57 protein-coding genes (1 of these 57 running past the window's edge) are annotated in these 57671 nt (G+C 36.2%); 42 read left to right on the top strand and 15 right to left on the bottom strand.

From position 1 onward, the window contains the following. The 3 genes from ACKVQX_RS00285 to ACKVQX_RS00275 all read left to right on the top strand — a co-directional run. A protein-coding gene (locus ACKVQX_RS00285) for a CAP domain-containing protein (RefSeq protein WP_087680068.1) crosses the window boundary here: on the top strand, positions 1 to 762 show its 3' portion. Its footprint begins 222 nt before the window's first position; only the last 762 of its 984 coding nucleotides appear in the window; its start codon lies off the left edge, out of view; it ends in the stop codon at positions 760 to 762. A gap of 12 nt (positions 763 to 774) precedes the next feature. Further along, the gene (locus ACKVQX_RS00280; protein ID WP_409135906.1) at positions 775 to 1590 is read left to right on the top strand and encodes a sulfurtransferase; all 816 of its coding nucleotides are present in this window, start codon (positions 775 to 777) and stop codon (positions 1588 to 1590) included. A 72-nt stretch (positions 1591 to 1662) separates the two neighbouring features. Further along, a complete protein-coding gene (locus ACKVQX_RS00275) occupies positions 1663 to 2337 on the top strand; it encodes a TerC family protein (protein ID WP_409135905.1) in 675 nt (224 codons plus the stop codon). An 89-nt stretch (positions 2338 to 2426) separates the two neighbouring features. Here the strand turns inward: ACKVQX_RS00275 and ACKVQX_RS00270 are convergent, their stop codons facing one another. Next, positions 2427 to 3725 carry a hypothetical protein gene (locus ACKVQX_RS00270; RefSeq protein WP_285216079.1) on the bottom strand — a complete coding sequence of 433 codons (1299 nt, stop codon included), beginning with the start codon at positions 3723 to 3725 and terminating at the stop codon, positions 2427 to 2429. A 307-nt stretch (positions 3726 to 4032) separates the two neighbouring features. Here ACKVQX_RS00270 and ACKVQX_RS00265 point away from each other — a divergent pair, with 307 nt between their 5' ends. The 3 genes from ACKVQX_RS00265 (at position 4033) to ACKVQX_RS00255 (ending at position 7404) form a co-directional block, all read left to right on the top strand. Further along, on the top strand, positions 4033 to 5262 hold the full coding sequence (locus ACKVQX_RS00265; protein WP_285216080.1) for an MFS transporter: 1230 nt from the start codon (positions 4033 to 4035) through the stop codon (positions 5260 to 5262). A 15-nt stretch (positions 5263 to 5277) separates the two neighbouring features. After that, complete coding sequence (locus ACKVQX_RS00260; protein WP_409135904.1) at positions 5278 to 6693, top strand: M20 family metallopeptidase; 1416 nt, start codon at positions 5278 to 5280, stop codon at positions 6691 to 6693. Positions 6694 to 6915: 222 nt separating this feature from the next. Beyond that, positions 6916 to 7404 (top strand): hypothetical protein, encoded by a 489-nt coding sequence (locus tag ACKVQX_RS00255; RefSeq protein WP_409135903.1) that lies wholly within the window; start codon positions 6916 to 6918, stop codon positions 7402 to 7404. Between the two features lie 116 nt (positions 7405 to 7520). Here ACKVQX_RS00255 and ACKVQX_RS00250 read toward each other — a convergent pair whose 3' ends face one another. The 4 genes from ACKVQX_RS00250 to gdhA all read right to left on the bottom strand — a co-directional run bounded on the left by ACKVQX_RS00250 (position 7521) and on the right by gdhA (position 12665). Continuing rightward, positions 7521 to 8078 (bottom strand): hypothetical protein, encoded by a 558-nt coding sequence (locus ACKVQX_RS00250; RefSeq protein ID WP_409135902.1) that lies wholly within the window; start codon positions 8076 to 8078, stop codon positions 7521 to 7523. Between the two features lie 60 nt (positions 8079 to 8138). Then, positions 8139 to 9947, bottom strand: coding sequence for an oligoendopeptidase F (pepF, locus tag ACKVQX_RS00245; protein ID WP_409135901.1), 1809 nt, complete (start codon positions 9945 to 9947; stop codon positions 8139 to 8141). A gap of 124 nt (positions 9948 to 10071) precedes the next feature. Then, complete coding sequence (locus tag ACKVQX_RS00240; RefSeq protein WP_068454233.1) at positions 10072 to 10761, bottom strand: phosphoribosylaminoimidazolesuccinocarboxamide synthase; 690 nt, start codon at positions 10759 to 10761, stop codon at positions 10072 to 10074. 536 nt (positions 10762 to 11297) lie between these two features. Next, the gene (gene gdhA, locus ACKVQX_RS00235) at positions 11298 to 12665 is read right to left on the bottom strand and encodes an NADP-specific glutamate dehydrogenase (RefSeq protein ID WP_068454229.1); all 1368 of its coding nucleotides are present in this window, start codon (positions 12663 to 12665) and stop codon (positions 11298 to 11300) included. Positions 12666 to 12859: 194 nt separating this feature from the next. On the opposite strand from gdhA, the gene ACKVQX_RS00230 reads away from it, so the two are divergent. After that, positions 12860 to 13318, top strand: coding sequence for a YaiI/YqxD family protein (locus ACKVQX_RS00230; RefSeq protein ID WP_068454226.1), 459 nt, complete (start codon positions 12860 to 12862; stop codon positions 13316 to 13318). A gap of 772 nt (positions 13319 to 14090) precedes the next feature. Here ACKVQX_RS00230 and ACKVQX_RS00225 read toward each other — a convergent pair. Further along, on the bottom strand, positions 14091 to 14918 hold the full coding sequence (locus ACKVQX_RS00225; RefSeq protein WP_197409917.1) for a squalene/phytoene synthase family protein: 828 nt from the start codon (positions 14916 to 14918) through the stop codon (positions 14091 to 14093). Between the two features lie 217 nt (positions 14919 to 15135). Between ACKVQX_RS00225 and coaW the strand changes: the two genes are divergently transcribed. The 3 genes from coaW to ACKVQX_RS00210 all read left to right on the top strand — a co-directional run bounded on the left by coaW (position 15136) and on the right by ACKVQX_RS00210 (position 17681). Continuing rightward, the gene (gene coaW, locus ACKVQX_RS00220; RefSeq protein WP_068454221.1) at positions 15136 to 15978 is read left to right on the top strand and encodes a type II pantothenate kinase; all 843 of its coding nucleotides are present in this window, start codon (positions 15136 to 15138) and stop codon (positions 15976 to 15978) included. Positions 15979 to 16085: 107 nt separating this feature from the next. After that, positions 16086 to 16484 carry a MarR family winged helix-turn-helix transcriptional regulator gene (locus ACKVQX_RS00215; RefSeq protein ID WP_068454217.1) on the top strand — a complete coding sequence of 133 codons (399 nt, stop codon included), beginning with the start codon at positions 16086 to 16088 and terminating at the stop codon, positions 16482 to 16484. A 6-nt stretch (positions 16485 to 16490) separates the two neighbouring features. Continuing rightward, positions 16491 to 17681: an MFS transporter gene (locus ACKVQX_RS00210; RefSeq protein WP_285216089.1), complete on the top strand. Its 1191-nt coding sequence runs from the start codon at positions 16491 to 16493 to the stop codon at positions 17679 to 17681. 27 nt (positions 17682 to 17708) lie between these two features. Here the strand turns inward: ACKVQX_RS00210 and ACKVQX_RS00205 are convergent, their stop codons facing one another. Continuing rightward, positions 17709 to 18107: a reverse transcriptase-like protein gene (locus ACKVQX_RS00205; protein ID WP_087682621.1), complete on the bottom strand. Its 399-nt coding sequence runs from the start codon at positions 18105 to 18107 to the stop codon at positions 17709 to 17711. Positions 18108 to 18221: 114 nt separating this feature from the next. On the opposite strand from ACKVQX_RS00205, the gene ACKVQX_RS00200 reads away from it, so the two are divergent. The 3 genes from ACKVQX_RS00200 to ACKVQX_RS00190 all read left to right on the top strand — a co-directional run bounded on the left by ACKVQX_RS00200 (position 18222) and on the right by ACKVQX_RS00190 (position 21554). Beyond that, on the top strand, positions 18222 to 18416 hold the full coding sequence (locus tag ACKVQX_RS00200) for a zinc-finger domain-containing protein (protein ID WP_068457441.1): 195 nt from the start codon (positions 18222 to 18224) through the stop codon (positions 18414 to 18416). A gap of 240 nt (positions 18417 to 18656) precedes the next feature. Continuing rightward, positions 18657 to 20018, top strand: coding sequence for an aspartate kinase (locus ACKVQX_RS00195; protein ID WP_068454211.1), 1362 nt, complete (start codon positions 18657 to 18659; stop codon positions 20016 to 20018). A 192-nt stretch (positions 20019 to 20210) separates the two neighbouring features. Beyond that, entirely contained in the window at positions 20211 to 21554 is a 1344-nt protein-coding gene (locus ACKVQX_RS00190; protein ID WP_068454208.1) for a hemolysin family protein, read from the top strand. Positions 21555 to 21668: 114 nt separating this feature from the next. Here ACKVQX_RS00190 and ACKVQX_RS00185 read toward each other — a convergent pair whose 3' ends face one another. Beyond that, positions 21669 to 21875: a cold-shock protein gene (locus ACKVQX_RS00185; protein ID WP_068454205.1), complete on the bottom strand. Its 207-nt coding sequence runs from the start codon at positions 21873 to 21875 to the stop codon at positions 21669 to 21671. Positions 21876 to 22108: 233 nt separating this feature from the next. Here ACKVQX_RS00185 and ACKVQX_RS00180 point away from each other — a divergent pair, with 233 nt between their 5' ends. The 5 genes from ACKVQX_RS00180 to ACKVQX_RS00160 all read left to right on the top strand — a co-directional run bounded on the left by ACKVQX_RS00180 (position 22109) and on the right by ACKVQX_RS00160 (position 27268). Then, the gene (locus ACKVQX_RS00180) at positions 22109 to 23788 is read left to right on the top strand and encodes a formate--tetrahydrofolate ligase (protein ID WP_068454202.1); all 1680 of its coding nucleotides are present in this window, start codon (positions 22109 to 22111) and stop codon (positions 23786 to 23788) included. 166 nt (positions 23789 to 23954) lie between these two features. Beyond that, entirely contained in the window at positions 23955 to 24833 is an 879-nt protein-coding gene (locus ACKVQX_RS00175) for a helix-turn-helix domain-containing protein (protein ID WP_068454199.1), read from the top strand. A 491-nt stretch (positions 24834 to 25324) separates the two neighbouring features. Further along, entirely contained in the window at positions 25325 to 25807 is a 483-nt protein-coding gene (locus ACKVQX_RS00170) for a GNAT family N-acetyltransferase (RefSeq protein ID WP_068454196.1), read from the top strand. Between the two features lie 11 nt (positions 25808 to 25818). Further along, positions 25819 to 26325, top strand: a complete 507-nt coding sequence (locus ACKVQX_RS00165) for a hypothetical protein (RefSeq protein WP_087682612.1) — start codon at positions 25819 to 25821, stop codon at positions 26323 to 26325. A gap of 64 nt (positions 26326 to 26389) precedes the next feature. Continuing rightward, entirely contained in the window at positions 26390 to 27268 is an 879-nt protein-coding gene (locus ACKVQX_RS00160; protein WP_087682611.1) for a patatin family protein, read from the top strand. A gap of 3 nt (positions 27269 to 27271) precedes the next feature. On the opposite strand, the gene ACKVQX_RS00155 is transcribed toward ACKVQX_RS00160, so the two are convergent. Next, the gene (locus ACKVQX_RS00155; RefSeq protein WP_325942831.1) at positions 27272 to 28657 is read right to left on the bottom strand and encodes a PLP-dependent aminotransferase family protein; all 1386 of its coding nucleotides are present in this window, start codon (positions 28655 to 28657) and stop codon (positions 27272 to 27274) included. Positions 28658 to 28788: 131 nt separating this feature from the next. Between ACKVQX_RS00155 and ACKVQX_RS00150 the strand changes: the two genes are divergently transcribed. Continuing rightward, entirely contained in the window at positions 28789 to 30177 is a 1389-nt protein-coding gene (locus tag ACKVQX_RS00150; RefSeq protein WP_325942830.1) for a hypothetical protein, read from the top strand. Between the two features lie 54 nt (positions 30178 to 30231). Here the strand turns inward: ACKVQX_RS00150 and ACKVQX_RS00145 are convergent, their stop codons facing one another. Next, complete coding sequence (locus ACKVQX_RS00145; protein ID WP_409135900.1) at positions 30232 to 31533, bottom strand: aminotransferase class I/II-fold pyridoxal phosphate-dependent enzyme; 1302 nt, start codon at positions 31531 to 31533, stop codon at positions 30232 to 30234. A gap of 188 nt (positions 31534 to 31721) precedes the next feature. Between ACKVQX_RS00145 and ACKVQX_RS00140 the strand changes: the two genes are divergently transcribed. The 4 genes from ACKVQX_RS00140 to ACKVQX_RS00125 all read left to right on the top strand — a co-directional run bounded on the left by ACKVQX_RS00140 (position 31722) and on the right by ACKVQX_RS00125 (position 35710). Beyond that, positions 31722 to 32351 (top strand): HD domain-containing protein, encoded by a 630-nt coding sequence (locus tag ACKVQX_RS00140; protein ID WP_068454168.1) that lies wholly within the window; start codon positions 31722 to 31724, stop codon positions 32349 to 32351. Beyond that, complete coding sequence (locus ACKVQX_RS00135; protein WP_068454165.1) at positions 32348 to 34237, top strand: ABC-F family ATP-binding cassette domain-containing protein; 1890 nt, start codon at positions 32348 to 32350, stop codon at positions 34235 to 34237. The genes ACKVQX_RS00140 and ACKVQX_RS00135 overlap by 4 nt, the downstream gene beginning before the upstream one ends. 15 nt (positions 34238 to 34252) lie before the next feature. Continuing rightward, on the top strand, positions 34253 to 35383 hold the full coding sequence (locus tag ACKVQX_RS00130) for a conserved virulence factor C family protein (RefSeq protein WP_068454162.1): 1131 nt from the start codon (positions 34253 to 34255) through the stop codon (positions 35381 to 35383). A 111-nt stretch (positions 35384 to 35494) separates the two neighbouring features. Beyond that, the gene (locus ACKVQX_RS00125) at positions 35495 to 35710 is read left to right on the top strand and encodes a hypothetical protein (protein ID WP_131004899.1); all 216 of its coding nucleotides are present in this window, start codon (positions 35495 to 35497) and stop codon (positions 35708 to 35710) included. Between the two features lie 225 nt (positions 35711 to 35935). Here ACKVQX_RS00125 and ACKVQX_RS00120 read toward each other — a convergent pair whose 3' ends face one another. Both ACKVQX_RS00120 and ACKVQX_RS00115 read right to left on the bottom strand, forming a co-directional pair. Beyond that, positions 35936 to 36217 (bottom strand): hypothetical protein, encoded by a 282-nt coding sequence (locus tag ACKVQX_RS00120; RefSeq protein WP_068454156.1) that lies wholly within the window; start codon positions 36215 to 36217, stop codon positions 35936 to 35938. A gap of 283 nt (positions 36218 to 36500) precedes the next feature. Then, positions 36501 to 37142, bottom strand: coding sequence for an HAD family hydrolase (locus ACKVQX_RS00115; RefSeq protein ID WP_082701441.1), 642 nt, complete (start codon positions 37140 to 37142; stop codon positions 36501 to 36503). A 355-nt stretch (positions 37143 to 37497) separates the two neighbouring features. Here ACKVQX_RS00115 and ACKVQX_RS00110 point away from each other — a divergent pair, with 355 nt between their 5' ends. The 9 genes from ACKVQX_RS00110 (at position 37498) to ACKVQX_RS00070 (ending at position 47098) form a co-directional block, all read left to right on the top strand. Further along, a complete protein-coding gene (locus ACKVQX_RS00110; RefSeq protein WP_068454153.1) occupies positions 37498 to 38058 on the top strand; it encodes a GNAT family N-acetyltransferase in 561 nt (186 codons plus the stop codon). A 90-nt stretch (positions 38059 to 38148) separates the two neighbouring features. Further along, positions 38149 to 39321, top strand: a complete 1173-nt coding sequence (locus tag ACKVQX_RS00105) for a hypothetical protein (protein WP_068454150.1) — start codon at positions 38149 to 38151, stop codon at positions 39319 to 39321. 63 nt (positions 39322 to 39384) lie between these two features. After that, positions 39385 to 39969, top strand: coding sequence for a hypothetical protein (locus ACKVQX_RS00100; protein ID WP_068454147.1), 585 nt, complete (start codon positions 39385 to 39387; stop codon positions 39967 to 39969). Positions 39970 to 40034: 65 nt separating this feature from the next. Continuing rightward, complete coding sequence (locus ACKVQX_RS00095) at positions 40035 to 41225, top strand: DUF4272 domain-containing protein (RefSeq protein WP_409135899.1); 1191 nt, start codon at positions 40035 to 40037, stop codon at positions 41223 to 41225. 292 nt (positions 41226 to 41517) lie between these two features. Beyond that, positions 41518 to 42522 carry an ABC transporter ATP-binding protein gene (locus tag ACKVQX_RS00090; protein ID WP_068454142.1) on the top strand — a complete coding sequence of 335 codons (1005 nt, stop codon included), beginning with the start codon at positions 41518 to 41520 and terminating at the stop codon, positions 42520 to 42522. Continuing rightward, positions 42515 to 43507: an ABC transporter ATP-binding protein gene (locus tag ACKVQX_RS00085; protein ID WP_068454139.1), complete on the top strand. Its 993-nt coding sequence runs from the start codon at positions 42515 to 42517 to the stop codon at positions 43505 to 43507. Before ACKVQX_RS00090 ends, ACKVQX_RS00085 begins: the two co-directional genes overlap by 8 nt. 21 nt (positions 43508 to 43528) lie before the next feature. Continuing rightward, positions 43529 to 45121 carry an ABC transporter substrate-binding protein gene (locus ACKVQX_RS00080; RefSeq protein ID WP_409135898.1) on the top strand — a complete coding sequence of 531 codons (1593 nt, stop codon included), beginning with the start codon at positions 43529 to 43531 and terminating at the stop codon, positions 45119 to 45121. A gap of 67 nt (positions 45122 to 45188) precedes the next feature. Beyond that, on the top strand, positions 45189 to 46193 hold the full coding sequence (locus ACKVQX_RS00075) for an ABC transporter permease (RefSeq protein ID WP_087682597.1): 1005 nt from the start codon (positions 45189 to 45191) through the stop codon (positions 46191 to 46193). A 14-nt stretch (positions 46194 to 46207) separates the two neighbouring features. Then, positions 46208 to 47098, top strand: a complete 891-nt coding sequence (locus ACKVQX_RS00070; protein WP_068454129.1) for an ABC transporter permease — start codon at positions 46208 to 46210, stop codon at positions 47096 to 47098. 42 nt (positions 47099 to 47140) lie between these two features. Here the strand turns inward: ACKVQX_RS00070 and ACKVQX_RS00065 are convergent, their stop codons facing one another. Further along, a complete protein-coding gene (locus tag ACKVQX_RS00065; RefSeq protein WP_068454126.1) occupies positions 47141 to 47632 on the bottom strand; it encodes a hypothetical protein in 492 nt (163 codons plus the stop codon). A gap of 75 nt (positions 47633 to 47707) precedes the next feature. Next, a complete protein-coding gene (locus ACKVQX_RS00060; protein ID WP_068454123.1) occupies positions 47708 to 48595 on the bottom strand; it encodes a LysR family transcriptional regulator in 888 nt (295 codons plus the stop codon). A 127-nt stretch (positions 48596 to 48722) separates the two neighbouring features. On the opposite strand from ACKVQX_RS00060, the gene hutG reads away from it, so the two are divergent. From hutG to ACKVQX_RS00045, 3 genes are all read left to right on the top strand, one after another. Beyond that, a complete protein-coding gene (hutG, locus tag ACKVQX_RS00055; RefSeq protein WP_087682596.1) occupies positions 48723 to 49670 on the top strand; it encodes a formimidoylglutamase in 948 nt (315 codons plus the stop codon). A gap of 1 nt (position 49671) precedes the next feature. Beyond that, complete coding sequence (gltS, locus tag ACKVQX_RS00050; RefSeq protein ID WP_068454117.1) at positions 49672 to 50853, top strand: sodium/glutamate symporter; 1182 nt, start codon at positions 49672 to 49674, stop codon at positions 50851 to 50853. A 182-nt stretch (positions 50854 to 51035) separates the two neighbouring features. Further along, a complete protein-coding gene (locus tag ACKVQX_RS00045; protein ID WP_068454114.1) occupies positions 51036 to 51452 on the top strand; it encodes a GNAT family N-acetyltransferase in 417 nt (138 codons plus the stop codon). Between the two features lie 188 nt (positions 51453 to 51640). Here ACKVQX_RS00045 and ACKVQX_RS00040 read toward each other — a convergent pair whose 3' ends face one another. Further along, positions 51641 to 52147 carry a DUF4352 domain-containing protein gene (locus ACKVQX_RS00040; RefSeq protein ID WP_068454111.1) on the bottom strand — a complete coding sequence of 169 codons (507 nt, stop codon included), beginning with the start codon at positions 52145 to 52147 and terminating at the stop codon, positions 51641 to 51643. A gap of 121 nt (positions 52148 to 52268) precedes the next feature. Here ACKVQX_RS00040 and ACKVQX_RS00035 point away from each other — a divergent pair, with 121 nt between their 5' ends. The 7 genes from ACKVQX_RS00035 (at position 52269) to ACKVQX_RS00005 (ending at position 57372) form a co-directional block, all read left to right on the top strand. Then, positions 52269 to 52883 carry a hypothetical protein gene (locus ACKVQX_RS00035; protein WP_087682593.1) on the top strand — a complete coding sequence of 205 codons (615 nt, stop codon included), beginning with the start codon at positions 52269 to 52271 and terminating at the stop codon, positions 52881 to 52883. A 110-nt stretch (positions 52884 to 52993) separates the two neighbouring features. Then, the gene (locus ACKVQX_RS00030) at positions 52994 to 53434 is read left to right on the top strand and encodes a BrxA/BrxB family bacilliredoxin (RefSeq protein ID WP_068454104.1); all 441 of its coding nucleotides are present in this window, start codon (positions 52994 to 52996) and stop codon (positions 53432 to 53434) included. Then, positions 53422 to 54219 carry a class I SAM-dependent methyltransferase gene (locus ACKVQX_RS00025; RefSeq protein WP_068454102.1) on the top strand — a complete coding sequence of 266 codons (798 nt, stop codon included), beginning with the start codon at positions 53422 to 53424 and terminating at the stop codon, positions 54217 to 54219. Before ACKVQX_RS00030 ends, ACKVQX_RS00025 begins: the two co-directional genes overlap by 13 nt. A gap of 117 nt (positions 54220 to 54336) precedes the next feature. Next, positions 54337 to 55044 carry a hypothetical protein gene (locus ACKVQX_RS00020; protein WP_087682590.1) on the top strand — a complete coding sequence of 236 codons (708 nt, stop codon included), beginning with the start codon at positions 54337 to 54339 and terminating at the stop codon, positions 55042 to 55044. Positions 55045 to 55120: 76 nt separating this feature from the next. Next, on the top strand, positions 55121 to 55681 hold the full coding sequence (locus ACKVQX_RS00015; protein WP_087682589.1) for a VTT domain-containing protein: 561 nt from the start codon (positions 55121 to 55123) through the stop codon (positions 55679 to 55681). Positions 55682 to 55832: 151 nt separating this feature from the next. After that, positions 55833 to 56408 carry a YpjP family protein gene (locus ACKVQX_RS00010; RefSeq protein WP_068454093.1) on the top strand — a complete coding sequence of 192 codons (576 nt, stop codon included), beginning with the start codon at positions 55833 to 55835 and terminating at the stop codon, positions 56406 to 56408. A 112-nt stretch (positions 56409 to 56520) separates the two neighbouring features. Beyond that, entirely contained in the window at positions 56521 to 57372 is an 852-nt protein-coding gene (locus ACKVQX_RS00005) for a VOC family protein (protein ID WP_409135897.1), read from the top strand. Positions 57373 to 57671 lie beyond the last annotated feature (299 nt).

Below are 57671 nucleotides of genomic sequence, written 5' to 3'. Positions count from 1 at the left end.
GAATACGGTGAACAATGGCAAATGACGCATAATGGCTATGAGCAATTCACACTTGAATCGTCGAATGGAAAGGGTGGTTATATTGCAGGGAAAGGGCGTACCTTGTTTAACACAACGATTGGCGAGACGACATATGGAGAAGTGCAAAAACAGTACGGTGCACCTTTAGAAGAAATTCGTAAAGGTAATAAGATCTTTAAAATGAATGATGATAATAAAAAAGAGATGTTATTGTATGAAATAGATGGATACTATGTGACGTTTTTCTTTGATGTTCATAACGCAAATCGCTTACGCGCCATTCAATATATTCCATATAATGTGGAACAGAAAAAAGAAGGATTCTATGGTCCTTCATCGAATGCTTTACGTACGGGGTTTGAACAGTTGATGATTGAACTGATGAACCAAGCACGTGTAGAACATGGATTAAAGCCACTTATTTATGACAAGGGATTAACAGCTCAAGCACGCGCACATAGTCAAGATATGATTGACCAAAACTATTTTTCACACACAGGAAGTAATGGAAGCACACCTGAATCACGTATGAAAAATGCGGGTTATTTGAACGAGCATTTCTATGCAGAGAATTTAGCTTATGGGCAGTACAGTAGTATTTTTGCTCATGAAGGTTTGATGAATAGTTTAGGGCATCGTAAAAATATCTTAAACAAAGATTTGACACATGCAGGTGTGGGTGTTGCATTTGATGCTGAAAATGTTCCGTACTACACGATTAATTTTTATACACCATTTTAAGGGGGACTCTGTATGGGACACGTATTTATTCAAGCAAAGGATATACCAACAAATGAACAAGCTGTATGGATTGACGCACGCTATGACTTAGCAGATAGCGCATATGGTCGCGCACAATATGATATAGCGCACATTGTTGGTGCAATACACTGGGATTTAACGAAAGATTTATCCGACATGACAAAAGAAAAAAGCGGACGTCATCCGATGCCAACTAAAGAACAATTACACGACCTATTTGAACGAACTGGTATCACATATGAAACACCTGTCTACATCTATGATGGTGGCGGTGAACCGTTTGCTACGAGAGCGTATTGGTTATTACAATATGGTGGTTTTACAAATGCGCGCGTCATTGCAGATGGTCTAGAAGGCTTAAAGCAAGTAGGTTTTGAGACAACAACCGTTGAACCGAATCCAGTGCGTTCTAATTTGAATATTGATTGGCAAGATCAAATTTATGTAGATCGTGCCTATGTTAAAGAAGTAACAGAAGGTAAGCACGATAAAGTATTAATTGATGCACGTGCTCATCGTCGCTATATTGGTGAAATCGAACCACTTGACCCTATTGCAGGACACATTCCAACTGCACGAAATTTTGATTGGGAACAGCTAAAAAAGGGGAATACGTTATTTATAAATGACGAAATAAAAAAAGTTGCTTCCAAAGATGAAAACATTATTGTGTATTGTGGTAGTGGTGTATCTGCGTCGCCGCTTTACGCGGTATTAAAAGAATTAGGATACGAACATGTTCAACTTTATACAGGAAGTTATAGTGATTGGGTGATGCATTATCCAATTGCGACAGGAGAGGAATAGTCGATTTTTTCCTTTTTAAAACGCTAAAATAGGCGTACAATAAAGGAAGTAACTGTAGAAAGAAGGAACAACATGGATATCGAATTTCTATCCAAAATTTTATCCATCATCTTACTTGATTTAGTATTAAGTGGGGATAATGCGGTTGTTATTGCGCTTGCAACACGAAAGTTGAAGCCTGAACAACGGAAAAAAGCAATATTGATTGGTACAGGTGGAGCAATTGCTTTACGTGTTATTTTAACAGTCATTGCTGTTCAATTATTAGCGATTCCATTTGTTAAAGTGGTCGGTGGTTTATTACTATTCTATATTGCATGGGATTTACTGAAGTCAAACGGAGAAGATGCAGATGTAGAAAGTGGAAGTACGTTATTCGCAGCTGTACGCACAATTATCGTAGCTGACTTCGTTATGAGTTTAGATAATGTTCTTGCAATTGCAGGTGTAGCAGATGGGCATGTTGGTTTAGCAGCACTTGGACTATTAATTAGTATTCCGATTATCATTTTTGGTAGCCAATTAATCATTAAGCTGATGAATAAATTCCCGCTACTTATTTGGCTAGGGGCGCTCTTAATTGCCTATACAGCAGGAAGCATGATTGTGAGCGACCGTTATGGTAAGTATCTAGTTGACTGGACATTCCCAGCGATGGCACAATTAATCCCAATTATTTTCTGTATTTTATTAGTGTTCATTGGGGTTTGGACAAAACGTGTACAAACAAGAAAATACCGTTTATAAAAAAACTTGAGTCACTTATACGTGGCTCAAGTTTTTTTGTGTAATTACTTATAAATGGTGAACTATCAACGAACGAATTCCGCGCATAGTTAATCATTTAACTGCAATTGATAAATTTTGCGTGGTCGTCCTGTTTGACGTGGACTTTCCTCTGCAACTACTTTAGCAAGCCCCGTCATTTCGAGTTCATTTAATATACGACGCGCACTACGCGGTGTCATTTGTAAATATTGAGCGAGTTCATTAGCAGAAAATTGTTCTGTACCACGTTTATGAATAATCGATGATAATTTTTGCAAAGTAACGGCACTCAATGAAGTTTTTTGACGGATTGCTTCAATTTGTTGTGATGAATAAGAATAGGTGAGTTGCTGAGCTTCTCCGAGAGGTCCTGTCATACTTCGATCATCAAAGCACACCATCCAAGAACCTTTTCCATTCGTTCGACTTTGCATGAGTGCATGCCACGCATTCACTTCTGCCTCCTGTGCAGAACGCCCGATACCAATACCGCATGTTAAATCTTCTAATTGTTGTACAGGTAGTGAGGACACTTCAGCTTTTTGTGAAAAGTTTTCTGTAGCATCTTGTAAAAAGCCACGTGTAGAAAAAATAGCATAACGTCCGAAACCAATCGTCAAAATCGATCCTTGTACTTGTTTGACGTAGGGCATTAATTGTTGCATAAATTGACGTTCAACATCATGTAAATGCTGTGTTGTAAGAGCGGTTGTATCTTGTTCGTGCATCACAACATCGTACTCGATAATTTGTACCGCAATTTGTGATTTTTTAAATTGTAATGTTTCATATACACGACGCATTTCAGAAACAGCTGATTCCATCGAGATTTCTGTAGGGAAAATACGATAAGCCGGAATGCCTTCTTCACGCAAAATTGCATCGATTGGATGACCTGTAATGGCTACTTTTGATAATCCTTGTTCAAAACAAGTACGATGGAATTGGATTAATGGTTCAAAATCGAATGTATCAGATTTTACACGTGGCGCATGTTCGGTCATACCTACTTGTTGAAGAGCGATGAGTACATCTTCCTTTGTAATCGCATCAAAACTAATTTGGTCAGCTGTAACACCATGGGTATACGCAATTTTTAAAAGTAAGCTGTAGAGCGCTGTTCCATGAATTTGAATATGTAAAATGGGTACTTCCAGTTTGCCCCATTCTTGAACGATTTTATATGTAATGGGTCCCGTACAAAGCCAAAGATCCATCTGTGATTTTTGTGGTAAGACGTATTTTTCTAAATCTTGTTCGTCAATACATGTGAATGTGGAACAGGTGAAGTCATTTATTTTGTGTAAATATTCACGAACAATTTGTAATGAATCGTGTGGACCGATTAATCCTACTTTTATAGACAAAATCGACACATCCTTTCTTTCTATTAGTATAACAAGTAAATGAATGGATATACAAAAAATAATTTATGATAGAATATTTATACACTTTTATGTACTTTTATGATATATTATGGACTAGACCTAAATAAGACCGTTTTAACTAAAAATTAAAAATGCTATGAAAACAGAAAAATAAGATTTAACAGAATATTTCTACACATACGAGAAGTTTTATGCTATATTATGGACAAGTCCTAAAGTTATCCGAAACTGATGGACAATTATTTGGGGAGAGAAATGCAACAAGAACAACATTGGGGGCTAGAGTATGAGCAACAGCAAAAGACATTTTATTTTTTCACTTTTATTTTTAGGATGGATTATTGACTCCTTAACACTGTTTGGAATGAACATTGCCATTATTCCAATTAGTAAAGAACTCGGTCTAACCGAAACACAGAGCGGTATGATTATTAGTAGTTTTTGGTTAAGTAGTGCCTGTATGACTTTAATTGCAGGTTGGGTATCTGACAAATTCGGCTCAAGAAAAGTCATTGTGATAGCATTAACGATTATTTCATTATTTTCACTATTAACAGGTATGGTTGGTTCATTCGCAAGTATTTTAATCATTCGTCTTGTACTTGGTTTAGGTGATGGTGGTTTACCAACAGGTAGTGGTGTAGCCATTGCAGAAATTTATAAAAAAGGCGTACGTGCGCGTGCAAAGTCATTTTTACTTGCAGCACAACTAGGCGGAAGTGTATTAGCACTTTACTTAACAGCACTCATCTCAGATGTGTATGGTTGGCGTGTGATGTTCTATATCATTGGTGGTGGAGGATTACTCGTTACGATTCTATTAGCGATTTTCTATCATCCGCCACAAATTCAAAGAGAATTAGCTCAAAAAGCAGCGACACCTAAATTGCCACTTCGTGAATTGTATAAACAAAAGATGCTATGGATTATTGTCGTGATGTATTTTGGTTCAAGTATCGCACAGTGGGGCTTTTCTTCTTGGATGCCATCTTATTTAGAAAGTGCGCGTCATCTGAATTTACAAGAAGTAGGTTCGATCTCAATGATTCCACAAGCGTTCGGTTTAGCTTCAGCGATGATTACAGGTTATTTAATTGATAAACAGTTAGCAGGAAAAGAGAAGTTTATTATTTTATTCGGTGCGATTATGGCAAGTGCTTGCTTAATTTTCATGTATAACGCACAAAGTATTCAAGCAGCTGTCGCATTCCAGTGTTTATATTCATTAGGCGGTTCAGCAATTAGTATGACGGTTTTATCGATTCCACTAAAATACGTATCGGAACGAATTGTCGGTTCGTTCATGGGGACGATGTATTTTGTAGGGGGATTAGCAGGCTTTATTGCACCAACAGTAATGGGTGCTTTAGTGGATGCTTTCCATACATTTGAGTATGCATTCTTCTTCTTAATTGGTGCATTACTTGTCACTGCATGTTGCTCATTATTCTTTACACTTCGTTCAAGTAATGAAGTATTTGAAGTTCAATCTAAAACAAAAGTTCAACAATCATAGAAAGAAGGTTTTTTCATGGGAATTCATGAATTTGTATCCGAAATTATTGAACAAAATAAAGATACACTTGTAGATGTCAGTAACCAAGTATGGCGTTTTGCTGAAACAGGCTTTCAAGAGAAAAAATCAGCACAACTACTTGTTCAAACATTAAAGAATGAAGGTTTTACAGTAGAAGAAGGCGTAGCAGAAATTGATACAGCTTTCATCGGAAGTTACGGTAGCGGTAAGCCGGTCATTGCATTTTTAGGAGAGTTTGATGCATTATCAGGGCTTAGTCAAGAAGGTGGTCAAGTGAATTATGCGCCTGTTGAAAAGAACGGGAATGGACATGGTTGTGGACATAACCTTCTTGGAACAGGTTCACTTGCAGCAGCTCTTGCAGTTCGTGATTATTTAAAAGAAAATGAGTTGTCAGGCACAGTACGTTACTATGGTTGCCCAGGTGAAGAAATTGGTGGCGGTAAGACATTTATGGTACGTGAGGGATTGTTTGATGATGTTGATTTTGCCCTAACATGGCATCCAGGATCACGTAACGAAATTATGTCGATGGCTTCGCTTGCTTGTTATGAAGTGTACTTCAAATTTAAAGGTGCGAGTGCTCACGCAGCAGGAAGTCCACATTTAGGACGTAGTGCGCTTGATGCAGTGGAACTGATGAATGTCGGCGTCAACTATTTACGTGAACATATTATTCCTGAAGCACGTGTTCATTATGCGATTACAAACACAGGTGGCTTTGCACCGAATGTTGTGCAATCGGAAGCAGAGGTATTATATTTTGTACGTGCACCGCGTGTATCTCAAACAGAGTCCATTTACCAACGTGTCTGTGATGTGGCGAGAGGTGCTGCATTAATGACAGGTACGGAAGTGGAGATTGATTTAGCTTCAGCATTATCAAATGTCATTCCGAATACGGTTTTAGAAGAAACGATGTATGCGCAGTTCGAACAACTAGGCGTGCCAACACATACAGAAGAAGAACAACAATTCGCACAGGCGATTCGTCAAACTTTAGCAGAAGCAGATAAAAAAGTAGAAGAAGAAGTAGACCGTCGTTTAGCAGGTAAAGATTTAGCAGATGTTATTAGTCCATACACACCAGCGAGTAATGTATTCCCAGGTTCAACAGATGTCGGTGATGTGAGCTGGATTGTTCCAACAGCGCAGTGTATGACAGCATGTGAAGTGTTAGGTACAACACTTCATACATGGCAAATTGTTGCGACAGGTACAACATCGATTGCACATAAAGGAATGATGCATGCGGGTAAAGTGATGGCAGCAACAGCACTCCAATTACTGCATAATCCAGAGCTTGTGGAGCAGGCAAAAGCTGAGTTAGTGGAACGTAAAAATGGCGAGGAATATATGTGTCCATTACCAAAAGAAGTGAAGCAGTATCAAGTAAGAGATTATATGTAAATTGAGAGAAGGGGATTGCTACTATGCAGTCCTCTTTATTTTGATATAAAATGAGACATTTTTAATCGTATGTCTCACTACGCGACATTAGAGAAAAATTACTTCTTTTCGCATGATTTGATTGTTGTTATAGTTTTTTCTTGCAACAAGTTCAGAAGAGAAGGAGTATACATATGAAAGGGATACAACATCTTTTTTAATGAATTAAGAAAGAGGTATAAAATGGCTGTTTATCATGATTTTGAATTTGTTGATGAAAGAAATGATTGTGTGATTGCCAAAATTAATATAGAAGATATTTTTTTAGATTATGTAATGGAACAACAAGCATATGAGGTTGATTGTCTTTATAATTTGATTCCATTAATTAATCCTGGCTATGTTAAAGAACCTTATAAGAGTAAAGTCCCGAGTGATAAGGGGCTCAATTATTGTGGGATATCTGTTATTAATCATTATAGTTTTGATTACTTGAAAAAAATATTTCTAGAATGGATAGATATATTAGAAAAACTAGATGATGAATATTATTATCCTTATTTAGTTGATTTGAATGAAGATCAATTAGCTGAGATTTCTTTTGAAGAAATGAAGGGATTAAAAGAAACGTTTTTTGTTAAGTCTGAAGTTCTGAAAAAACTAAATATATGTATGCATTATCTAGAAACAATGAATTCTCCTGATATTGTAATTTATTATTATGGGATTTAATGTGAATGTACTTTTGATTTAAAATTATTATCCAAAGAAGATTTTATTGAAGCGTTGATTGAAACAATTTAATAATCTAAAAAAATCGTGCTGCATTTTACCGCAGCGCGATTTTTTTATTCATGCATATGTAAGACACCAAAAACTTCTGAAACATAGGCTTTTTTAGTAGCTACGCATTTTTTCTGATGAAAGACGTAGGTATAGACCTCATCAAAAAAGTTTTTATCACTTTCTTGTGAATACGTTCTAAAAATCAACATCGCTTGCGGGACATTACACATCTTTTTGACATGTTGAAGTAATTCTTCGATGCGTTCGTAGTTTGGGACGTTTAAAATGCCGATTGCATGCATGGGTGAAAGTTCACGTTTACAAAATAATTTTTCCAATGTTTCCATATCTTTTTTAAAATAGTTTTCACGTTCTAAATGTAAAATAAAATCGTGCCAATATGTACCGTCAAAACCATCCCACCAAGTTAAATCCATCGGGCGATTTAAACCATTGCACGTATCTTCCGCATAGGCATGGTATCCGAGCATCGAACCAAGTCGTGAAAAATATTCTATTTCTGTCATTGTAAAAGAGTGTTTACCGTGGTCGACTGTTAAATGGAATGTATGATAATTTCTCACATACCCATCAAATAATTTCATTAAATCAAATTGCATTCATGTTCCTCATTTCATAAGAAAAAAATCGTGCGATGATTGCACGATTTTTTCTGTCTATTAATCACCAATTTGTTCAGTTAGTTCTTCTAATTGTGTAATTAAGTCACCAATAAAGGCGATTGTATCTTGTAGTGGTTGGTCTGTTGTTAAGTCAATACCAGCCATTTTTGCTAAATCAACAGGTGATTTTGTACCGCCTGCTTCTAATGTGCGAATCCAATCTTGTACCGCAGTGTCACCTTCTTTTAGAATACGTTGTGATACTTGTGTTGAGATTGTTAAGCCAGCGCTATATGTGTAAGGGTATAAGCCCATGTAATAGTGTGGTTGGCGCATCCATGTAAGTTCGGCACCGTCATTAATATCAACCGCATCACCCCAGAATTCTTCTAAAACCGAGCGTTTTAAGTCATTTAAAATCGAAGCAGATAGCGATTGACCTGCATCAATTTTTTCATATACTTTACGCTGGAATGCAGCTTCTAGTAAATGCGTTACAAAATTATGATAGTATGTGCGTGCAACAATTGTTGAGATTACCCAGCGTTTGAAACGTGGATCTTCTGAGTTTTGTAGCAGGTGATTCGCCATTAACATTTCGTTCATAGTTGATGGTGCTTCGACAAAGTAAGTCGATGATTCACTATTTAATAGTGATTGTTCACGCTGTGCATATCGGAAGTGTCCAGCATGACCTAATTCATGTGCTAGAACGAATACTTCATTCATACGACTTGTCCAAGAGATTAAAATGTATGAATGTGAACCATATGGACTTGCACAGAATGCACCTGTTGATTTTCCTTCATTTTGCGCAAAGTCAATCCAGCGCTGCTCGAAAGAATCGTCAATCATTTGAAGATAATCTTCACCCATTACACCAAGTGCCTTCTTCAAGTATTCTTTTGATTCTGGAATCGTAATACTTGGTTCATAAGATGGATCTAATGAAATTTTCAGGTCAGCGAAAGTCATATTTTCTAAGCCATGTACTTTTTGAAGTAATTTTGCATAACGACGCATATGCGGTGCAAGTTCTTTCATCGTTACATCAATTTGACGGTTATAAAGCGTGCGGTCAACTTCCTGCTCATCAAGTAAATAATCAATAACTGAATCATAGCCACGTAATTCAGCCATTGTCTTTTCAGTTTGTACATGTGTTTGATATGTCTTGGCAGTTGTGTGTAAGTAGTGACGCAGTTGTTTTGAAAAAGCGTCAAATGCTGCGCGACGAACAGCCGTATTACTTTCTAACTCCCAATCACCTTCAAATAAATTATAATTTAGCGGATAATTTTCACCCTCTACTGTGAAGTCAGGGAATTTTAAATCGACTAATTTCGTTGTGTTGTATAGACCATAAGCTGCTTGAAATGTACCTGACAGAGAAGCTAGAACACGTTCTGTTTCAGGGCTTAGTTGATGTGCTTTTTGGTCGATTAAACGTTTAATATAATGCGCATAGTCAGGCGCAAGTTGTTTTGCTTCTTCTAAAACTTCATTTGATAAAGCAAGTAAATCACTCATCACAAATGATAATTTTGCATCGATTTTTGCCGCAATTGTTGAAAAGTCACTTGCACGAATTGCAGCTGCTTCATTTGTTTGATCTGTTTCAACATCTAGCTCGGCATAAGAGCCGATAATGAATAAGTCAGCTAAAACTTTTTCATAATCAACAAATAATGTCGATAAATCTTCTGCTTTTTGAATATGATCTGTCCATTTTGCTACAAAAGCATCAACATCTTGTTGGATTTTTGTAATGGCAGCATCGTATGCAGCGTCATCTTGGATTAAATAACGTAAGTCCCATTTTTCTTGTTCTGGAACATCTTGACGAAGTGGAAAACTTTCGTACATAAAAAAACCCCCTTGATTCTTCGGTATTCGAAGTAATGACTTTAGTATATAATACTTCGAATAATTCGACAATTATTGTTCGAAAAAAAGACCCTATCTCTGAGTTGAGACAGGGCAATACGTATTATTCAGGAGCTAACATAATCTTTTCAAGTTCAAGAGGCTCGATATATTCAGTTCCACGGAACGCACGCATGTTACCACCTGAAATTTCATCAATTAATAAAATTTCATTTGTTTTCGCATCGCGACCAAATTCAAGTTTAATATCATATAACTCAAGATCTTTTTTAGCTAGTTCGTCTTTAACGAAAGAAGCAATTTTTTGTGTTGCTTCTTTTAGCGTCGCATACTCATCATTTGTTAAGATACCAAGTTGTGCAAGTGCATCTTCTGAAATGGGTGGATCTAAACGGTCATCATCTTTAATCGTTACTTCTACGAAAGCATCAAGAGGTTGCCCTTCTTCCACATATGCACCGTAACGCTTTAAGAAACTACCAACTGAGCGGAAACGACAGATAACTTCAAGACCTTTTCCAAAAACAGTTGCAGGTTTTACCGTCATTGTTGCCTCATCCATATTTGAAGAAACGAAGTGTGTTGGTACACCCATCTCATTTAATTTTTCATAGAAAAATGTTGTTAAACGTAACCCAGCAAGACCTGCACCATCAATTGTTAAACCAACTGTGTTAGCACCTGGATCGAATACACCGTTTTCACCTGTAACATCATCTTTGAATTTTAATAAAAAGTGACCATCTTCTAATTCGAAAACATTCTTTGTTTTACCTTCGTACTTCAAAATCATGATAAATCCTCCTAATGTTCGTTTATTATCTCTAAAAATCTTTTTAAAACGTATTATGTTCGTTTTTAACGCTTTTAAAACGATTATTTATAGTTATATTATAATTTATAATTCGTATTTTGTGAAGGGTGCATACCCATTTATTTCCGAATGTCCCGATTGGATGAGCGAGTGACCCAAATAGATGGGTGAATGACCCGATTGGTAGAGCGAATGCCCCAATCACTTCGACGAGTGACCCGTTTCGCCACCCGAATGTTCGATTTCACCCAATCATAGTGAAATGAAGTCCTCTTGAATTACTCAAAAGCCTTGAAGAAAGTGCAGAAAGTGAGTAATTAAGATTTTTTAGGCGAGTGCCCCAATTTTGCCCTCGAATGTCCTGTTTGAACGGGTGAATGTCCCGAACTGAGGAGTGAGTGACCCATTTCGCCGCTCGAATGTTCGAATTCGTCCTAGACAAGATAACTTAAGACACCCAAAATCATAAAAAAAACAGAAATCGGCATGAACGATTTCTGTTTTTTTCTTTATAATTAGATAACACCTTGTGCGATCATCGCGTCAGCTACTTTTAAGAAACCAGCGATATTTGCGCCGATTAAAAGGTTGTTTTCGTGACCGAATTCTTTTGCAGCTTCACGACTATTTTTATAAATGTTACGCATAATTTCATGTAATTTTGCATCAACTTCTTCAAATGTCCAGAACATGCGCATGCTGTTTTGGGCCATTTCAAGAGCAGATACCGCTACACCACCAGCATTTGCAGCTTTTGCAGGAGCAAATAATACATTGTTTTCAAAATATAAATCAATTGCTTCCAATGTTGAAGGCATATTGGCACCTTCGCCGACAGCTTTAACACCGTTTGCGATTAATGTTTTCGCAGCATCTGCATCAATTTCATTTTGTGTTGCGCATGGAAGAGCGATATCACAAGGAATTGACCAAATGTTTTCGCATCCTTCTACATAAGTTGCTTCTGGATGTGCGTCGATATATTCTTTAATACGACCACCGCGAACTTCTTTAATATCTTTCACTGTATCTAACTTGATGCCAGAAGGGTCATGAATATAACCATCTGAATCTGAGCAGGCTACCACAAGTGCGCCGAGTTGTTGTGCTTTTTCAATTGCGTATGTTGATACATTACCTGAACCAGATACGACAACTGTTTGGTTTTCAAATGTTGCATTGATTTCTTTTAACATTTCTTGTACAAAGTAAACTGTACCATAACCTGTTGCTTCTTTGCGTGCAAGAGAACCGCCAAAACGAGGTAATTTGCCTGTAATTACGCCTGGTAGATAAGAAGCTTTAATACGATTGTATTGTCCGAATAAGAAACCAATTTCGCGTGCGCCAACACCAATATCGCCTGCAGGAACATCTTCGTGTGGTCCAATATATTTGTGTAATTCTGTCATAAACGCTTGGCAGAAGCGCATGATTTCTGAATCAGATTTTCCTTTTGGATCGAAGTCCGATCCACCTTTAGCACCGCCAATCGGTTGGCCTGTTAAAGAGTTTTTGAAAATTTGTTCGAAACCTAGGAATTTAATGATGCTTTCGTTTACAGAAGGATGGAAACGTAATCCACCTTTGTAAGGTCCAATCGCTGAACTGTATTGTACACGGAAACCACGATTTACTTGTACTTTACCATTATCATCTTCCCAAGCAACGCGGAATTTTACAACACGTTCTGGCTCGATAATACGCTCAAGTAAACTTGCTTCCATATATTCTGGACGTTTTGCAAAAACAGGTGCTAAAGAATAGATGATTTCTTTCACTGCTTGTAAAAATTCTGGTTCATGTGCATGTGTTGCTTCTAAGTTTTTATAAACTTCATCGATATAATGCATTGCTACTTGTTCTGGATTCATTGTTACCATAAATTTAAAACCCCCATGTGTTATTCTTGTATTGGCATAACTATAACGAAATTTTTAAAATTTTTCAATTGTCCGATTTTTATAATTATGCAATATTAATGTATTTTTATTCATGAAAGCGTTACCGGATGAATATGCCAAAAAGAGATTGATTTCATCTCTTTTTGTAATTTAAAAGGAAAGGAAGGATTTTTTTGTTAAAAGTACATATCGACGCAGATGGTTGTCCAGTTGTTTTATCGACAGTCAACATCGCTCAAAAATCTCAAATAACCCCCATCATTTACTGTGATACATCGCATGAAATTCGTGTGGAAGGAGTGGAGACAAAAATCGTGTCAAAAGGCATGGATGCTGTAGATTTCGCTATTTTAAATGTCGTGTCAAAAGGCGATATTGTCGTAACACAGGACTATGGATTAGCTGCAATGGTACTTGCGAAAGGTGCTTATTGTATCGACCAAAACGGACGTGAATTCACGAACGAAAACATCGACCAACTATTATTTACACGTCATGTTGGACAAAAGATTCGACAAGCGGGAGGGCGCACGAAAGGACCGAAAAAACGTCAAAAGGATGCAAATGAAATATACGAAAAAAAATTTAAACAACTTTGTGAACGAGCAAGAATAGATGCTGAAAAAGCATAATTGATATCAAAAAGAGATAAGACTAATCGAAAGGGAATATATATTTATGCATTTTCACTTCTGAAAAATATATTCGGTCAAAAGACTAAGAGGTGTTGAATAGGAATCGCTGCCGTTGAAAGGGACAAATCCACGCGTGAAAGGGAATCGCTGCTGTTGAAAGGGACAAAACTGTGCGTGAAAGGGAATCGCTGCTGTTGAAAGGGACAAATCCACGCGTGAAAGGGAATCACTGCCGTTGAAAGGGACAAATCCACGCGCGAAAGGGAATCACTGCCTTTGAAAGGGACAAATCCACGCGCGAAAGGGAATCATCACCGTTGAAAGGGACAAATCCACGCGTGAAAGGGAATCGCTGCCTTTGAAAGGGACAAAACGACGCGCGAAAGGGAATCATCACAGTTGAAAGGGACAAAACGACGCGCGAAAGGGAATCATCACAGTTGAAAGGGACAAATCCACGCGCGAAAGGGAATCGCTGCCTTTGAAAGGGACAAATCCACGCGCGAAAGGGAATCGCTGCCTTTGAAAGGGACAAATCCACGCGCGAAAGGGAATCATCACCGTTGAAAGGGACAAACTCGCGCGCGAAAGGGAATCGTCGCCATTGAAAGGGAATCACTGCCGTTGAAAGGGACAAATGGTCGCGCGAAAGGGAATCTCCACAATTGAAAGGGACAAACTCACGCGCGAAAGGGAATTATCACCATTAAAAGGGAGTCCAATCACACAAAAGCCTGATGCAAATTTCGCATCAGGCTTTTGATTTTCTTTATTTAGTTGATTCATCAAGTGCGGCAACAGTTTGTTCTACTTCTTGACGGGACATTTTTACGTGTCCTTTTTTCATTGCATCGAGTGTTTTATGTGCAAGTGCTAATGGAATTTTACAGAACATGAGGATACTGCGTTTTTTGATTGAGCGATTGTATGCGTCACCTTTCGCTAAGTTTTCTTCTGCGTAAGCGAATAGGTCATCACGCGTCCAACCTTCTGGCATGAAGCTTACACCGCGCTCAGCATCTTCATCTTGATTGCGTAGAATGTTCACTGCTTGTAAGCCGCGACCATAGCCAATTGCTAAATCACGATCTGTTTCGATACCTGCTCCCCATAACCAAATATCCGAAAGCATTGTGCCAACAAGACCAGCTACATAGTATGTGTAATCGTCTAAATCTTCTTTTGTTTTACAAATCCAGTTTTTACGAGCCCATTTTGCCATACCAGAAGCCATCTCACTTGTGGAAGCGGCTACTTGTGGGCGAATACCCTCTGGTGTTAAAGTTAACCAGTCATTTAAACGTAATGATACTTCGGGTAATAGATGGCGGTAATCTTGAATAACTGCTTCATATGCTTGTTCATCAAATGAAGGTTGTAATAAAAGTGCCGCTGTTGCATCAAGCATTTGTGCTTTTGCTTCGTTCTCGATTTCTTCGTGATCTTCAATTTCATCAATTGCGCGCATACATAGGTAAGCCATCGCTACCGTTGTTTTTAAATCTTTCTCTAAAAAAGTAATTGGAATAAAAAAAGTACGGCTTGTTGCTTTTAAAATGGCCATTGCTTCTTTATACATTTTCTTTGTGTCAGTCAAAGTATAGACCTCCATTTAATATAAGTAGATAGTTTCTATTCTATCGTACTTCAGGTAGAAGGAAAATAAAAATTAAAAGTACATGGGAAAGCTTCTCAATTTTTTGTTTGTAATGTGTTTTTTTGTTGTGTATTCTATATGAGAACGGATTCATACTTTAAAATGAATCAAACTAGTTAAAAGATGTACATAATTTACGTACGCTAAGGAGATTATTATGGTAAGAGCAATCGGTATTGATGCGGGTGGTACATTAACAAAAATCGCCTACATAAACGAGGAACAACAATTAATCTTAAAACACGAACCATCGACAAATTTACAAGAAGTTGCGGCATTTATCGATGCACATCCAGAAGTTGAAAAAGTAGGTTTAACAGGTGGACGTGCAGAGCAGTTACGACAGCTCGTCACAGCAGAAAAAGAATTTGCTTATGTTGTGGAATTTGAAGCGACACTAAAAGGAGTTCGATTCTTATTAGAGCGTGAAAATATCGACTTAAAGCGAGCGATTATTACAAATATCGGTTCAGGAACGTCGGTTCATTATATGAACGATGATACGTATAAGCGAGTAAGCGGTACAGGAATTGGTGGTGGTACACTAATTGGCTTGAGTGCTTTATTAACAGGTGTTTTTAACTATAATGAAATGAGTGAGTTGGCTCAGCAAGGGAGTCGAAAGTCGATTGATTTAATGGTAGCAGATATTTTTAAAGGACAAGAAATTCCAGCACCTCTTCATCCAGATTTAACTGCGAGTAACTTTGGGAAAGTTGGGATCGATTTACGTTCAGATTATAAACAAGAAGATGTGCTCGCAACTGTTGCCCGTTTAGTGGGAGAAGTGATTACAACATTAAGTATTCAATTAGCACAACAATATGAAGTAGACGATATTATTTATATCGGTACGACGCTAAAAGATCATCCGGTTTTACGCGAAGTAATTGCAGATTATACTGTAATTAAACAAAAGAATCCGATTTTCTTAGACGATCAAGGTTATAGTGGTGCAATTGGTGCTTTAAATAAAATGCGTACGTTAGAGCAGCAGTAACATACTGCTGTTTTTTTAAAACAATCAAACAATTATTTACATAGGTAAATAAATACCGTACAATAAAGTAGATGTTTACCTAAGTAAATTTATCTTTGGAGGTCAAAATGAATTTATTATTCCATGAACTATTACAAAAAACACGCGAATTTACAAATGGGATGAATGGTGTCTTAAAGCAACATGGTATCTACAGCAGTCAATGGACAGTACTTTTCATCGTAGAACAACGCGGTGAGATGTCACTCACATCGATTTGGAAATACTTAAATGTAGAAGCACCAACCATTACAAGAACAGTTGCACGTTTGGAACAACTAGGGCTTCTTCAACGAAAAAAAGGAGACGATTTACGTGAAAAAATCGTTTCACTAACAGAAGAAGGAAAGAAAAAATTCGAAGAAGTAAAAGTAACAGTTTCAGCATACGAAGATCAATTTGCGAAAGGTCTAACAGAAGAAGAGCAAGAACAATTGAAGGGATTGCTCAGAAAGATGAAAGGATGACCTTTTTTGAGCCAGAATCAGAAAATCTGGACTAAGCAATTTCTTAGTTTATTTTTTACAAATATGAGTGTATTTTTTGTTTTTTATGGGTTAGTCAATGTGCTACCGATTTATGTAACAAGTGAATTAAAGCGTGGGAGTGAAGATGCGGGGTTACTATTAACCATCTTTTTACTCTCTGCCATTGTTGCAAGACCGTTCATCGGTAAGATTTTAGATGTGGTCGGAAAACGAAAAATGCTCGTCATGAGCATGGTCGGTTACTTTGTAACGACGATTTTATACGTTTTTATTAAACCTTTTTTACTTTTATTAGTATTACGATTCATTCAAGGGATTTTCTTTAGTGTGTTAACCACTGCAAATAATGCGATTGCAGCTGACACAGTTCCGATGGAAAAACGAGGTCGAGGTCTAGGGTATTTTGCAATGTCACAAAATTTAGCCATTGTTTTAGGACCTTTTGTAGCGCTTCTACTCATTCAATATGTATCGTTTGATGCTTTATTTTGGGTGATGTCAGCTATTTTACTTATTGGAAGTACGCTTGTTCTTACACTTCGTATAACAGAGCATGAATTCCCAGAAGGAAAGCCAAAATTAACATTTAAAATGAGCGACTTAATTGAAAAAGGTGCTGTTCCATTTGCATTAATCGGTTTATTCGTGGCTTTTTCTTATTCAGGTGTTCTATCGTTTTTAGCTGTTTATGCTCAAGAAAAAGGTGTACTAGCAGTTGCAAGTTTCTTCTATGTCGTCTTTGCAGCAGCAATGCTCTTATCAAGACCATTTACAGGTAGAATGTTTGATACAAAAGGGCCGAACAGTATTATCATGCCTGGTTTTATCTTATTTGCAATCGGTCTACTATTCATGGCTTGGATGCCAAATGCGTTCGTCTTTTTACTAGCAGGCGCATTAATCGGATTAGGATACGGAGCGCTTGTTCCAAGTTTTCAAACACTTAGTGTCCAAAAGTCACCAGCTAGAAGAACGAGCTATGCAACAGCTACATTCTTTACATTTTTTGATATTGGGATTGCACTAGGTTCCTTTATTTTAGGTTCTGTAGCAGCACATAAAGGCTATGCGATGATTTATCTTGTAGCAGGTGTAGTGATTCTGATTGTAGGTATTTTCTATATTTTAAACACATTGCGTAAAGGTAGAATAGCGACTAAACAGCAGCATGTATAACTGAAAAAAGAGAGGCTAGTATAGATGCTAGTCTCTCTTTTCGTTTGTGTTCATTAGTATAGCTTCACGCGCTAATCGGTCAGCTGCTTTGTTTTGATCGTCAGGAATCCATTTAATGAAAAATAAATCGAAGCTATCAATTAATGGGAGTGCTTCATCTATAAAGTGCGCATAATGTTTTGCATATCGCTTTTCAATAGAAGAAACGACGATTTTCGAATCAGAGCGAACAGATACGAGAGAAGAACCTAATTTTTGTGCTTCCTTCAATCCACGAATGAGTGCATGAAATTCAGCAGTATGATTATCCATCATACCGACTGGTTCACTAATTCGTATTTGATGTCCTTCTCCTTTAATGAAAATACCGATGCCACTCGAACCTGGATTACCAGCGCTTGCACCGTCAATATAGACTTCTAACATAGACGATTGCCTCCTCAATTTCTTTACTTGCAAGAAAGGTTCTATTAATAGTAGAATAGACGAATGCCTAAAAAAAAGCTAGATGGATGAGAAAAAGAGGTGACGTATTACATGATCGATTTCACAACCATTGTACAAGATATTGATGCGTTAAACGAAAAGTATTGTGAAGGCTGTTTTGTAAAACAACAACTTCGTAAAGATCGTGGAAAAGCTGCAGCACATCGTTTTTGTATTGAATCATGTACAATTGGTGAGCAACTTCAGTTTTTGGGACAGGAATTATTAAAAACATCTAAGCGTGCTTAGAATAGTAACTCATATAAATAAAAAGTTCGGTTTGGAAAGAGAAATTGTGTTCATACGCAGTTTCTCTTTTTATATTTGTCTATTTTCTTTAAAAAATTTAGAATATTCTTCTATTTTTAAAAATTTCGTGATAAAGTACGTAATAATATTGACTTGAAAACAAATAATTTGTACACTGTGAAGAAACATTTGTTTTTCTTGTAAGTACAAAACAACTAAAATAGATTGGGATGGATAAAGATGAAAGTATGTAAATTTGGCGGCACATCTGTAGCAAGTGCAGAACAAATCAAAAAAGTAGCAAATATTATTCAAGCAGATCCAACACGTCGTATTGTGGTCGTTTCTGCACCAGGTAAACGTACATCGGAAGATATTAAAGTAACCGACTTATTAATCGATTTAGCGCATACGGTCATCGCTAAAAAGCCTTATGAAGAAAAAATTGCAGCAGTTGTATCACGTTATGAAGATAATGCGATTGGTTTAGGTTTGGATCACGAAATTTGTGACATTATTGAGTTAGATTTAAAAGCACGCTGTGAACAAGCTATACATTTAACAGATGAAATGTTAATGGACTCCTTAAAAGCAAGTGGAGAAGATAATAATGCCAAAATGGTCGCTGCTTATTTTAACAGCATTGGCATCCCAACACGCTATGTAAGTCCAAAAGAAGGGCTAGTAGTGAATGATGTGCCAGAACGTACAATGGCAATTGCAGAAGCTTATGAACAATTAGCTTCATTAAAAGATAGTGATGAAATTATTCTATTCCCTGGTTTCTTCGGTTATACAAAGTCAGGTTTATTACGCACATTCGATCGTGGAGGCTCAGATATTACAGGTGCGATTCTTGCGGCAGCAGTTGGCGCTGATTTATACGAGAACTTTACAGATGTAGATTGTGTATTCAGTGCGAATCCGAAAGTAGTCAACAATCCAGCGGAAATTACAGAAATTACGTATCGCGAAATGCGTGAATTATCGTATGCAGGTTTCTCTGTATTCCATGACGAAGCATTGATGCCTGTCGTAAAACAAGGGATTCCTGTAAATATTAAAAATACAAATAATCCAAGTGCTCCTGGGACACGTATTGTAGCAAAGCGTGAAGAAAGTAAACGTCCTGTTACGGGTATTTCAGCTGATTCAGGCTTCTCGATTTTATATGTATCAAAATATTTAATGAACCGTGAAATTGGTTTCGGACGTAAATTACTACAAATTTTAGAAGAAGAAGATATTTCATACGAACATACACCATCTGGTTTAGATGATATCTCGGTTATTATTCGCAGCTATCAATTAGACGATGAAAAAGAAGCGCGTATTTTAGATCGTGTTACGAATGAATTACATGCAGATGATGTGAATTTCCGTCATGGCTTCTCAATGATTGTGGTTGTAGGTGAAGGTATGAAGTATAAAACAGGTTTAGCTGCTAGTGCAGCAACAGCAATTGCACGTACAGGAGCGAATATCGAAATGATTAACCAGGGTTCTTCAGAAGTATCATTATCATTTGGTGTATTACGTCAATATGAAGATGTGATTTTAAAAGAGTTATACAATGAATTTTTCACAGCTGTAACTGCTTGAAAGAATCCACATATTCGCAATTAGTGATTAATTCCATAAAAGGATTTTAAAAAAATGAATGTAAAATTTATAAAATTCATACTTATAAATTGCTTTTTGGAGTAAAAATCGTATAAATTTAAAGTATATTAAATTTGGGAGGTGAATTCTTTACAATACCCGAAAGTACGAACCGTATTGTAAAGGACATATTTGGACGTCGAGATAGCCATAAAACTTGTGTTATTTATTTTATTAATCGCATTTACCGCATTCTTTGTAGCAACAGAGTTTGCGATTGTAAAAGTGCGTACAACACGAATTGATCAGTTAATAAGTGAAGGAAATCAAAAAGCGGTGCGCGCGAAAACAGTTATTACTCATTTAGATGAGTATCTGTCTGCGTGTCAGCTTGGGATTACAATTACAGCGCTTGGACTTGGTTGGGTAGGGGAGTCAACAGTGGCAACATTGTTACATCCACTATTTGAATTAGTAGGACTTGAAGGAAAAGCTATTACTGTTGTTTCTTTCGTGATTGCATTCTCTGTTGTGACATTTTTACACGTTGTTGTCGGTGAATTAGCACCGAAAACACTCGCTATTCAAAAAGCAGAAATGGTAACATTACGTTTTTCAGGACCGTTAATTCTGTTCTATAAAATCATGTATTTACCAATTCGATTATTAAATGGTTCAGCAAGATTACTTGCACGTTTATTTGGATTAAAAATGATGTCAGAAAATGAAGAAGTGCATAGCGAAGAAGAGCTACGTATGATTATGTCAGATAGTTTAAAGGGTGGCGAAATCAATACTTCAGAGTATCACTACATGAATCGTATCTTTGAGTTTGATGATCGAATCGCAAAAGAAGTCATGGTTCCGCGTACAGAGCTAAGTAGCTTTGAAAAATCAACGAAAATCCATGAAATTTTTGAGCGTATGAATATTGAACAATATACACGTTATCCAGTGTATGATGGCGATAAAGACCATATTATTGGTGTAGTAAACATGAAACAGATTTTAACTGAGATGGTGAGAGACGAATCTGTTCGTGACGAAGAAGTAAGTAAATTTGTACAACCTGTTATTCAAGTCATTGAAACATTCCCAATTAGTAAGCTACTTATTAAGTTTCAGATGGAAAGAATTCATATGGCCATCTTATTAGATGAATATGGGGGCACTTCTGGCCTCGTCACAATTGAAGATATTATAGAAGAAATTGTTGGCGAAATTCGTGATGAATTTGATGCGGATGAATTACCGGAGCATCATAAATTAGGCGAAGGACACTACAATGTTAGCGGGAAACTTTTATTAGATGAAGTGAATCAATTGCTTGATTTAGACATGGAAGATGAAGATGTTGATACAATCGGTGGTTGGTTCATGGCGAATAACGATGATATTGAAGTTGGTTCACAAGTACGCTATGAGAATTGTGTATTTACAGCAACAGAAATTAATAATCATCAAATCGTTCGTTTAGATATTTTAAAAGAAGAACCGAAAGAAGAAACTTCTATGGATGAAAAAGAAATAGAATAATGAGAATGAGAGAAGTAGGGCAATCCTGCTTCTCTTTTTTATAACCAAAAATAAAAATCCAAACTCGTATCATATACAGAGCGTGGATTTTTATTTACATGATGCATCATCTATTTATGGGTGAATTACAACCACATGTGAGGCTTGTGGTCCTCGGTTGCCTTCTACAATTTCAAATTCAACGAGCTGATTGTCTTCTAAATTTTTAAATCCGTCTCCGACAATCCCTGTAAAATGAACAAAGACATCATCGCCATTTTCCGATTCGATAAAACCATATCCTTTTACCGTATCAAACCACTTAACTTTGCCTCTATGCATGAGAATCCCTCCAAGTATCATCTACCTATAAATGAAGCAATTTGTCTTTACAGGTGAATAAACTATAGCATGAATTTTAAAAAAATGTCAATTATTCAGATATTCTGAACTAAAAGTCACATATTTTGTAAAAAACTTCAAATGTTTTTAAAAAAAGTACTTTTTAGAATTGAAAGAGTATTTCATTTTGTAGTAATGTAAAGATAATCATCTGATAGATAGGAGACGGAATCATGTCACATACAACGAAGCCGAAAACCGATTTAGAAATTGCACTTGAATCACCAATGCAACATATTACAGCAATTGCTGAAAAAGCAGGTATTCCAGAAGATGCACTTGAGCTATACGGGAAGTACAAAGCGAAGATTGATACAACACAGTTGAATCATTTAACAGCTGATGCAAAGGTCGTACTTGTTACAGCGATTAATCCAACAGCAGCAGGAGAAGGGAAATCAACTGTAACAGTAGGTCTCTCTGACGCTCTAAACCAATTGAATGAGCGCGTAATGGTTGCATTACGTGAACCATCTTTAGGACCTGTTATGGGTGTTAAGGGCGGTGCTACAGGTGGTGGCTATGCACAAGTATTACCGATGGACGATATTAACTTGCATTTTACAGGTGATTTACACGCAATCACAACAGCAAATAATGCACTAGCAGCTTTTATTGATAATCATATCCACCGAGGAAATGAATTAAACATTGATCCACGTCGTATTATTTGGAAACGTGTTCTTGATATGAATGACCGTTCGTTGCGTCATGTCATGATTGGTTTAGGCGGGCCAGCACAAGGTGTTCCACGTGAGGATGGTTTTGATATTACGGTCGCTTCTGAGATTATGGCCATTTTCTGTTTAGCAAAAGACTATCAAGATTTGAAAAAACGTCTATCTGAAATTGTGATTGGTTACACATATGATAAAGAACCAGTCTTCGTCAAAGATTTAGCAGTGGAAGGCGCGTTAACACTATTATTAAAAGATGCATTCAAGCCGAACCTTGTACAAACGATTGAAGGTACACCAGCGATTATTCATGGTGGTCCATTCGCAAACATTGCACATGGTTGTAATTCGATTCAAGCGACACATACAGCGCGTAAATTAGCTGATATTGTTGTGACAGAAGCAGGTTTTGGTGCGGACTTGGGTGCCGAAAAATTCATGGATATTAAATCTGTACAAGGTGACCTTCATCCAGATGCGGTTGTTATTGTCGCAACGGTTCGTGCATTAAAAATGCATGGTGGTATGGATAAAAAATCACTTCAACAAGAGAATGTAGGAGCCTTAACAATAGGTATTCAAAACCTTGAAAAGCATATTCAAACAGTGCGCGAATTCGGAATTGAGCCTGTTGTGGCACTCAATCGTTTTATTACCGATACAGAAGCAGAACTTCAAACAGTCATTGCATGGTGTGAGGCACAAGGAGTCGAAGTAGCCTTAACGAATGTATGGGAACAGGGCGGTGCAGGTGGTTTAGAGCTTGCGAAAAAAGTATTAGAAGTATTAAACCGTCCAAACCAGTTCAGCCCATTATATGATGTAAAAGATTCGATTGAACAAAAAGTAACGACAATTGTTCAACGTGTATATGGTGGTAAAGGCGTTCAATTTACAGATCAAGCGAAAAAACAAATGAAAGAAATTGAAAAATATGGTTGGGATCAATTAGGGATTTGTATGGCAAAAACACAATATTCTTTAACAGATCAACCTAATTTATTAGGTCGTCCAACAGACTTTACCGTGACAATTCGTGAGATTATTCCGAAGTTAGGTGCGAAATTCTTAGTATGTTTAACAGGTGATGTTATGACGATGCCTGGACTACCAAAAGAACCAGCAGCCCTTCGTATGGATATTGATGAACAGGGTCGCCCTGTAGGATTATTTTAATTAAGTAAACTGCACTACTATTGCTAGTGATATTTAGCAACTGTGGTGCATTTTTTTGTTTATAGCTATTTCTACACCATTAAATTCCTTTTTTATAGGGGAATGACTTAAAATATATTAAGATAGAATAGTAAGGGCGTATATTAGAAGAAAAGAGGTTATATAGATGGGGGAAATATTAGGACAAAAAGTAGTCGAAATGCGAAAGCTAAGACACATCACACAACAAGATTTATGCAAAGGTATTTGCTCACAAGGGACAATCAGTTTGATTGAAAAAGGAAAGATGCTTCCAGGTATCGATATTTTAATTGCGCTTTCATTACGTTTAAATGTACCGATTACATATTTTGTAGAAGCAGTATACTTAGAAAACACGGCTATTGAGATGGAATTACTTGAAAAAGTAGAGGTTTTACTAAGAGAGAGAGCTTTTGAAGAAATTTATCAAATTGCGGAAAATGAATCAAATGCAGTATCTCAAAATGGTTGGTATCGTTATTATTTTAGATGGTTATTCCATTTGAGTAGTTATTTTACAAAAAGAATTTCTGTAGAAGAAGCAATTATGTATATTACAGAATTGGAAAGAGAAGCACCAAAACAAGAGTTAAATAAAAATTATTTATCAACGCGTATTCAAAATTCACTTGCAGTATTATATGCAGAGAAAAAAGATTATACGAAATCGATTTTTTATTTTAAAAAAATGGATTTAGATATTATACAAACAAAAGCGACATTTGATTTTCATGCTTTCAAATTAAAAGTTATTTATAATAGAATGAAAACATTATACGATATGGAAAAATATGATGAAGCGATGAGTGAAGCTAAGTTAGGCATCGAAGAAGCAATTAAAGAAGATCGTATGGTATATATGGGGAATTTTTATTATTATTTAGGACAATGTTACGAAAAATTAGGCTATGAAGATGTAGAGATTTCCAAACAGTATCATAAAGCGCAGCTCTTTTTTGAATTGTTGGGAAAAGATTATTTATTATCCATTCTAAAAGATTTAAAAGGAAAATGGTGTTATTAATACAGATTAAAAAACGTCATCAGGTGAGAGGTTGATGACGTTTTTTGATAATGTCCTATTTATTTTTAATCGGCATGTATGGAGAACATTAAGTTTAGAAGTCGTATGGTAAATCAAGTGGCATCACTGAGAAGTCTGCTGTTAATGTGAACACTGCTGCTAAGAAAAGTACAGAAACAATTGTACGTTTTACATTTTTCATATGTAATTCCTCCCTTGCTATTTTTTAATAGTATAGCGAATAAAAAGAAAAAAATGTGCGAATATTAAGATGCTAATATTTTTCGAGTTTATTAGCATCTTAATATTCATTTGTTGTCTTTAGCTTTATTATTTCCTGTATTTTGTTCATACTAATAAAGTAGTTAAGTAGAAAAAATAGTTAAATAAGTTAATATTCAGTTAATTAATATTCTTATTGTAGCAATATAAAATGATTTTTAGTATTCTATGAACCATATAAATATTTAAAAATCACATGGGGGTATTTCATGCAAATTCGAAAGATGGTGGAAACAGATATTGACATGGTTTGTCAAATCGCACAAAAAAACAATCAAATTGTAAATCAACATGTTATACCAGTAGCGATGCAGCAAGATTTTTTACAGCTGGTGTATCAGCCTACAAGAATTAAACAACGAATGAAAAATTCATTATTCTTTGTGTTGGAAGTGAATGGGCAAATAACAGGATTTGCTCATTTTTCATATGTGAATAAACAAGGGAATAGTGAACTACTTGCGATGTATGTTGAAAAAGAATATCAAAGACGAAGGTTGGGCACACAATTATTACAAATTGCTAAAGAAGAGTTACATGGAATCGAAAGTATGACGGTTCATGTAGAAGCTTCTCAAGTAGGTGCTATTTCTTTTTTACAAGCTAATAGCTTTCGATGTGAGGCCACTGTACTCGAACAGGTGGAAGGTATTTTACTTCGAACGAAAAGATTGAAGTGGTGTATAAATTAATGGAGGTATGTATGCGGCATCAGCGAATTTTGATTATCGGTTGTAGTGGTTCAGGCAAGTCCTATTTTAGTAGAGAATTACACAAAGTCACTCAGCTTCCACTTGTTCATTTAGATCAATTGTATTGGAAAAAAGGTTGGGAAAAAAGAGGGAAAGCACTATTTTTAAAAGACTTACAATCTCATTTACAGCAGTCAAGTTGGATTATTGATGGGAATTTTGATTCGACATTGCCGCTTCGCATGCAATATGCAGACTTAGTAATTTGTTTAGATGTTCCAAGAATACAAAGTTTACAAGGAGTTACGACACGTTGGTTCAAACACTTTGGCCGAACGCGTGTAGACATGGCAGTAGGATGTCCCGAAAAAATTGATATGGAATTTTTACAGTTTGTATGGACGTATCAAGAGAAAATACGACCACATATTTTACAACAGTTACGCGAAAGTTCAGTGGATACGATCATCTTCAAAAGTCGTAAAAGTGCAAAGGCTTGGCTGAAAAATTTGACATAAAAAGGTTATCTTTTGCTTTTTAGGTGTATACTAATCATACGGATTGAAAAAGGAAGTGTGACGAATGAACGAGATACGCCCAACAGATGTTAGTTTACTTTTAGAAGGTGGTACATTTCGTACGATTTATACAGGCGGTATTTTAGATTATTTAATCGACCAAAATATTCAGATGCCTTATATTTTAGGAATTTCAGCAGGTGCGATTAATGCAGCTTCGTATGTTTCAAAACAAAAAGAAAGAACATTACGTATTTTTACGAATTATCGCCATGATAAACGATATATGGGTGTTCGTAATTTTTTTAAGGAGAAAAGTTTATTTGGTTTAGATTTTGCCTATAATATTTTACCGAATCAACTAGATTTATTTGATTGGGATACATTTTATGATTTTAATGGCACGATTAAATTTGGTGTAACAAATGCTTATACAGGTGAAGTAGAGTATATGAATGCACTTGATATGGATCGTGAGTGTACGATGTTACGTGCAACGTGTGCGATTCCCTTTATCTTTCCTGAAATTAAGATTAATGATGTGCCTTATTTCGATGGTGGGCTTTCTGAACCTATTCCCATTCACCAAGCGATTGCGGATGGCTATGAGAGACATGTGATTATACTCACACGACCAAAAGGTTATCGGAAAACATTAGATCGAAAAACTAAATGGGCGATGCAATTTTTACGAAAAAAATATCCTAAGTTAGTGGATGCGATGGAACAACGTGTCAATCATTATAATGCAGATTTAGAGTTATGCGAACAATTAGAGGAAGAAGGAAAAGCTTTCATATTCCGACCCCCGTATCCATTGAATAGTTTTGAAAAGAATATTTCAACAATTAAAGATAGTTATCAAATGGGCTATGAATTAGCAGCAAAGCGCGCAATCGCACTAGAACATTTCTTAATACAAAATGGTACACCTTTTGACTAGTCATTAGGTGTACCATTTTATATATAAACGATTAATAGCGTCGGTCATTTCGTTACGTGTTAATTGTCCAAAACCTAAAATAAGAGTCGGAGTTTTTGGGGTTTGTCCTTCTAAGTAGTAGGGTGAAATAGGGTATACTTTTACGCCAATTTCTAAAGCACTTTGAATTAATTCTTCTTCAGACATGCCATTATTAGGTTGTAAAAGTAAGGATTGACCAGCTTCTTCACCAAAAATACGCGCTCTTTCTGGAAAAGTAGTTTGAATTTTTGCAGTGAGCACTTGCATCTTTTGATTATAGATTTGTTTCATATGTTCTACATGTTCTAAAAAGTATCCTTTATTAATAAAATGCCCTATAGCTGTTTGGAGAATAGGGGAGGAGTTTTGAGTGAGATGTTTTGTGAACTGTGTATATTTCTCAACGAGTTTGTTAGGAAGAACCATATAAGCAACTTTAGCTGATGGTAAAAAAGAGTAAGCGAATGAGTTAATGTAAATAACATGTGTACTATCGACAGAAGCCATTGGATAAACATTGCGAACATCATACCGAAAGGCAGTTTCACGATCATCCTCAATAAATAAACAATCATTTTTTTTAGCCCACTGATGTAGTTTTGCTCTTTTTTCAATAGGTAAATTATATCCTAGAGGTTGTTGATAAGAGAGTGTGACATAAAAAAGAGTGCGCTCATCTTTTAAACTATTCACATCATGACCATCTTCTAACGATACGGGACATGTAGAGAGATGATAATCTAATTCTTTAAAGATGGAAAAAGCTTCGTAATTTCCTGGATTTTCAATTTTAAAAGAGTTGTAATATCCACCTTTTTTTAAAAATGTTCCAAGTTGTAGCAAAAGAGCAGGCACATTACTACTAATAAAAATATTCGCTGGAGATGCCTCGATATTTCGATTCTTTTTTAAATGTGTACATATAGCTTCTCTTAAAAGATATTCACCATCATGATGACTAAATTGAAATAAAGAAGATAGATTTGAGGATTCAAGTAAACATTCTTGCCAACGACTTAAAGGAAAGTACTGTTTATCAACAGTGGTAGGAGAAAAATCAAAAATGGCTACTTCTTCATCAATGACATAATCACTTTTATACCCACTACTATGCTCTTTATCTACACGTTCAAAATGAGGTACGATAAATATATCGTCCTGTTTTTTTAGATAATCTTCAACTTCTAATTGTCGATAGGCGCTCATTACATCGGAATAAGATTGTTTAATTTGAATAGCTAGATCTCGTGGTGTTGGGAAAATTTTTATGTTTTCAAATTCTTTGTTTCGAATAATATTTTTTAAGTGGATGTAGATTTGTTCATCAATTGGTGAAAAATTATTAATTGGAAATTTAAAAACATTCACGTAATCCCCCCTTTTTGCTTGAATCCATTATCTTCTACTCTATACCCATTTCACATGAAAACAATGAATGTTCGTTACGTTTTTTTATAAGTTCGTTATACTAGAGGTGAATTGAAAGTAGGTGGCAATAGATGAAAAAAATAATAGTGTTATTCTGTTTTTTGATGGCAACTTCTTTTGTATCCATTGCATGTGAGGCAAAAGAGGTCAAAACGATTTACGTAGCAACGAATGGACAAGATACATGGAGTGGTACGAAAGAGAAGCCTTTGAAAACATTAAAAAAAGCAGCTACAAAAGCGACAGCAGGAATGACGATTATCATTCGAAAAGGAACGTATAAAGAACCACTCATTATTCAACATAGTGGCACGAAACAAAAGCCAATTCGCTTCCAAGCAGCTCCACACGAAAAAGTAGTGATTAGTGGAGAAAATGTAAAGTCTGTGAACGGTGAAAAAGCTTTAATTCATATTAAAAGCAAACAATATATTACAGTTAAAGGATTAACCCTTCAAAATGTTACAACGAAAAAAACGAATGAAACACCAATGGGGATTTATGTGACAGGTTCAAGTAGAGCAATTCGTCTACAACAAAATCACATACACCATATTCAAACGAATGCTAAAAACGGCAATGCACATGGGATTGCTGTGTATGGTACAGGTGCGATGAAAGATATTCGAATCCAGCAAAATACAGTTGAAAATCTAAAATTAGGTGCAAGTGAAGCAGTTGTTTTGAACGGGAATATTGATGGTTTTGATATCTCGAAAAATATAGTACGTCGAAACGATAATATTGGAATTGATGTTATTGGATATGAAGATGTAGCGACGAATAAAAAATACGATTATGTTCGAAATGGTACGATTACAGCCAATACAGTCTCAAATATTTCATCTTATGGAAATCCAGCCTACGGTAAAAATTATGCGGCAGGTGGTATTTATATAGATGGTGCAAAAAATGTACGTATTGCAAACAACCGTGTTTATCAGAATGATTTAGGTATTGAGGCGACATCAGAACATCGCGGAAAATATGCAGAAAATATTACGATTGAGCATAACACGATATATCATAATCGTTATACAGGTATTTCGGTTGGTGGATATGATGTAAAAAGGGGCGGTACGAAAAATTCGATAATTCGTTTGAATACGCTTTATCAAAACGATACGAAAAACTTATATGGTGGTCAGTTGTTGCTACAACATTATGTAGAAAACAATCGAATCGAACGAAATGTTATGACGCCAAGTCGTTCACGCTTATTCATTGTAAATGATGCGAAGACAAATAGGAAAAATCTATTGAAACGAAATATTTATGACCAAACGGATCAAAAGAATGGATTATGGATGTGGAAAACAAAAGAGTATGACCGATTTTTAGATTTCCAAAAAGCAACGAAAAGTCAAGATTCACTTTATACGAAAGTGCAGTATCGTAATGTGAAAAAGCAGGATTTTCGATTAGTAAAAAACTCAAAAGCTGAAAAGTGGATTCAGTAAACAAAAGTAAACGAGAGCTTTGGCATAGGGTAATGCCAAAGCTCTCGTTTTTAATTAACCTTGTTTTTCAACGTCTTTTACAGCGTCGTAAATTAAGTGGAACATCTCTTCGATATCTTCTTCTTCGATACAAGAGAAGGCAACGCGAAGATCTGTATCACTTAATGAGATTGTACCAACACCGTATTTTTCAAGTGCAACTTGTCGTACTTGTTCAGCGTTTGTTGTTTTTAATTTTAAGCACATGAAGTAACCAGAGTTGAATGGATAGTAATCCCATGCATCTTCAAATTTAGATGAATCAAGCACTTCTTTTACTTTGTTCGCACGATTTTTCATAATGTCGAATTTTTCTTGTCGTTGAGTCACGAATTCAGGACTCTTTAGTGCATCGAGTAAGAATGTTTGAGATGGGTGTGGACCTGAAGAAATTGTCGCACGAATGATGCCAATGGCTTTTTCTTCAAGTGCTTTTAATAACGTTTCTGATTTATTACCGAATGTAATGAAACCAACGCGGAATCCCCATACATATTCTTCTTTTGTTGCACCGTCTACTTTTACAGCAAGAACGCGCTCATGAATGTTTGATAACGCACCGAATAGTGACTCCGTTAAAGAATCTTCAAAGAATAGTGAGAAGTAAGCATCATCTGTAATCGCTACAACATTTACCCCTGCATTTGCACCATCAAGAATCGCTTGAACGATTGAAGCACCTTCTTGTGCATTTGGCGTATAACCTGTTGGGTTGTTTGGGAAGTTTAATAGCACGATTGCCTTACCATGACCTTTTTGTGCAAGAATTGCTTCACGTAAGCCGTCCGCATTGAAAAGACCGTTCTCATCGTATAGTGGATATGTTGTGATTGTTGTACCACGACGAATATTGAAGACCATATCGTAGTTTTCCCAGTTTTGATCTGGAATGATTAATGTATCGCCTTTGTCAGCAAATAAGTCAGCTGTAATACTTAAGCCATGCGTTAAGGCATTCGTAACGATTGGGTTACTGAATGTTTGACCTTCAAGAGCAGGGTTATCAACTAACATCTTTTTACGCCATTCTTGACGAAGTGCTGGTTTACCAGCAGGTGGTGCATACGGATATAAATCAGACGGATTGTATGCAGAAAGCTTATCTTGAATAACTTTCAGATGCATCGGTTTACCTTTTTCAATCGCTGTACCAATGGTTGCGTTAAATTTGAACGCTTTATTTTTTGCCTCAGCTGATTGACTTAAAATCCCTTCAGTCGGGAAGTACATCTGTTTACCAAGATCCGATAACATCTCAAATACATGTGGATTTTCGTTTTGAATGATCTGGTTTAATTCAGTTGCTAATTTGTGCATGTTTTTCGCCTCTTTTTATCATATTTTGAAGGAGAATTGAACTCCTGTTAGAGAAAAAAATAACAATGAATGAAATCTCTAACTTCATTCTAGTAGATTATGAGAGTTTTGGAAATAGAGAATACAATGATTCTTTTCTATATTGTGTATTTATCGTTATAATAGATAGAGGTCAAGGAGGAATACAGATGAATCGTATTGAACAGTGTGAACAATTAGTCGAAAAAATTTACAATCAATTTGACGCAAGTCATGATTTTCAACATATCCAGCGCGTACAAATGAATGCGCGTGCCATTTTAGCAGAAGAACCAACTGCAAATCGTGATATTGTTGAATTAGCGGTATTACTACATGATGTAAGTGACCCAAAATATACAACAGATAAAGAAAATGAACGTGTCATTTTAGATGCGCTACAAGTAACAGAAGAAGAACGTCTACATATCCAAGATGTCATTGCTTCTGTATCGTTCCGTGGTGGGAATGAGCAACCGACGAAAACAATTGAAGCAAAAATTGTCCAAGATGCAGACCGTTTAGATGCATTAGGCGCAGTAGGAATTGCGCGTACATTCGCATTTGGTGGTGCAAAAGGACGCGCACTCTATGATGATGCAGAAGAAGTGCGCATGAATATGTCTGAAGAAACATATCGCTCGAAATCAACAGCCAGCGTTACACACTTTTATGAAAAATTATTCTTATTAAAAGATTTAATGAAAACAAATAAAGGGAAGGAACTAGCGCAAGCACGCCATGAATTTATGGAGCAGTTCATTCACCAATTACAGTTAGAAAGAGATGGGAAGTTATGAGTCATTTAATCGTTTCCAATTTAACGAAAACAGTCGGTGAAAAAACACTCTTTAAAAATATTGAATTTACGATTGTGGAAGGGGAGCGCGCTGGATTAATCGGGATTAATGGTACAGGGAAGTCAACACTTCTTGCGATTTTAGCAGGTATTCAAGATGCCGATTCTATCCATTTAGACCATCCGAATAAATACCGTGTGGCCTATTTACCACAGGACCCTCAGTTTGAAAAAGGGCTAACCGTACTTGATGCAGTATTTGAAGGAGATTCACCAAGTATTACATTGAATCGTCAGTATGAGGAAGTGGTGCGTGCTTTATCAGCAGATCCAACTTCTGAAAGTCTACAACAGCAGATGTTCCAATTACAGCAACAGATGAATCAGATAGATGCTTGGGACGTCAATGCACTCGCTAAAACAGCTTTAACTAAATTAGGCATTGGCCAATTTGATGCAGAAGTAGCTTCTCTTTCAGGTGGTCAGCAAAAGCGTGTAGCGCTAGCTCGCACGTTAATTGAACCAGCCGACCTGTATTTACTCGATGAGCCAACGAACCATTTAGATGTCGAGTCGACAGAATGGTTAACCGATATGGTCAAACGTCTGAAAGGCTCTGTTATTGTGATTACCCATGATCGTTACTTCCTAGACGCTGTATCCACGCATATCTATGAAATTGCCGATCAAACTTTATATAAGCATAGTGGGAACTATGGTGATTTCTTAGAAGCAAAAGCGATGCGCCAAGAGATGCAACAAGCAACTGATGCGAAACAACAAAACCGTTACCGTTCGGAGTTAAAATGGATTCGACGTGGTGCAAAAGCACGTTCTACAAAACAAAAAGCACGTATTCAACGTTTTGAAGAATTATCAGATTCCCTTCAAAAAGATAATAGCCAAACATCACTTGAGATGGGACTAGCTACTTCACGACTAGGTAAAAAAGTTATCGAAGGTGAAGGCGTTTCGAAAGCATTCGACGAACGTGTTATTTTAGAAAACTTCTCCTTCTTATTACAACAAGGTGACCGTATCGGCATTATTGGACCGAACGGTGCTGGGAAGTCAACATTACTTAATTTATTAGCTGGTGTTTTACAACCAGATGCAGGTCAGATTGAAGTCGGTTCAACGGTAAAAATCGCACATTTTACACAGCACTTACCACAGATGAATACGAATGAACGTATGATTGAATATGTACGTGAATCAGCGAATGATATTGTGGATGTAGCAGGTGAACACCATTCAGCAGCACAAATGTTAGAACGCTTCTTATTCCCACTGCATACACATGGTACACAGATTGGTAAACTTTCAGGCGGTGAGCGTAAGCGTTTATATCTATTAAAATTATTGATGGAGCAACCGAACGTTCTTTTACTAGATGAACCGACAAATGATTTAGATATTGATACATTGTCTGTACTTGAAGACTTTATCGAACATTTTGCAGGTGTCATCGTGACGATTTCCCATGACCGTTTCTTCTTAGATCGTATTGCGAAAAAGTTGTGGGTTTTAGATGGTGAGGGACATGTTGAGGAAAGTCTCGACATTTATACAGACTTTTTAGCAAAACAAGAGGAACAACAAAAGCTTGAAAAAGAAGTCAAAGTCGAAAAGCCAAAAGTCGAAAAAGTTCGTACAGAGAAAAAGAAACTATCTTTCAAAGAACAAAAAGAATGGGAAACGATTGAAGCAGATATTGAAAAAATTGAGCTGGCGATTATGGAACGAGAAGAAGGAATCGCAACAGCAGGTTCAGACTTTACGCGTCTACAGCAATTAACGAATGAATTAGACGAATTGAATGCACAATATGAGCATTTGATTGAACGTTTTGATTATCTAAGTGCTATTGTAGAAGGGAAAGCGTAACAAGGAGGAAATCGTATGCAAATTAAATCAATCGAACCAACACCGAGTCCAAATACGATGAAGGTGATTTTAGATCAAGAACTACCATTTGGTACGGCTCATAATTACCGACCAGATGCTGCTGAAGATGCACCAACAGAAATCCAACAAATTTTAGCGATTGAAGGTGTAAAAGGTGTATACCATGTTGCAGACTTTTTAGCAGTTGAACGAAATGCTAAATATGATTGGGTAACGATTTTGGCATCGGTTCGTCAAGTATTTGGTGAAGAAGCAGGAGAAGCAGCGCAACAGGGGAAAGAACAAGATCATTACGGGGAAGCGTATGTACACATTCAAATGTTCAAAGGCATTCCACTTCAAGTGAAAGTATTTGATTCAACTGAGGAACAGCGCTTTGCACTTGATCAGCGCTATGTGAATGCGTTCCAAGAAGTTCTTGGTACTTCGGATGACGATGACTTTATTTTACAACGTAAATGGGTTGATTATGGTGTTCGCTATGGTCAACTTGATGAAATCGGTCAAAGTATTGTTGCGGAAATTGAAGCGACTTATCCAGCAGAGCGCTTGCAAGAACTTGTACAGGCAGCAACTGAACAGCGTGAACAAGTTCAATTAGATAAAAAACGCATTACAGTTGCCGATTTAGCACATGAAGATTGGGAAGTGCGTTTTAAATTACTCGATCAAATTCCTGACCCAACAGTAGAAGATCTACCGATGTTGGCGAAAGCATTAGAAGATGAAAAGATGTCCATTCGCCGACTTGCGACAGTATATCTTGGCATGATTGAAGATGTAGCGGTTGTACCCTACTTAGAACGTGCATTACAAGATAAAAGTGCCTCGGTTCGTCGAACTGCGGGAGATTGTATGAGCGATTTAAGCTTGGTAGAATTCGAGCCTGCAATGATTGAATCATTATCGGATAAAAATAAATTAGTACGTTGGCGTGCAGCTATGTTCCTTTATGAAAGTGGGACAGAAAAAGCATTACCTGCATTAGAAGCAGCACAAGATGATTCAGAATTCGAAGTAAGTTTACAAGTGAAAATGGCAATCGAGCGTATTTCACAGGGAGAATCTGCTAAAGGTTCCATGTGGAGACAGATGACGGAAATGCGTAAACAATCGAAAGATTAATTAGAAGGTCGAACACACTAAAAATTTACTGTGTTCGACTTTTATTTTTGGGGTATAGTGTTTAAATATGTATTAAAAATGACGATAATAGTCATGATAGAGGTGATTAACGTGATTTGTGGAAAATGTCAGGCGAATAAAGAAGCGGTGCTTATTACACAACAATATCAACTACAACAGTCTCTTGTAACTATTCATTATATTCCAGCGACTCGTTGCAATTGCCAAACTTATATTTCAACTACAGTGCAACAAGAAATTCAAGCGTATTTAACGGAAAATGCTAATTTAACTCAACCAAAAGTTTTAGCCTATTCTGAAGTGTAACAGTAATTTGAAACAATGAAGTTTGTTAAAAACGACAATAGCGTGTGTGAATAAGTTATATAGTTCATATGTACATCAAAAAAATTGGGACATACGTGTAAAAATACTATCCCACATGAGCATAAGAAAAACTGGAATCGCGTTGTTGTGCGGTTCCAGTTTTTCGTTGCGAACGCTAAAAAAGAAAGTGAAATGTTTTGTCCTAGACTATATTTTTTTAGTTTATTAAGAACGTTTTAAGGAAGAAGTAACAATTGCATGTTTTACTTGTGGTTTAATTGTATTTTGTTTTTCAGTAGCTTCACGATAAATCGTGAAAGCAGATTTTCTTTTTGTGCGCATTAAAAGTAAAATACCGCTAAATAATCCATAAGCGATATAAAGTCCACCAAGTGTATAAAGGGCGTAGGGGATGATTGCATTTGAAAATGGAGCGAAATAACCAACAACAATAATAGTTGCACCGACTAAGTAATAGAAGAGAATCGTATTTACATCTTTCATCATGTCTTTTCCCTCATTTCAATACGTGATTAGTATGTAGTATTCCTACTTTTAACATATTCAAAACATATCGAGTAAATAATGTTATTTTATTGGGAAAAGGGTATAGTTCCAAATAAGGTTATCATTCGAAGGTGTTTGTCTAAAATAGATGTCATCTTTAGTAAAGTATTTGCGTTCAGAATATAAAAAAGACTCTGTTGTAGATGACTTAACAATGAAAGTGATTTATATACAAACAAAAGTACAAACAAGATAAGGATACAACAAGATTTTTAGGACGTGACTAGAAGCGTGTGATTAGTTCAGTCGGTTCATCTATACACCAATCGGGGTGTTCTTGTAATAAAGCTTCTTTTGAATGGCTACCCCATGTAACAGCGCACGTATGAACCCCAGCAGCCTTCCCCATTTGTAAATCAAAAATAGCGTCACCAATCATAACCGTATTCTCCAATTGAATTGTATGCTCTTTTTGAATTTGAAAAATACCAGCGGGGTCTGGCTTGTAGTGCGTTACGCGGTCAGAACCAATTGCGTCTTCAAAAAAAGTATGGATTTTTAAAATTTCTAAGTTGCGCTTTAAAACAGCAGTTTTCTTACTCGATAAAACAAAACAGTGTTTCTTTTGCTCTTGTAATATTTGCAGTACCTCTTCAATCTTCGGGAAAATACGTAATGTATCTTGTTCAATCTGTTGATAGATACTCCTAAATGTTGCTAATAATTCGTCTAAAGCAGTGGAATCAACTATTTCATCAATCATGAGTGGGAAAGACTTTTCAATCGGTACACCCATATAATATGTAATTTGTTCTGCAGTAGGCACCTTATACTTGTGATTTTGAAAAGCTTGTTGTGTGGCTATAATACTACATTGTTCTGAGTCAGCTAATGTTCCATCAAAATCGAAAATATAATTTTTCATTTCTAACATCTCCATTCCTATTTTTTCCATGTTAACAAAGTATATGAGCATAAAGTTTGAACATTTTGTGACAATTACGTATAATAGATATATCAAAGAAAAAAGGAGCTTGCAGATGAACAGAGATTTAGAAGACAGTATTTTACCATACAATTCCACGCAAGTTTTGAGGAGTGTATGGAGTATGTCATTCGAAAAGATAGATTCAATTAAAACGATGTAGTGTTTTACAAAAGAACGATTGAAAAAATTTTGTATAGAAAAATACATAAACATACCATTCGTGCATCTTTTGTAAATTCACATACCGCCAAATCATCAGCAAGCACATATTTTACGATTTGGAGGGATTAAGATGCAAAAAGTATACTTACAAAAATTAGACATTTTCTATGCAGAAAGAATGTCACAACTAATTAGCGAACCAGCAGTAAGAGAACCACTCGGCTTAACAGAAAACGAAACATCTGTTGCGTCAATGATGGACTTCATTCGTGAAATGCAGTTAGAAGAAATGATGGGAAATCATGTTGCACGTATGATTATGAATGAGGATTTTGAGTTGATTGGTGTCATTACATTACACAATATAAATGAAGAGATGCAAACAAGTCATATGAGTACTTGGATTGGTGAACCATACTGGGGAAAAGAGTACAATCGCTTAGCAAAAGAGAAGATGTTTTATCATGCTTTTATGGAACGTCATTTACGTACAGTATTTGCAGGTGCGCGTGTTGAGAATTTCCGATCACGTAAAGCACAACGTAAGCTACCTTATATGCGTTGTAATGTAGAGCGTATATATCCAGAAGAGTTACTGCGATTAGAACGTCGCGAACAAGCATATTGTATTCTTAATGCAGTTGAACGAACAGATTTTTTAAACTGGTACTATCAGCGTGTGGCAATCTAGTTGGAATGTCACACTTTTCAGATTCCCTTTACTTCAATGTAATTCCTATTATAAAATGGAGAGAGCGTTGCAATGAACAGGGAGGATTTTATGAAGATGAAAAAAATTGCAGCCATTATTGTAGGAAGTATTCTATTTCTATCAGTGGCTGTTTTTATAATGCTCAAGCTTATGAATCCAACAATTGGCAAAGAAGCAAACGAAAAAGAATATGAAGGGCAACAATTTTTAAAAGAGCAAAAATTAGGATTTTATATTTCAAATGAAGCAAAATCATTAGAAGAGGATAAGACAAAGGGATATGTTTTATTTCTGGACAAAAATAATGATATAACAGAACGTGAAATTCAACCAGTTGAATACGGTGGTATTACTTTTGCAAATAATCGTATGATGGTAGAAGAATCGAATCAAATGACTTTGACCGAATATATTACGAAAAAGACAACATTTGAAAAGCCAGATTATCGCGGTATGCATAATGGTTATTTACCAAAAACAGAACAGTACTATAGTTTATATAATAGCGGATTAAGTGAAAAGCATGATTATAAAATGACGGTTCGTTATGCAGGAGAAGATGGTCAATTTAAAAAGTTCATCATTCCCAAATTTGTATCGGCAGCTGGTGAAGAGGGTGACCAAGTAATTGTCCTGACACAAGATTTAATCTCAGGTGCCTTTCAATTACAACAAACACCACTCGAAGAAAAAGCAAAACTACAAAAGATTACAGATTTAAATTTAAAAAGTCCAATGGATTTAGATGCGATTGCACCTATACTTGTTACAAAAAAAGCTTATTATCTTGTCATGTCTCGTTATGTTTCAGAGTCATATGAAGATATTATGGTATATGAAGTGAATCGCAAAACAAAGGATGTTAAAGCAACTGTCTTAGCGAAGTATCGCTCAGAAAAAGAGACAACATCAAGTCTACCACTTAGCTTTAATGATAGTGCGACCACATACAAAGGTGGTTTATATTATTTAAATGGTATGGGACAAGTTTATCGCTATGATCTACAAACGAAACAAATAGAAAAAGTTCTAAAATTAAAAGATCAAGCAAAAGATGCAAATCATATGCAAGCTGTTTTCTATGAAGGTAAATTGCATATCGTATATGTGAAAAATGGTAACACGTATTATGATCAATATCATTTAAAAAAGAAAAAACGCGTGCAACATCAAGAAATTAAAAATATCGAACGCTACTTGAAAAATGGTGCGATGATTTCAGATTTAACCATCATAAAATAGTGAGAATGAGAAATTGTAGAATAGGACAATTTCTCATTTTTCATATAGAAGGGTTTGAAGCAATTGTTTATTTGTATTCATGCACATCATTCAAATCAGAAGTGGATGGACGCCGCATTACCGGGAGAGTCATTACAACATATCGTGATTGAAAATTTACTAGCTTGTACAGAACGTCTGCAAGTAGAAAGAAGGATATTTGAACAGCTAGAAAGTTTATGTGAAAATCAAAAACCAACGGCTATTTTTATTACATGTACGTATTTTGCTGCGCACCTACCAAAAGAATATAAAGTACCGCTCATTCCATTAGATGCTTTATTATTTGAACAATTAGCCACATTACCCGCTATTCAAATCGTCTTTACAAACCCTGCGACAGTTGAACCAACAATGGCTAGATACCAATTATGGCAACCAGAAAATCAGCAAGTAACTGTACATGTAATACCTAACGTATTTCAATATATTGAACAAGAAAAGTGGGAAGAATATACACGTGAAATTACGCAGTTTGTAGCTAATCTACCACAAGAAATTCCGACTGCTTTTGCACAGCTATCAATGGAATGTGCTATTCGTACAGGTGATTACAGTTGCTTGACAGCATTGCCTAAAACCGTTCAAAAATTGAAATCTTTTGCATAGAAACAGAACAAGGAATCATCTATACTAAGGTGGATATAAAAGAATCATAAAGGAGGATGTTCTAATTGTCAGTAAACATCACGCTCTATGCATCATTAGAAAGTCCAACAACGATTTTTGAAAAAATAATGGAACAAAAACAAGATCGTTATATAGTAGAATTTGGGGAAGAAACACTCCAGATTTTTAAAAAAGGTCTATTTAAAAAGAAATTAATTGGACAATTTACACATCGAGTTCGCCAAAAAGAAGATGCCAATCAATTTACACAAGGTTTAATCGGATATATTCATCAAGAAATACATGGTGATGAAGCAATTAAACAAAAGCTGCTTATTCAAGGCGAACATACGAATGTGATGCTCGGTTGCATGATTGAAGAAGATGAAGCAGAAGCATTTTTCCCTTCGTATTTTCAATTCATTCAACAGTTGAATGGCTTCATCTATGTACCATCAGGCGATATTATTTCGATTGACGGACAAGAGATTGCAAATGGTGAAGGGCAAATTATCGCTGAAGATTTCACTGTACAAGTAGCAAAACGTGAATTGAAGTCATTATTTGACGTAACAGAAACAGTTGAAAATCAGGGAAGACGTGTAGCCTCGATTGCTAAAATGAAGGCACGACACATTCCTTATACGGAAAATCTCTCGCTATTACCAGACTCAAAACAGGTGCGCATGCGCTCAGTAGAAGAAATTGCGAGACGTGCTGCAGTCGTGTTAATTCTCATTCAATTTGTTCGTGAATTATTAGATGAAAAAGAAGAAACGAATTTAAAAACGTCAAAACGCATTGCAGAAGTCTTTTTAAATCGCTACGGTGTAAAGATGAATTTAACAGCTGAAGAAGAAGCTTTTTTAGCGCAAGAAGATTATACACAACAAGAATTAATTAATAAAATGTGGTTATATGAAGCCGTATGGGTGATGTTATGGAGTATTCATCTAGTTGAAGAATTAGCTGAGCCAACACAGATTTGCGATGTAGAACACACATTAAATCTTTTAATGAATTACACAAATATTGGTGAGTTATTACAAGATGCCGAAGCACGTGACGTAACAGAAGTATTAAATCGTATGGATGAAAACTATTTATATCACTGGGCATGTACAGAAGCGCGTTTACAAGGTGAAGAATCACCAGCTGATTTAGATGATGGTGTCGTACTAGAACGTCAGCGTGCATTTAATTGGATAACACAATTGCATGAAGAACAATGGGATGATGTGACGATTCATTCTTAAGATAAAACAAGGTCTATTTTGTTAGCGAAATAGATCTTGTTTTTATTTTGTTTAAAAAGAAAATCAACAAAATAGATGACTTGTATTGTATAAGTAATCAAGGTTCATTAGTTTTCCTTTTATTTCAAAATAATGAATTTTACGATTTAAAGCGTTGAATTGAAGATAAAATAAAACATATATTGTATAAAAAGCTTTTTATACAATATATTTAAAAAGTTGGCTTTTTTTGTAAAGGTATTGTAAAATAAAAACAAGAATTTTCAGAAAATTAAATCGGGGGCTACTTACTATGAATAATGAACCGAATGAATTGCTTAGAGTCCACAATTTAGAAACGACTTTTTTCACAGATGATGGTGCAGTGCCAGCAGTAGATGGTATTTCATTTACATTGAGAGAAAGAGAGATTCTTGGGATTGTTGGAGAGTCTGGCTCGGGAAAAAGTGTGACATCTCTTTCGATTATGGGATTAATTCCTTCACCACCTGGCAAAATTACAAATGGTGAAATTCAGTTTGGTGGTAGAGATTTAACAAAATTAAAAGAAAAAGAGATGCGAAAGATACGAGGAAATGATATCGCGATGATTTTCCAAGAACCGATGACATCTCTCAACCCATTATTTACAATCGGTAAACAATTAAATGAAGCCATTTTATTACATAATAAGGGATGGTCAAAAAAACAAGCGACTGCACGTGCCATCGAAATGATGAAATTAGTTGGATTACCACGTGCTGAACAATTAATTAAAGAATACCCACATCAACTTTCGGGTGGTATGCGTCAACGTGTCATGATTGCGATGGCGTTAGTTTGTGACCCGCAAATTTTGATTGCGGATGAACCGACAACCGCACTTGATGTAACGATTCAAGCGCAAATTCTCGCGTTAATGCGCGACTTAAATGAACGTCTAAACACAGCAGTTATGCTCATCACCCATGATTTAGGGGTTGTAGCAGAAACATGTGAGCGCGTTATTGTCATGTACGGGGGACAAATTGTTGAAGAAGGTCCTGTAAAAGAGATTTTTGATTCGCCGCAGCATCCTTATACAAAAGGATTAATTCAATCTGTTCCGGATATGCGCTATAAAAAAGAGCGATTGTATTCGATACCGGGAAATGTACCAAAGCCAGGTTCGATTAAAAAAGGCTGTCGTTTTGCAGCACGTTGTGAATATGCATTTGAGCGTTGCTTAAATGAAAATCCACAAATTTATCATACGAATGATCATCATATTTCAAGATGTTTCCTTGCAGAAGAAAAGGAGGTTGCACTGAATGACTGAACCATTATTAAAAGTTAAAGGATTAAAAAAATACTTTCCCATTAAAGCAGGTGTGATTGGTCGTCGTGTTGGAGATGTAAAAGCAGTCGATGATGTTTCTTTTGAAATTATGGAAGGTGAAACACTCGGTATTGTAGGAGAATCCGGGTGTGGAAAATCAACAACTGGTCGCTCCATTATGCGCCTCATTGAGCCAACTGCTGGTGAAGTTTATTTTGAAGGAAAAAATGTTTCGACAATGTCAAAAGAAGAATTACGAAAAGCAAGACGTGACATTCAGATGGTCTTTCAAGATCCGTATGCGTCGCTTAATCCTAGACATAATATTCAGAAAATTTTGGAAGAACCGCTTAAAGTGCATGGCATTGGTAACGACAAAGAGCGAAAAGAAAAGGTCGCAAAATTGCTCGAAATTGTTGGATTGAGTAGCTACCATGCAAGTCGTTATCCACACCAATTTAGTGGTGGACAGCGCCAACGTATTGGGATTGCACGCGCCTTAATGACAAATCCGAAATTGATTATTGCAGATGAACCTGTTTCAGCACTGGATGTATCGATTCAGGCACAAGTATTAAATCTAATGAAAGATTTACAACAAGAATTAAAGCTAACGTATATCTTCATTGCCCATGATTTAGGCGTCGTTCGCCACATAAGTGACCGAGTAGGTGTCATGTACTTGGGTAAAATGATTGAAATTTCTGAAAGTGAAGCGCTATATGAAAAGCCATTACACCCATATACACAAGCTTTACTAGCCGCAGTACCTGTACCTGATCCTGATTTTATGCGAGAAACGCAACTTTTAACAGGCGATATACCGAGCCCAGCGAATCCGCCAACAGGATGTGCGTTCCATACGCGGTGTCCTTTAAAAATGGAGCATTGTGACCAACGTGTTCCATCATTAATCGAAGTTGAACCTGGTCATTCTGTTGCATGCCATCTCTATACAGAGGCATTCAGCAATGATAATAAATAGAAAAGTTTTGGAGGGAATTGTATGAAGAAAAAGAGTTTTGTGTTCGTCCTACTCTTAATTCTCGTTTTATCAACTGCTTTAGCAGCATGTGGCGAGAAAAAAGATAGCGGTTCAGATGGCGACAAAAAAGAAAAAGTTCTTGTCTTTGGTCGCGGAGCTGACTCTGTAAAATTAGATCCAGCTGCTGTAACAGATGGTGAGTCACTGAATGTAACAAAAAATATTTTTGAAACATTAATCAATTTTGGTGAACAAAACACAGATTTAGTACCTGGACTTGCTTCAAAATGGGAAACATCAAAGAATGGCTTAGAATATACATTTGAGCTACAAAAAGGTGTTAAATTCCAAGATGGTACAGATTTTAATGCTGAAGCAGTTGTGAAAAACTTCGAGCGCTGGATGAATGGTAATGCTGAAAAGTTCCCATACTTCCAATCGATGTTCGGTGGTTTTAAAGGCGATAAAAATGCCGTTATTAAAGAAGTAAAAGCAGATGGTGAAGATAAAGTTATCATCACATTAAATTATCCGCAAGCACCATTCTTAAAGAACTTAGCGATGACGCCGTTTGCGATTGCATCGCCAACAGCACTTGAAAAAGAAGGTAAGAATTTCGAAAAGAAACCAGTTGGTACAGGTCCATTTACATTTGTTGAGTGGAAACGTAACGATTCCATTACATTGAAGAAGAATGAAGATTACTGGCAAAAAGGATTACCTAAACTAGATAAAGTCATCTTCCGTTCTATTCCAGATAACTCAGCACGTCTAAATGCTTTAACATCTGGTGAAATTGATTTAGCAGACGGTATTAACCCATCAGATGCAAAAATGATTGAAGATAATCCAAATTTACAATTATTCAAACGTCCATCTTTAAATGTTGGATACCTTGGTTTAACCGTAACACGTAAACCATTTGATGATAAAAAAGTACGTCAAGCTGTCAACTATGCAATTGATAAACAAGCGATTGTTGATACGTTCTATGAAGGACAAGCGGATGTAGCGAAAAATCCAATGCCACCAGTTATTAAAGGATTCAATGATTCGGTTGAAGACTATAAATATGATCCTGAAAAAGCGAAGAAATTATTAGCTGAATCAGATTATAAAGGTGAAACAATTGAACTTTGGGCAATGCCAGTGCCACGTCCATACATGCCAGACGGACAAAAAATTGCTGAAGCAATTCAAAAGAATTTAGAAGATGTTGGAATGAAATCTAAAATTGTCAACTACGAGTGGGGCACATATTTAGATAAAGCTTCAAAAGGTGAAGCAGATGCCTTCTTACTTGGTTGGACAGGTGATAATGGAGACGCTGATAACTTCCTATACACACTTTTAGATGAAGATAATATCGGTAGTAACAACTACACATTCTTCAAAAATGCTGAAACACACAAATTATTAAAAGAAGCGCAAAAAGAAGTAGATGAAGAAAAACGTGCGAAATTATACGAAGAAGCACAAGAAATTATCCATGAAGAAGCACCTTGGGTAGCGATTGCTTACTCAACACCTTTATTAGCAGGTAAAAAAGAAATTACTGGTTTCAAAGCTCATCCAACAGGCTCTGACCGCTTTGACACAATTGATTTTAAATAAGTAAACATGCGCTGTCGCACAGAGTTGAACAGTGTGACAGCGCATATTATTTTAGGAGGTAACGTGTATGCTACGCTATACAGGAAAACGACTTTTACAATTAATCCCTGTCCTCTTTGGTATGACATTTATTGTGTTTATGATTGTACGAGCTATTCCCGGTGACCCAGCGAAAATCATCCTCGGTCAACAGGCAAGTAAAGAAGCTGTGGCTGCATTACGAGAAAGTTTAGGTCTCGATAATCCATGGTACATACAATACTTTAATTATCTAGGACAATTATTTACAGGTAACTTGGGAGAGTCGATTAAAACAGGTGAAGCTGTTAGTGCAGAAATCTACCCATATTTAGCCGCAACAATGGAATTAGGCTTTGTTGCAATGGTTATTGCTATTGTCATTGGCGTCAATGCAGGAATTGTGTCTGCATGGTTCCAAAATTCATGGTTTGATTATAGTGCGATGATTTTAGCACTAATTGGTGTATCGATTCCGATTTTTTGGTTAGGTTTATTAGGACAGTGGGCATTCAGTGTTGAACTTGGTTGGTTACCAACTTCCAATCGATTTGATCCACGAGATCCTGTTGAAGCCATTACGCATTTCTATTTAATTGATACATTAATTGAAGGGCGTTTTGATCAATTTTTAGATGTTGTGAAGCATTTAATTTTACCAGCGACTGCTTTGGCTACAATACCAATGGCAATAATTGCACGTATGACACGTTCAACAATGATTGAAGTGATGCGTTCGGACTTCATTCGTACAGCACGAGCGAAGGGACAAAAGATGTTTTGGGTTGTTTATAAGCATAGTTTAAAAAATGCAGTCATTCCCGTACTAACAGTAATTGGTTTACAAACAGGGCTTTTACTTGGTGGAGCAATTTTAACGGAAACTATTTTCAGTTGGCCAGGTATTGGACGTTATATTTACGACGCGATTAGTTCCCGTGATTATCCAGTTATTCAATCAGGTATTCTTATTGTAGCATTCTTATTCGTCATGATTAATTTACTGGTTGATTTACTTTATAGCGTGATTGATCCGCGTATTAAATACGATTAAGAGGAGGGAACAACATGACAGGTATTACACCCGAAATACAATTACCAGAAGAAAAAAGTAAGGCACGTAGTCCATTCCAAGATAGTCTACGAACTTTTCGGAAAAGTAAAGTAGCTGTAGTAGGCACAATCATCGTTGCTTTCTTCATCTTACTTGCTATTTTCGGTCCGTGGATTGCACCACAAGGGATTAATGAACAAAATTTAAAATTGCGACTCTTACCACCTTCTAGCGCACACTGGTTTGGGACGGACGTATTTGGACGCGATATTTTTTCACGCGTTATTTTAGGCGCAAGACTGTCTCTATTAGTAGGTTTTGCTTCTGTTGCACTTTCTATCATTATTGGTAGTATATTAGGAATTTTAGCAGGTTATTATGGAAGATGGGTAGACACGATTATTTCACGTTTCTTTGATATTTTACTTGCCTTCCCAAGTATTCTACTAGCGATTGCAATTGTCACAGCACTCGGACCATCTTTATTCAATGCACTACTAGCGATTGCGATTGTCAACGTACCAAACTTTGGTCGCCTTATTCGTTCTAAAGTATTGAGCATTAAAGAAGAAGAATTTATTACAGCTGCTCGTGCGGTCGGAATGCGTGATACACGTATTTTATGGGGGCATGTATTACCTAATTCCATGACACCGATTATCGTACAAGGTACGCTGGCGATTGCTACAGCGATTATTGAAGCAGCCGCACTTGGTTTCTTAGGTCTTGGCGCACAAGCACCACAACCTGAATGGGGGAAAATGTTAGCAGATGCGCGTATTTATTTAATCAATGCACCTTGGACGATGATTTTCCCAGGTCTTGCGATTATGCTAACGGTACTCGGCTTCAATTTAATGGGTGATGGTTTACGCGATGCTTTTGATCCAAAAATGAAAAATTAATACGAAAAAAGGACTTCGGCATAATCCGAGTCCTTTTTATTTTTAGAAAAAGTATTTGAAATATAAAAAGATAATCGCTGCGTAAACTGCTGTCGCAATAACCATATGTAATGGATCTTTTGAACGGAAGCCTACAATACGGTTATACCATTTACGGTCGACAACGATTAATTTTACTTTATCAGGTAATGCAGAGCGAAGTGTTGCAGAAGATACCCATGTTTTAACGATTAATTGTTCACCATTTGGACGTGTAAATGTGTAGCGTTGTGATAACGAAAACTGATCATATTTCACCGTCTCAAACTCGGAAAATTTATAAGATGCTAATTCTTCAATCGCTAAAATTTTATCCGTTGTCGGTGTATCACGTGTTGGTTCAATAATCCGCACGAATAAAAAACGATCGACACCTGCTTTAAATAGTAAATGACTGGCACCCGGAACTTGCTTTGAATCCGTTTGTGCTACTTGATAACCTTTATATTGTTTATTTTTATTCATAAACTGTAAAATTTCATAGTTATTAATCATACATGCCGTCTCCTTTTCAATATACCTAGCGTAACATAGTTGAAAGCGAGTAAAAAACCCCTCTCCCTCAACTTTCTATAGCATTTTTGTGAAGGTTTGAATTTCCTCAAATAATGTAAGGACAGAACCTGGAAAACGACGATTTTTTAAATAGTATAAAAAGACAGGACGAGCTAAAATATTATCTTCAATCACACGATAATCGAGTGTATCGGGAAAGGCATTTTTAATATAGTTTTCAGGCAAAATACTAATACCAAGTCCTTCATTCACAAGAAGTTTCGCCATTTCAAAGCGTTCAATTTGATAGTCAATTTTAGGTGTTAATTGTAATTTATCAAAAGCACTTAAAATCTGTTTACATGTTTCAAATTTCGGCATCCCTGTAATAAGAGAATCATCACATAAATCTTTCAATGTGATATGTTCTTTTTTAGCGAGTGGATGCTCCTTTTGAAAAATAACAACAAAGCGTTCTGTATAGAGCTGAATCCCTGTAATAGAAGGACTTTGAATGCGATGATTCGAAATCGCTGCGTGAATATGATATTTCTCAAGAGCTGTTACAACACGTGTGTTATACAGTGTATCAATCACTGAAAATTGAACAGCTGGATATTTCTTTGCGTAATCATACATAACCTTTGTAAACCAGCCATGTGCCGATTCAATCATGCCAAATACAATCTCGATTTCCTCTCCATGTACAATATCTTGAATTTCCTCATTCATAATTGAAAACTGTTCAAGTAAGGAAGTCGCACGTTCAAGTAGTAACTCACCTGTATCTGTTAATTTTAATTGTCTAGTCGTTCGTTCAAATAAAGAACTTCCAATCTCTTTTTCTAAATTCGCAATGGAATTACTAAGAGAAGGTTGTGAAATATGTAGCCCGAGCGCAGCTTTTGAGAAGCTAAGTGTTTTGGCTACTGTCACAAAATACGTTAATTGCTTTAAATCCAAGTGAACCATCCCTTTCATTTATAGTTTGAAACTATAAATATATACAAAATCAGTATTAGTAATTATATATAACAGAAATTATACTAAGAATACGCTTTCATGTAAAAGTTTTAAAGGGGGAGAGCCAATGTATGATTCGAAAGTATCAGCTTATTGGAATGGACGTGTTGATAGCGAAGTAAATGAAGAAAGTTTTCGTTTACATCAAGTTGTCACACAGAAGAAAATCGATGAGCTTGAACATAATGCAGCAGACCTTGTCTTAATGGGTTTTGTTTGTGAAGAAGGAGTAAGACGTAATCAAGGAAGACTTGGCGCAGCACAAGGGCCAAATGCTTTACGAAAAGGTCTTGCAAGCTTACCGAAGAATGACCAACATATTCAGAATATTGTGGACGTTGGCAATATTGTGTGTGAAGGACAAAAACTTGAACAAGCACAACAACAATTAGGAGACGCTGTTCAGCAGGCACTAAAAACGAATGCGAAATGTATCGTTTTAGGCGGTGGACATGAAACATTATATGGACATTACTTAGGTGTACGTGCAGCATACGGTCAAGATGCTAAAATCGGTTTAGTGAATATTGATGCACACTTTGATTTAAGAAGTTACGATGAACAACCTTCATCTGGTACAATGTTCAAACAAATTTTAGATGAAGATGCAAATGCTTCTTACTTTGTTTGCGGTATTCAGCGCTATGGTAACACGAGAGAATTATTTAATCGTGCAGATAAGCTAGGCGTGACGTATTTATATGAAGATGAGATGACGTTAGCAGATGTTTCGGTAGAATTCGACCGTTTTGCAAATGAATGTGATATTGTATTACTTACGCTTTGTACAGATGTCATTGAATCGGCACATGCACCAGGGGTTAGCGCGCCGTCACCATTCGGGCTACATCCGAAAATGGTTCGCTCCATTATTCAACTCGTTACACAACACGAAAAAACAACAAGCTTCAACATTTGTGAGGTGAATCCAGCACTTGACTCAGAGGGGATTACAGTTAAGTTGGGAGCCTATTTAACAAATGAAGCGATGATCGGAATCACAAGGGGGAAATAATATGTTAGAAGTCAATCAAATTACAACATTATTCATTGCAGTAGCGATGTTTTTATTAGGTACATTTTTAGTTCGTAAAGTCGGCTTTTTAAGTCGCTTCTGTATTCCAGCACCGGTTGTTGGTGGTTTAATTTTCGCAATCATTGCGACAACTTTAAAAGCAACAGGCGTTGTCGAAATTGCATTAGATACATCGTTACAAAGTATCTTTATGATTACCTTCTTCACAACGATTGGTTTAGGCGCAAGTTTTAGACTGGTACGCTTAGGTGGCAAATTATTAATTATTTATTGGATTGCTTGTGGTTTCTTAGCACTTATGCAAAATGTCATCGGCGTTAGTTTCGCTAAATTATTCGGTTTAGAGCCATTATTAGGTGTAATGGCAGGCGCTGTGTCAATGGAAGGCGGACACGGAGCAGCTGCAGCTTACGGTGAAACATTACAAGGATTAGGCGTTGACTCAGCGATTTCAATCGGTTTAGCAGCCGCAACACTTGGTTTAGTTGCTGGTGGTTTAATCGGTGGTCCAGTTGTTCAATATTTAGTGAAAAAATTTGATTTAAAACCGGTAGAAGTACCAGAAGAAAAATATGTTGAGCAATACGAACATCCTGTAACTGAAAAGTCATTTATGAATCAAGTATTCTTAATTACATTCAGTATGGCAGTCGGTACGTATTTAGGTGAATTATTCTCAAATGCGACGGGCTTTGTGTTACCAGGTTATGTTGGTGCGATGTTTACAGCTGTCATCTTACGTAATGTAATGGACCGCGTAAAACCAGGCTTCATTAATATGAAAGAGATTAATTTGATTGGCGATATTTCATTAGGTATTTTCTTATCAATGGCTTTAATGAGTATCAAACTTTGGGAAGTAGCAGGTGTAGCACTTCCAATCGTCGGTATTGTATTCATTCAAGTCGTATTCATCACTGTTTTTGCGATTTTTGTGCTATTCAGAGCGCTTGGCAAAAACTACGATGCAGCTGTAATGGTTGCTGGTTTCTTAGGACATGGACTTGGTGCAACACCAAATGCGATGGCAAACATGTCAGCAGTTGTAAAGAAATTCGGCCCATCTCAAAAAGCATTTTTAATCGTTCCAATTGTAGGAGCATTCTTGATTGACGTATTTGGTATGCCAATCATCATTGCAACGATTAACTTATTCAAATAAAATGAAAAGGAATCGCATCGTGGTGCGGTTCCTTTTTTGATTACTGAATGAAAGGGACAAATCTGCGCGTGAAAGGGAATCCTGTTCGTTGAAAGGGACAAATCCGCGCGCGAAAGGGAAAGTGACTCGTTGAAAGGGAATCTTAACCATGCATAATACAATACACAAAAAGGAGAGACACTATGATTCGATTATTTCAAGAAAAAGATCGTCAGTCGCTTCAACAATTATTTTTAGAAGTACGAACAAAGCATTTCTTTTGGGAAGATGGAGCATCTTTTGAGCTACAAGATTTTGATTTGCAAACACAGGATGAAATTATACTTGTTGCAGAAGATGAAAAAGGTATACTTCAAGGATTTTTGGCAATTTATGAACCAGATCAATTCATACATCATCTTTTTATCGCAAATGATGCGCAAGGAAAAGGAATTGGTAAACAACTTATTGATGAAGCGGTTAAGCGTTTTGGAACACCACTCACATTAAAGTGTGTGAGCAAAAATACAGCCGCTTTACAATTTTACTTAAAAAACAACTTTTATACAGTGGAAGAAGTTGATGCGAATCCACCGTATCATTTAATGCGCTTAGAATAAAGGAATTGAGCTGCTTTATGTAGAATACGAACAGTAATACGAATAGCGGTTGGGGGAATGTGGTTATGCTTCGTAAATTATTCGGGATGGTGCTCATTGTATTACTCATTTATTTAATTGTAAATTATTTACAAACAGGCGTGTAATCAAAAAAGACTTTAGCACGCAAGCCAAAGTCTTTTACATAATTATTCTTTTACTTCAAATTCCCAGTAAATATCTTTGGCATCTAATGCATCCGCGGGTAGATACTTCACTGTATATTTGCCAGCACCTTCTACATCATACTGAATTGCACCGTTTACATCGGCTCCTTTTTCATAGTCGCCACCTAAGCGTTTTGCTCCACCATAAAAAGCGTCTAGTTCTTTACCGTCTTTGTATAAACGGAATGACATAGATGAAATATAAACTTTACGATCAGAGTTGTTCTTCACGTTAAAATCAAGTGTTAAGATTTTCCCTTTTTTCGGTTTACCATAAGGGTCGCTATCAGACAATTTCGCTGATTTTAATGTGTAGTCCACATCTTCAAATGTCACTTTCTCACCAAGTTTGTGATAGGTCACATCTTTTGTTTCATCATCTTTTTTTACTTCCGTTTTTGTACCTTCATCTTTTTTATCTGATGAATCACTACAAGCACCTAAAAATAGAGCAGCTACAATAGGTAATGGAATTAATAATTTTTTCATGTACATGACCTCCTTCTAATTTATCCCTCATTTTCTGAATCTATAAACATTTCTTTTATTTTCAAGTAATTTTTTACTAAATATGATAAATTAATAATAATTAAATGTTAGGAGGAAGCGTATGAAGAAGTTATTATTAACACTATTTTGTATGACGGTGGTTTTTTTAGTGTATGGAACAAAAGCATTTGCAACGTCTGTAAAGTCGAGTGATTATTTACCAAGTACACAAAAAAGTCATTACAAAGAAGGTACAGGTTACTATTTAGATAATTATCGTTTTAAATATAAAACGGTATTTAAAAAAGGATATTGGCATACATATGAATATGATTATAAAAAGAAAAAATATAATACATATGTGTCTTCAAAATTAAAATATGTTGTGAAAAAAGATGGTATTCACACGATTGATTATCAAAATAATTATGGCGAGATTGATCGTATGGAGAGTAAGGTCTTACCAGCGACATTGAAAAAAGGAATGAAGTTTACAACTTATGCTAAACTGAAAGGTTATCCAACAGCTAAGTATCACAATGTAGTTGCTTCAACAAACGTAAATATGACGATAAAAGGCAAGAAATATAAAAATGTCGTAAAAATTGTTCAAGCTAATAAAAAAGAAAAATTAGTGCAGTATTGGGCAAAAGGCAAAGGAATCATCAAACACACGTATACGAATGGTGAAAATGGTGCATCGAAAATGCGCTCAACGTCTTATTTAATCAAATAAAATGATAAAAGTTCATAGAGTTTCTTCTATATAAATAGCATGCTATAATCATAGTGGAAACGATGTAAATAAATTCGTTTGATTTACAATGTAGAAATGAGGAAATCAATATGTCAAATGCTTATGAAGAATATATGCGCGGAATCGTTGCGCCAATGCGTCAAGAATTAGTAGATGCAGGTTTTACACAATTATTAACTGCTGATGAAGTAGCAGAACATATGCAAGAATCAAAAGGTACATCATTAATTATGATTAACTCAGTATGTGGTTGTGCAGCAGGTCTTGCGCGTCCAGCTGTTATTGAAGCAGTACAGCAAGTAGAGAACAAACCAGACCACTTAGTAACGGTGTTTGCAGGTCAAGAAAAAGAAGCAACAGAACAAATGCGTGCATTCTTTGAAGAAGTGCCACCAAGCTCACCATCGATTGCTGTTTGGAAAGATGGTAACCTTGCTTACTTCATTCCACGTGAACAAATTGAAGGACATATGATGGAAGAAGTTCGTGACCATTTAGCAGGTGCATTAGAACAAGTATGTGCAAAATAAGAACTGTTGCCACTACAGGTGGTAGACCAGACGCGCTTTCTATTGAGAAGGCGCGTTTTGTTGGTCATACGTTACAAATCGATGTTGTGCCGCGCGATAAAAAATCGGTTCAAAAAATAGCAGAACGATACGAAGCAAATGTGATTGTAGCAGGGAAAAATCGCTATGAGTATTATGCTTATGGCGCAAAAGAGCCTTTCTTTTTCCATCCGAGTTCGGCTGCTTTTCGTGTGAAAAGACTTGCAAAGGGACAAGCAGATCCACTATTAGAACTTGCAGAATTAAAGCAGGGTGATTCATTTTTAGATTGTACATTAGGACTTGGAACCGATAGTATGATGGCGGCAGTAGTTGTTGGAGAAGAAGGACGTGTAGTGGGATGTGAAGCGAATCCTAATGTGGCTTTTATCGTGAAACAAGGTTTACAACACTATGATTTCGAATCAGAGGGTTTATCACTTCTTCAAAATATGCGTCGTATTGAAGTCGTTTCGCAAAATGCAGTAGACTACTTAAAAACCTTACGAGACAATACCTTTGATGTGGTCTATTTAGATCCAATGTTTGAAGAAACAATCGAAGAATCAGTTCATTTTCAGCCACTTCGACAAGCAGGTGTACATGATGTGGTAACAGAAGAGTGGATGACGGAAGCAAAACGAGTGGCAAAAAGAAGTGTGGTTTTAAAGGCACATTACCGTTCTACTTTATTTGAAGATTTCCATTTCCAAAGAATTGAACGCAAAAATACAAAATTCCACTTCGGTATTTATAAAATAGGATGAAAAAGCATTATATATAATATATAATTACTATGTATTTGTATGAAATTATTCATTTGTTTAAGTCCTGAAGATTATTTATACTAAATATAATCATATGTAAAGGAAGGAAGTTTTGGCTTGGAGTACGTACAGCACCAAGTTCTTCGTAAAGGTTGTAATGGACAGAATGATGTAACGGTAATTTTATGTTCAAGCGAATTATCAAAAGAAGAACGTGAACAGATTGTAAAAGAAAATAAACAGAAAGAGATTGCTTTTCTTTTTCCATCTGACACAGCAGACTTTCGCGCAATTTTTTACATGCATAAAAAAGAACAGGATCTATGCTTTTTAGGGTTAACGGCCACTTTGCAAACACTACTTCAACAATATCCCTCTTATAAAGATTATTCGAAAATTACAATCGAAACAAATGTAGGACCTTTCGAAATGGATCTTGTCACGAAAGAATTTTCGTTAAAAGATTATCAACTATATGGAAAAATTAAAACAGCCGTAAACTCGGAACAAACGCCATATTGGACGAACGATGTTCCACACTTAAATGAGTATCCTAAAGAATGCTTTTTGTTAGATGTTCCTGAACCTTCGCTTGTATTAAGTGAACCGAATACAGAACACTATTTTTTGAAGTCGACACTCGTACGTCGAGAAGATATTGATGAGAACTTTGCTAATCTATTTTCGATTTTTGATCAATTAAAATATCGACTACAGGTGAAGTGGCATACACATCAGATAGAAGCCATTTTTGTTACGCTCTATATTCAAAATTTAGCAACAGGAAGTATGCTTCGACTGGACTCATTAAGTTTAGAAGCTTAAATAGAAGTAAATGAAACTGTAAGCAAACCGAATGAATCAGTTTGTTTACAGTTTTTTTTATCGTAAGGAGGAAGCGATGCAGCAAGCTATTATTGAATTATTTCAAACAAATCCCCAAGTAGCGATTATGATTAGTCTACTTTTAAGTGTAGCTATTAGTATATTAGGTGTAGTGCCGAGTGTATTTTTAACAGCAGCCAATTTAATTGTATTTGGTTTTTGGGGTGGTCTCTTGTTATCCTTCGCAGGAGAAGTATTAGGTGCGACCGTATCATTCTTCTTATACCGCAAAGGTTTTAAACGATTGAACGATACACGTGCTTTTCAATATCCCAAAGTTCAAAAATTATTACAGGCCAATCAAAAAGAGGCTTTTGCTCTCATTATTTCTTTACGTATTTTACCGTTCATTCCATCTGGGCTTGTGACATTTGTAGCGGCAGTTGGACAAACCACATTTTTCACATTTTTTATTGCGAATATGATTGGGAAGATTCCTGCCATTGTGATTGAAAGCTTATCTGTTTATCAACTGCTTCACCTATCATTTGAATGGAAAATTGGTGTCACGATTCTAGGTTTAGGTGTTCTCATCTATATAATGAAAAAAGTAGGTGTAGTTGGGCGAAGTTCATAAAGTTTGCTAGAAAAATCGTCAGTAAATTGCAACTTTTCTGTAGAAAAGTGCGTTCTAAAAAGTATTGAGGGTTTTTCTTATAAATATTTTTCAGTCTATTGTACAATAGAGACAAATCAGGTGAACGACTAATAAAAAAGAGGGTGATTTTATGAAGAAATGGATTCAAAAGTTTCTTGTTTCAGCGGTAGCAGTAGTAACATTAGGTGTTATTACACCAAGTCATACCATTTGGAATAATATTTTAAGTGATGAACAGGCAAGTGCTAAGTCACAAAATATTGGCGAGGATACACAACACTCCACCTACATAGAATCAACTTTTGAAGAACCAACACAACCAGAAGTTGATTTGATTGTGGAAGCCAAAGAACAGGCTTATCAAAAATTCGGTTCTCGTATCGGACCGAAAATTCAGGAAGACTTTGATACACATATTTTTCCGAAAATCCAAGAAGCTATTGATCAAACTGTAACGAACGCAGAAGTACAGCAGCTAGCAATTACCGAAAATCCAAGTGGCAACTATGCTGAAAAGATGTTCAATATTTACGATGAACAAACCGGCAAAGACTTAATTCGATTCCACGTGCGAACAGAAAATCGCCCAGGAGAAGGGTATTACTACAACTTCCACTACCATACAGCTGAAGATCAATTTGCAACACATCATAATCTTGGGGATGTTTATTGGAGTAAAAATACGCCACCTAAATGGTTATCTTAATAATAGAAGAAAAATACTGAGCGATTCATCGCTTGGTATTTTTTTATTGCTAATTTTAAGTTATTAATATATAGTAAGTTACATAAAGTAAGTTAATGAGAGAGGGATTTATATGCCAACAACATTTCATCAAAAACCAAATTTATTTATTCAAAACGTTACATTAAAAGTTTCAAATCTTTCGCGTTCGATTGATTTTTATACGGAGATTATTGGTTTTCGTGTTTTACAACAAGAAGAAGGACGAGTTACGTTAACAGCAGATGGTCAGCACGCACTGATTACATTAGTAGAAGTACCGAATGCTCAGTTTGTAAGAGGCGCAACTGGTTTGTATCATTTTGCATTATTATTGCCAAGTAGAAAAGATTTAGGAAACTTAATTCAGCATTTTATTCAGAAGAATGTTCAGATTGGTGCGGGAGACCATGATGTGAGTGAGGCACTTTATTTATCAGATCCAGACGGTAATGGCATTGAGATGTATATTGATCGACCAGCTGATACGTGGAAGTGGGATTCGAACGGACAAGTTTACATGACAACAGACCCTGTACAATTCCAATCTGTATTACGTGAGGCAGATGGTACGTGGAGTGGTTTACCAATAGATACAGTAATGGGACATATTCATCTATCTGTGCGCAATCTACAAGAGTCGGAAGATTTTTATACATCGTTATTAGATTATGCCGTTGTTTCACGTTACGGTGGACAAGCGTTATTCATTTCTACAGGTGGTTATCATCATCATATTGGTTTGAATACATGGCATAGTGAAGGAGCAGATGCTTTACCAAAAGATGCGGTAGGTATTCAATCTTATACAGTTCAATTACCGGATCAAGACTATGCGGTAAACTTAAAAAAACGTTTTGTTGAGCAAAATATGGAAATAAAAGAACAAGAAAACATTTTTTCAATCATTGAACCAAATGGAATTGAAGTGAAATTTACAATATAAGGATAAAATAAAGGCTCTTTGTAACAATTGGGCATTTATAAACAACATATTTTCATTTTAAACGTGTATTTCGATAGAAAATACACGTTTTTTATTTATTTATTTTGTTGAAAAATGTCGAAAAAACAAATATAGATACCAAAAAATGGAACACTTAAAATATTGATATAACGCGATTTATGAAAAAAATCCATTAAAATTGCGAAACTACATCCATTTTATACCATGGTATGTAACATTGCTGTAACATGCGTGAAAATGAACTGACATCTGATTGAAATTTATGCTTGGTATAGTAG

Source organism: Kurthia sp. ISK08 (assembly GCF_046159805.1).
In the GTDB taxonomy this organism is placed as follows: Bacteria; Bacillota; Bacilli; order Bacillales_A; family Planococcaceae; genus Kurthia; species Kurthia gibsonii.
This window is presented reverse-complemented; position numbering and strand designations above follow the sequence as displayed.

Excerpts from the sequence above, each read along its gene's own strand:
- ACKVQX_RS00280 (WP_409135906.1), top strand. The coding sequence starts at position 775 with ATGGGACACGTATTTATTCAAGCAAAGGATATACCAACAAATGAACAA.
- ACKVQX_RS00275 (WP_409135905.1), top strand. The coding sequence starts at position 1,663 with ATGGATATCGAATTTCTATCCAAAATTTTATCCATCATCTTACTTGAT.
- ACKVQX_RS00265 (WP_285216080.1), top strand. The coding sequence starts at position 4,033 with ATGAGCAACAGCAAAAGACATTTTATTTTTTCACTTTTATTTTTAGGA.
- ACKVQX_RS00260 (WP_409135904.1), top strand. The coding sequence starts at position 5,278 with ATGGGAATTCATGAATTTGTATCCGAAATTATTGAACAAAATAAAGAT.
- ACKVQX_RS00255 (WP_409135903.1), top strand. The coding sequence starts at position 6,916 with ATGGCTGTTTATCATGATTTTGAATTTGTTGATGAAAGAAATGATTGT.
- ACKVQX_RS00250 (WP_409135902.1), bottom strand. The coding sequence starts at position 8,078 with ATGCAATTTGATTTAATGAAATTATTTGATGGGTATGTGAGAAATTAT.
- pepF (WP_409135901.1), bottom strand. The coding sequence starts at position 9,947 with ATGTACGAAAGTTTTCCACTTCGTCAAGATGTTCCAGAACAAGAAAAA.
- ACKVQX_RS00240 (WP_068454233.1), bottom strand. The coding sequence starts at position 10,761 with ATGATTTTGAAGTACGAAGGTAAAACAAAGAATGTTTTCGAATTAGAA.
- gdhA (WP_068454229.1), bottom strand. The coding sequence starts at position 12,665 with ATGGTAACAATGAATCCAGAACAAGTAGCAATGCATTATATCGATGAA.
- coaW (WP_068454221.1), top strand. The coding sequence starts at position 15,136 with ATGGTAAGAGCAATCGGTATTGATGCGGGTGGTACATTAACAAAAATC.
- ACKVQX_RS00215 (WP_068454217.1), top strand. The coding sequence starts at position 16,086 with ATGAATTTATTATTCCATGAACTATTACAAAAAACACGCGAATTTACA.
- ACKVQX_RS00205 (WP_087682621.1), bottom strand. The coding sequence starts at position 18,107 with ATGTTAGAAGTCTATATTGACGGTGCAAGCGCTGGTAATCCAGGTTCG.
- ACKVQX_RS00195 (WP_068454211.1), top strand. The coding sequence starts at position 18,657 with ATGAAAGTATGTAAATTTGGCGGCACATCTGTAGCAAGTGCAGAACAA.
- ACKVQX_RS00185 (WP_068454205.1), bottom strand. The coding sequence starts at position 21,875 with ATGCATAGAGGCAAAGTTAAGTGGTTTGATACGGTAAAAGGATATGGT.
- ACKVQX_RS00180 (WP_068454202.1), top strand. The coding sequence starts at position 22,109 with ATGTCACATACAACGAAGCCGAAAACCGATTTAGAAATTGCACTTGAA.
- ACKVQX_RS00175 (WP_068454199.1), top strand. The coding sequence starts at position 23,955 with ATGGGGGAAATATTAGGACAAAAAGTAGTCGAAATGCGAAAGCTAAGA.
- ACKVQX_RS00170 (WP_068454196.1), top strand. The coding sequence starts at position 25,325 with ATGCAAATTCGAAAGATGGTGGAAACAGATATTGACATGGTTTGTCAA.
- ACKVQX_RS00165 (WP_087682612.1), top strand. The coding sequence starts at position 25,819 with ATGCGGCATCAGCGAATTTTGATTATCGGTTGTAGTGGTTCAGGCAAG.
- ACKVQX_RS00160 (WP_087682611.1), top strand. The coding sequence starts at position 26,390 with ATGAACGAGATACGCCCAACAGATGTTAGTTTACTTTTAGAAGGTGGT.
- ACKVQX_RS00150 (WP_325942830.1), top strand. The coding sequence starts at position 28,789 with ATGAAAAAAATAATAGTGTTATTCTGTTTTTTGATGGCAACTTCTTTT.
- ACKVQX_RS00145 (WP_409135900.1), bottom strand. The coding sequence starts at position 31,533 with ATGCACAAATTAGCAACTGAATTAAACCAGATCATTCAAAACGAAAAT.
- ACKVQX_RS00140 (WP_068454168.1), top strand. The coding sequence starts at position 31,722 with ATGAATCGTATTGAACAGTGTGAACAATTAGTCGAAAAAATTTACAAT.
- ACKVQX_RS00135 (WP_068454165.1), top strand. The coding sequence starts at position 32,348 with ATGAGTCATTTAATCGTTTCCAATTTAACGAAAACAGTCGGTGAAAAA.
- ACKVQX_RS00130 (WP_068454162.1), top strand. The coding sequence starts at position 34,253 with ATGCAAATTAAATCAATCGAACCAACACCGAGTCCAAATACGATGAAG.
- ACKVQX_RS00120 (WP_068454156.1), bottom strand. The coding sequence starts at position 36,217 with ATGATGAAAGATGTAAATACGATTCTCTTCTATTACTTAGTCGGTGCA.
- ACKVQX_RS00115 (WP_082701441.1), bottom strand. The coding sequence starts at position 37,142 with ATGAAAAATTATATTTTCGATTTTGATGGAACATTAGCTGACTCAGAA.
- ACKVQX_RS00110 (WP_068454153.1), top strand. The coding sequence starts at position 37,498 with ATGCAAAAAGTATACTTACAAAAATTAGACATTTTCTATGCAGAAAGA.
- ACKVQX_RS00105 (WP_068454150.1), top strand. The coding sequence starts at position 38,149 with ATGAAGATGAAAAAAATTGCAGCCATTATTGTAGGAAGTATTCTATTT.
- ACKVQX_RS00090 (WP_068454142.1), top strand. The coding sequence starts at position 41,518 with ATGAATAATGAACCGAATGAATTGCTTAGAGTCCACAATTTAGAAACG.
- ACKVQX_RS00085 (WP_068454139.1), top strand. The coding sequence starts at position 42,515 with ATGACTGAACCATTATTAAAAGTTAAAGGATTAAAAAAATACTTTCCC.
- ACKVQX_RS00080 (WP_409135898.1), top strand. The coding sequence starts at position 43,529 with ATGAAGAAAAAGAGTTTTGTGTTCGTCCTACTCTTAATTCTCGTTTTA.
- ACKVQX_RS00075 (WP_087682597.1), top strand. The coding sequence starts at position 45,189 with ATGCTACGCTATACAGGAAAACGACTTTTACAATTAATCCCTGTCCTC.
- ACKVQX_RS00070 (WP_068454129.1), top strand. The coding sequence starts at position 46,208 with ATGACAGGTATTACACCCGAAATACAATTACCAGAAGAAAAAAGTAAG.
- ACKVQX_RS00065 (WP_068454126.1), bottom strand. The coding sequence starts at position 47,632 with ATGATTAATAACTATGAAATTTTACAGTTTATGAATAAAAATAAACAA.
- hutG (WP_087682596.1), top strand. The coding sequence starts at position 48,723 with ATGTATGATTCGAAAGTATCAGCTTATTGGAATGGACGTGTTGATAGC.
- gltS (WP_068454117.1), top strand. The coding sequence starts at position 49,672 with ATGTTAGAAGTCAATCAAATTACAACATTATTCATTGCAGTAGCGATG.
- ACKVQX_RS00045 (WP_068454114.1), top strand. The coding sequence starts at position 51,036 with ATGATTCGATTATTTCAAGAAAAAGATCGTCAGTCGCTTCAACAATTA.
- ACKVQX_RS00040 (WP_068454111.1), bottom strand. The coding sequence starts at position 52,147 with ATGAAAAAATTATTAATTCCATTACCTATTGTAGCTGCTCTATTTTTA.
- ACKVQX_RS00035 (WP_087682593.1), top strand. The coding sequence starts at position 52,269 with ATGAAGAAGTTATTATTAACACTATTTTGTATGACGGTGGTTTTTTTA.
- ACKVQX_RS00030 (WP_068454104.1), top strand. The coding sequence starts at position 52,994 with ATGTCAAATGCTTATGAAGAATATATGCGCGGAATCGTTGCGCCAATG.
- ACKVQX_RS00025 (WP_068454102.1), top strand. The coding sequence starts at position 53,422 with ATGTGCAAAATAAGAACTGTTGCCACTACAGGTGGTAGACCAGACGCG.
- ACKVQX_RS00015 (WP_087682589.1), top strand. The coding sequence starts at position 55,121 with ATGCAGCAAGCTATTATTGAATTATTTCAAACAAATCCCCAAGTAGCG.
- ACKVQX_RS00010 (WP_068454093.1), top strand. The coding sequence starts at position 55,833 with ATGAAGAAATGGATTCAAAAGTTTCTTGTTTCAGCGGTAGCAGTAGTA.
- ACKVQX_RS00005 (WP_409135897.1), top strand. The coding sequence starts at position 56,521 with ATGCCAACAACATTTCATCAAAAACCAAATTTATTTATTCAAAACGTT.